At 64.4% G+C, this 47,137-nt stretch carries 44 protein-coding genes, 3 tRNA genes and 1 pseudogene; 25 read left to right on the forward strand and 23 right to left on the reverse strand.

Annotated elements, in window-relative coordinates; all coding sequences use genetic code 11:
- Positions 1-373, forward strand: a pseudogene (locus CIC12_RS06030) (MFS transporter); the annotation flags it as partial.
- Between the two features lie 35 nt (positions 374-408).
- On the opposite strand, the gene CIC12_RS32950 reads toward CIC12_RS06030, so the two are convergent.
- Positions 409-570 (reverse strand): hypothetical protein, encoded by a 162-nt coding sequence (locus CIC12_RS32950; RefSeq protein ID WP_238812398.1) that lies wholly within the window; start codon positions 568-570, stop codon positions 409-411.
- Between the two features lie 36 nt (positions 571-606).
- Here CIC12_RS32950 and CIC12_RS06035 point away from each other — a divergent pair, with 36 nt between their 5' ends.
- The 9 genes from CIC12_RS06035 (at position 607) to poxB (ending at position 12,069) form a co-directional block, all read left to right on the forward strand.
- Positions 607-1,599 (forward strand): MurR/RpiR family transcriptional regulator, encoded by a 993-nt coding sequence (locus tag CIC12_RS06035; RefSeq protein WP_168663099.1) that lies wholly within the window; start codon positions 607-609, stop codon positions 1,597-1,599.
- Complete coding sequence (locus CIC12_RS06040; RefSeq protein WP_168663102.1) at positions 1,596-2,594, forward strand: isoaspartyl peptidase/L-asparaginase family protein; 999 nt, start codon at positions 1,596-1,598, stop codon at positions 2,592-2,594. The genes CIC12_RS06035 and CIC12_RS06040 overlap by 4 nt, the downstream gene beginning before the upstream one ends.
- Positions 2,595-2,674: 80 nt before the next feature.
- Positions 2,675-4,597, forward strand: coding sequence for a dipeptide ABC transporter ATP-binding protein (locus tag CIC12_RS06045; protein WP_168663104.1), 1,923 nt, complete (start codon positions 2,675-2,677; stop codon positions 4,595-4,597).
- A 148-nt stretch (positions 4,598-4,745) separates the two neighbouring features.
- A complete protein-coding gene (gsiB, locus tag CIC12_RS06050) occupies positions 4,746-6,308 on the forward strand; it encodes a glutathione ABC transporter substrate-binding protein GsiB (RefSeq protein WP_168663106.1) in 1,563 nt (520 codons plus the stop codon).
- A 108-nt stretch (positions 6,309-6,416) separates the two neighbouring features.
- Positions 6,417-7,337, forward strand: coding sequence for a glutathione ABC transporter permease GsiC (gene gsiC, locus CIC12_RS06055; protein ID WP_168663108.1), 921 nt, complete (start codon positions 6,417-6,419; stop codon positions 7,335-7,337).
- 7 nt (positions 7,338-7,344) lie between these two features.
- On the forward strand, positions 7,345-8,250 hold the full coding sequence (gene gsiD / locus CIC12_RS06060) for a glutathione ABC transporter permease GsiD (RefSeq protein ID WP_168663109.1): 906 nt from the start codon (positions 7,345-7,347) through the stop codon (positions 8,248-8,250).
- A complete protein-coding gene (locus CIC12_RS06065; protein WP_168663111.1) occupies positions 8,247-9,350 on the forward strand; it encodes a DmpA family aminopeptidase in 1,104 nt (367 codons plus the stop codon). The genes gsiD and CIC12_RS06065 overlap by 4 nt, the downstream gene beginning before the upstream one ends.
- Positions 9,350-10,183 carry a M55 family metallopeptidase gene (locus CIC12_RS06070; RefSeq protein ID WP_168663113.1) on the forward strand — a complete coding sequence of 278 codons (834 nt, stop codon included), beginning with the start codon at positions 9,350-9,352 and terminating at the stop codon, positions 10,181-10,183. The genes CIC12_RS06065 and CIC12_RS06070 overlap by 1 nt, the downstream gene beginning before the upstream one ends.
- A gap of 161 nt (positions 10,184-10,344) precedes the next feature.
- Complete coding sequence (poxB, locus tag CIC12_RS06075; protein WP_168663115.1) at positions 10,345-12,069, forward strand: ubiquinone-dependent pyruvate dehydrogenase; 1,725 nt, start codon at positions 10,345-10,347, stop codon at positions 12,067-12,069.
- Between the two features lie 124 nt (positions 12,070-12,193).
- Here poxB and CIC12_RS06080 read toward each other — a convergent pair whose 3' ends face one another.
- Positions 12,194-13,114, reverse strand: coding sequence for an alpha/beta fold hydrolase (locus CIC12_RS06080; RefSeq protein WP_168663117.1), 921 nt, complete (start codon positions 13,112-13,114; stop codon positions 12,194-12,196).
- 213 nt (positions 13,115-13,327) lie between these two features.
- Between CIC12_RS06080 and CIC12_RS06085 the strand changes: the two genes are divergently transcribed.
- A complete protein-coding gene (locus tag CIC12_RS06085; protein WP_168663119.1) occupies positions 13,328-14,713 on the forward strand; it encodes an amino acid permease in 1,386 nt (461 codons plus the stop codon).
- Positions 14,714-14,895: 182 nt separating this feature from the next.
- Here the strand turns inward: CIC12_RS06085 and CIC12_RS06090 are convergent.
- A tRNA-Leu gene (locus CIC12_RS06090) sits at positions 14,896-14,980 on the reverse strand.
- Between the two features lie 106 nt (positions 14,981-15,086).
- Complete coding sequence (gene hemN / locus CIC12_RS06095; protein WP_168663120.1) at positions 15,087-16,472, reverse strand: oxygen-independent coproporphyrinogen III oxidase; 1,386 nt, start codon at positions 16,470-16,472, stop codon at positions 15,087-15,089.
- Between the two features lie 228 nt (positions 16,473-16,700).
- Here hemN and CIC12_RS06100 point away from each other — a divergent pair, with 228 nt between their 5' ends.
- The 3 genes from CIC12_RS06100 to CIC12_RS06110 all read left to right on the forward strand — a co-directional run bounded on the left by CIC12_RS06100 (position 16,701) and on the right by CIC12_RS06110 (position 18,680).
- The gene (locus CIC12_RS06100) at positions 16,701-17,054 is read left to right on the forward strand and encodes a YkgJ family cysteine cluster protein (RefSeq protein ID WP_342030505.1); all 354 of its coding nucleotides are present in this window, start codon (positions 16,701-16,703) and stop codon (positions 17,052-17,054) included.
- Positions 17,055-17,159: 105 nt separating this feature from the next.
- On the forward strand, positions 17,160-17,753 hold the full coding sequence (locus CIC12_RS06105) for a DUF1439 domain-containing protein (RefSeq protein WP_168663122.1): 594 nt from the start codon (positions 17,160-17,162) through the stop codon (positions 17,751-17,753).
- Between the two features lie 90 nt (positions 17,754-17,843).
- Positions 17,844-18,680 (forward strand): undecaprenyl-diphosphate phosphatase, encoded by an 837-nt coding sequence (locus CIC12_RS06110; RefSeq protein WP_168663124.1) that lies wholly within the window; start codon positions 17,844-17,846, stop codon positions 18,678-18,680.
- A gap of 104 nt (positions 18,681-18,784) precedes the next feature.
- Here the strand turns inward: CIC12_RS06110 and trmB are convergent, their stop codons facing one another.
- From trmB to CIC12_RS06135, 5 genes are all read right to left on the reverse strand, one after another.
- Positions 18,785-19,567, reverse strand: a complete 783-nt coding sequence (gene trmB / locus CIC12_RS06115; RefSeq protein WP_168663126.1) for a tRNA (guanosine(46)-N7)-methyltransferase TrmB — start codon at positions 19,565-19,567, stop codon at positions 18,785-18,787.
- Positions 19,568-19,767: 200 nt separating this feature from the next.
- A tRNA-Gly gene (locus tag CIC12_RS06120) sits at positions 19,768-19,841 on the reverse strand.
- Positions 19,842-19,916: 75 nt separating this feature from the next.
- Positions 19,917-20,480 carry a YggT family protein gene (locus CIC12_RS06125; protein WP_168663128.1) on the reverse strand — a complete coding sequence of 188 codons (564 nt, stop codon included), beginning with the start codon at positions 20,478-20,480 and terminating at the stop codon, positions 19,917-19,919.
- A 190-nt stretch (positions 20,481-20,670) separates the two neighbouring features.
- Positions 20,671-20,991 carry an EthD family reductase gene (locus tag CIC12_RS06130; protein ID WP_121315480.1) on the reverse strand — a complete coding sequence of 107 codons (321 nt, stop codon included), beginning with the start codon at positions 20,989-20,991 and terminating at the stop codon, positions 20,671-20,673.
- Positions 20,992-21,068: 77 nt separating this feature from the next.
- Complete coding sequence (locus CIC12_RS06135; RefSeq protein ID WP_168663130.1) at positions 21,069-22,001, reverse strand: Rossmann-like and DUF2520 domain-containing protein; 933 nt, start codon at positions 21,999-22,001, stop codon at positions 21,069-21,071.
- Positions 22,002-22,778: 777 nt separating this feature from the next.
- Here CIC12_RS06135 and CIC12_RS06140 point away from each other — a divergent pair.
- Together CIC12_RS06140 and CIC12_RS06145 are read left to right on the forward strand one after the other, a co-directional pair.
- Entirely contained in the window at positions 22,779-23,075 is a 297-nt protein-coding gene (locus CIC12_RS06140; RefSeq protein ID WP_168663132.1) for a hypothetical protein, read from the forward strand.
- A gap of 162 nt (positions 23,076-23,237) precedes the next feature.
- Complete coding sequence (locus CIC12_RS06145; protein ID WP_168663134.1) at positions 23,238-24,203, forward strand: threo-3-hydroxy-L-aspartate ammonia-lyase; 966 nt, start codon at positions 23,238-23,240, stop codon at positions 24,201-24,203.
- Between the two features lie 57 nt (positions 24,204-24,260).
- On the opposite strand, the gene CIC12_RS06150 is transcribed toward CIC12_RS06145, so the two are convergent.
- Positions 24,261-24,938: a LysE family translocator gene (locus CIC12_RS06150; RefSeq protein ID WP_168663136.1), complete on the reverse strand. Its 678-nt coding sequence runs from the start codon at positions 24,936-24,938 to the stop codon at positions 24,261-24,263.
- Positions 24,939-24,989: 51 nt separating this feature from the next.
- Positions 24,990-26,558, reverse strand: coding sequence for a UbiD family decarboxylase (locus tag CIC12_RS06155; protein WP_168663138.1), 1,569 nt, complete (start codon positions 26,556-26,558; stop codon positions 24,990-24,992).
- Positions 26,559-27,162: 604 nt separating this feature from the next.
- On the opposite strand from CIC12_RS06155, the gene CIC12_RS06160 reads away from it, so the two are divergent.
- Entirely contained in the window at positions 27,163-28,347 is a 1,185-nt protein-coding gene (locus tag CIC12_RS06160; RefSeq protein ID WP_168663140.1) for a transglycosylase SLT domain-containing protein, read from the forward strand.
- A 214-nt stretch (positions 28,348-28,561) separates the two neighbouring features.
- Here CIC12_RS06160 and CIC12_RS06165 read toward each other — a convergent pair whose 3' ends face one another.
- The 8 genes from CIC12_RS06165 to CIC12_RS06200 form a co-directional block, all read right to left on the reverse strand.
- On the reverse strand, positions 28,562-29,758 hold the full coding sequence (locus CIC12_RS06165) for a pyridoxal phosphate-dependent aminotransferase (protein ID WP_168663142.1): 1,197 nt from the start codon (positions 29,756-29,758) through the stop codon (positions 28,562-28,564).
- A gap of 140 nt (positions 29,759-29,898) precedes the next feature.
- Positions 29,899-30,333 carry a transcription antitermination factor NusB gene (gene nusB, locus CIC12_RS06170; protein ID WP_121315472.1) on the reverse strand — a complete coding sequence of 145 codons (435 nt, stop codon included), beginning with the start codon at positions 30,331-30,333 and terminating at the stop codon, positions 29,899-29,901.
- Entirely contained in the window at positions 30,330-30,836 is a 507-nt protein-coding gene (gene ribH, locus CIC12_RS06175; protein WP_006050161.1) for a 6,7-dimethyl-8-ribityllumazine synthase, read from the reverse strand. The genes nusB and ribH overlap by 4 nt, the downstream gene beginning before the upstream one ends.
- A 48-nt stretch (positions 30,837-30,884) precedes the next feature.
- Positions 30,885-32,018 carry a bifunctional 3,4-dihydroxy-2-butanone-4-phosphate synthase/GTP cyclohydrolase II gene (gene ribBA, locus CIC12_RS06180; protein WP_168663144.1) on the reverse strand — a complete coding sequence of 378 codons (1,134 nt, stop codon included), beginning with the start codon at positions 32,016-32,018 and terminating at the stop codon, positions 30,885-30,887.
- 210 nt (positions 32,019-32,228) lie between these two features.
- A complete protein-coding gene (locus CIC12_RS06185; protein ID WP_168663146.1) occupies positions 32,229-32,843 on the reverse strand; it encodes a riboflavin synthase in 615 nt (204 codons plus the stop codon).
- A 15-nt stretch (positions 32,844-32,858) separates the two neighbouring features.
- Positions 32,859-34,016 carry a bifunctional diaminohydroxyphosphoribosylaminopyrimidine deaminase/5-amino-6-(5-phosphoribosylamino)uracil reductase RibD gene (ribD, locus tag CIC12_RS06190; RefSeq protein WP_168663148.1) on the reverse strand — a complete coding sequence of 386 codons (1,158 nt, stop codon included), beginning with the start codon at positions 34,014-34,016 and terminating at the stop codon, positions 32,859-32,861.
- Between the two features lie 81 nt (positions 34,017-34,097).
- Positions 34,098-35,381: a glutamate-1-semialdehyde 2,1-aminomutase gene (gene hemL / locus CIC12_RS06195; protein WP_168663150.1), complete on the reverse strand. Its 1,284-nt coding sequence runs from the start codon at positions 35,379-35,381 to the stop codon at positions 34,098-34,100.
- A gap of 169 nt (positions 35,382-35,550) precedes the next feature.
- Positions 35,551-36,180 (reverse strand): hypothetical protein, encoded by a 630-nt coding sequence (locus CIC12_RS06200; protein ID WP_168663152.1) that lies wholly within the window; start codon positions 36,178-36,180, stop codon positions 35,551-35,553.
- A 332-nt stretch (positions 36,181-36,512) separates the two neighbouring features.
- Here CIC12_RS06200 and CIC12_RS06205 point away from each other — a divergent pair, with 332 nt between their 5' ends.
- The 3 genes from CIC12_RS06205 (at position 36,513) to CIC12_RS06215 (ending at position 38,813) form a co-directional block, all read left to right on the forward strand.
- Entirely contained in the window at positions 36,513-37,733 is a 1,221-nt protein-coding gene (locus CIC12_RS06205; RefSeq protein WP_168663154.1) for a Bcr/CflA family multidrug efflux MFS transporter, read from the forward strand.
- A 173-nt stretch (positions 37,734-37,906) separates the two neighbouring features.
- On the forward strand, positions 37,907-38,137 hold the full coding sequence (locus tag CIC12_RS06210; RefSeq protein ID WP_168663173.1) for a hypothetical protein: 231 nt from the start codon (positions 37,907-37,909) through the stop codon (positions 38,135-38,137).
- A 271-nt stretch (positions 38,138-38,408) separates the two neighbouring features.
- Entirely contained in the window at positions 38,409-38,813 is a 405-nt protein-coding gene (locus CIC12_RS06215; RefSeq protein WP_168663156.1) for a RidA family protein, read from the forward strand.
- A 143-nt stretch (positions 38,814-38,956) separates the two neighbouring features.
- On the opposite strand, the gene CIC12_RS06220 is transcribed toward CIC12_RS06215, so the two are convergent.
- The 4 genes from CIC12_RS06220 to rph all read right to left on the reverse strand — a co-directional run bounded on the left by CIC12_RS06220 (position 38,957) and on the right by rph (position 41,708).
- A tRNA-Ser gene (locus CIC12_RS06220) sits at positions 38,957-39,046 on the reverse strand.
- A gap of 55 nt (positions 39,047-39,101) precedes the next feature.
- Positions 39,102-40,331 carry a radical SAM family heme chaperone HemW gene (hemW, locus tag CIC12_RS06225; RefSeq protein WP_168663158.1) on the reverse strand — a complete coding sequence of 410 codons (1,230 nt, stop codon included), beginning with the start codon at positions 40,329-40,331 and terminating at the stop codon, positions 39,102-39,104.
- A complete protein-coding gene (rdgB, locus tag CIC12_RS06230) occupies positions 40,328-40,975 on the reverse strand; it encodes an RdgB/HAM1 family non-canonical purine NTP pyrophosphatase (protein WP_168663160.1) in 648 nt (215 codons plus the stop codon). The genes hemW and rdgB overlap by 4 nt, the downstream gene beginning before the upstream one ends.
- Positions 40,968-41,708, reverse strand: a complete 741-nt coding sequence (gene rph, locus CIC12_RS06235; protein WP_168663163.1) for a ribonuclease PH — start codon at positions 41,706-41,708, stop codon at positions 40,968-40,970. The genes rdgB and rph overlap by 8 nt, the downstream gene beginning before the upstream one ends.
- Positions 41,709-42,032: 324 nt before the next feature.
- Between rph and CIC12_RS06240 the strand changes: the two genes are divergently transcribed.
- The 5 genes from CIC12_RS06240 (at position 42,033) to CIC12_RS06260 (ending at position 46,988) form a co-directional block, all read left to right on the forward strand.
- The gene (locus CIC12_RS06240; protein ID WP_121319031.1) at positions 42,033-42,956 is read left to right on the forward strand and encodes a YicC/YloC family endoribonuclease; all 924 of its coding nucleotides are present in this window, start codon (positions 42,033-42,035) and stop codon (positions 42,954-42,956) included.
- Between the two features lie 17 nt (positions 42,957-42,973).
- Positions 42,974-43,657, forward strand: coding sequence for a guanylate kinase (gene gmk, locus CIC12_RS06245; RefSeq protein WP_168663164.1), 684 nt, complete (start codon positions 42,974-42,976; stop codon positions 43,655-43,657).
- A gap of 60 nt (positions 43,658-43,717) precedes the next feature.
- Positions 43,718-43,921 (forward strand): DNA-directed RNA polymerase subunit omega, encoded by a 204-nt coding sequence (rpoZ, locus tag CIC12_RS06250; RefSeq protein WP_044848533.1) that lies wholly within the window; start codon positions 43,718-43,720, stop codon positions 43,919-43,921.
- Between the two features lie 100 nt (positions 43,922-44,021).
- Positions 44,022-46,376 (forward strand): RelA/SpoT family protein, encoded by a 2,355-nt coding sequence (locus CIC12_RS06255; protein ID WP_168663167.1) that lies wholly within the window; start codon positions 44,022-44,024, stop codon positions 46,374-46,376.
- 123 nt (positions 46,377-46,499) lie between these two features.
- Positions 46,500-46,988, forward strand: a complete 489-nt coding sequence (locus CIC12_RS06260) for a phage protein NinX family protein (RefSeq protein WP_168663169.1) — start codon at positions 46,500-46,502, stop codon at positions 46,986-46,988.
- The last annotated feature ends 149 nt before the right edge of the window (positions 46,989-47,137 follow it).

Below are 47,137 nucleotides of genomic sequence, written 5' to 3' on the forward strand. Positions count from 1 at the left end.
CGGGCCATCGTGCGGTCTGCTCGCCTCGCTCGTGATGGCGGCGACGCTCGTCGCACCGTCGTTCTGGCTCGCGACGGCGAGCTTCTTCCTGCTCGGCGCCGGACCGATCCTGTGGGTGGTCGGGTCCACGACGCTGCGCCAGGCGATCACCCCCGAGCGCATGATGGGCCGCGTCTCCGCGCTCATCAGCACCGCCACCTATGGCGCGCGGCCGGTGGGTGCGCTGCTCGGCGCGTCGCTCAGCGCGCGCTGGAATGCCGACGCCTGCCTGGTCGCGGCAGCGGCGGCTTTTCTCGTGCAGGCGCTGATCATCGTGATGTCGCCGGCGGCGCGGCTTGCGAGTGTTCCGGATCGGACAGCGATGGCGTGCTGACATGCGTTGTGCTTATGCGCATCTTATAACTGGTTTTACTGAACCGCCGGTTGGATGATCGGCAGGCAGTTCACCCGTTGCCCCAAGGCAGCCGGCCGCATCAGTTCCGCCATCCACGCCATCGAGCGGTCAGTGAAAACCCTCGAAAATGAAAATGAATTTTTTTTCAGGATGTTTTCATGTAAATATACTTTCATGCATTCCAACTACAACCGCCGCGCAGACTCACTCGCATGATCGACCACCCCTCCGCCGCATCCCGTCACGCCGAGCAGGCCATTGCCGCGCGCATCGCCGCGGCCATGCCGACGCTGACGCCGATTCACCGGCGCATGGGTGACTACGTGCTGGCTAATCTGTTTCGCGCGGCGACCATGCGGATCGACGAACTGGCGAGCGTGGTCGGCGCGTCAGTGGCTACGGCGAACCGCTTCGCCCGCGCGCTCGGTTTCGACGGCTATCCGCAGTTCCGCGAAGCACTGGTACGCGGCTTCGAAGCCACGCTCGCACCGGTCGAGCGCCTGCGCAACGCGCAGGAGTCGCTTGCGGCTGGCGACGATCTGGTCGACGCATCGCTGGAGCAGGCCGCCAACAACCTGCACGCGACACGCACCGCGATCGACCGCGCCGCCGCCGACGCCGCTGTCGAAGCGATCATCGCCGCGCGCCGCGTGTTCGTGCTCGGCTACGGCGCCAGCGCGTTTCTCGCCGGTCTGATGGAACACGGCCTGATGCCGTATCACGACAACGTGCAGTCGCTCGCGCTGATCGGCGGACCGTCGCATGCGGCGCGGCGTCTGTTCGCGTCGAACGAAAACGATCTGGTGATCGGCATTGCGTTTCCGCGTTATGTCGAAGACACGATCGAACTCGCGCGCCGTGCAGCCAGCCGGGGCGCCCGCGTGCTGGCGCTGACCGACGGTCCGCATTCGCCGCTCGCGCAATTCGCGAGTCTCTCGCTCTATATCCGCACCGACCGGCGGCTCGCGGCGAACGCCGATTCCGCCGTGCTGGCGGTGATCGAAGCGCTCTGCGACGCGCTCGCGTATCGCGCCCAACGCTCGGTGAAGGCCGCCGCCGAGGTCAGCGAATTCGTGCTGCCCTGGCTCGTCGAGCCGCAGGCCGGTCCGAGCGGCGCAGCGGGCGAACCCGCGCGCGTCACGAGCCGCGAGCCGCGCGCCACCCGCACCCCCCGTACCACCAGCACTCCCAAAACGAAACGATGAACTCCAACGCAGTCATTGCCATTCACGGCGGGGCAGGGACGATCCTGCGCGCGTCGATGTCGGCCGGTGCCGAAACCGAATACCACGCGGCGCTGCATGCAGTGCTGAGCGCAGGCCAGCGCGTGCTCGCCGACGGCGGCAGCGCGCTCGACGCGGTCAGTGAAGCCGTGCGGCTGCTCGAAGATTGCCCGCTCTTCAACGCGGGACATGGCGCGGTCTACACGGCCGCCGGCACCCACGAACTCGACGCCGCCATCATGGACGGCAGCACGCTCGAAGCCGGCGCGATCTGCTGTGTGAAGCGCGTGCGCAATCCGGTTCTGGCCGCTCGCCGCGTGCTCGAACGCAGCGAGCACGTGCTATTCACCGGCGAAGGCGCGGAGGCGTTTGCCGCCGCGCAAGGGCTCGAATTCGTCGAACCCGCCTACTTCGATACCGAAGCGCGTCATCGTCAGTGGCTGCTCGCGCGCGATCAGCAGCGCGCGGTGCTCGATCACGACGGCGCGACGCTCGCAGCGGTAGCGTCGGCGAATCCAGATGATGGCGAACCTACGCCGCACGAGCCGATCGATCCGAACCGCAAGTTCGGCACCGTCGGCGCGGTCGCGCTCGACCGGCACGGCCACGTGGCGGCGGCGACGTCGACGGGGGGCGTCACCAACAAGCAGGTCGGCCGGGTCGGCGATACGCCGCTGATTGGCGCGGGCTGCTATGCGGACGACGCCACCTGCGCGGTCTCGACCACCGGCTCCGGCGAAATGTTCATGCGCATGGTCGCCGCTTACGACGTCGCCGCGCAGATGGCCTATCGCAACGTTTCGCTGCAGGAAGCGGCCCACGACGTCGTGATGAACCGTCTGCCGAAGATCGACGGCCGCGGCGGACTGATCGCCGTCGACGCGCGCGGCAACGTCACGCTGCCGTTCAATACCGAAGGCATGTACCGCGGTTTCGCGCGGCTCGGCGAAACGCCGGTGACGGCGATCTACCGCTAGCGCGTGCCGCAGCGCACGACATGCCGCTCGAAGCTCTGCCAGACCCTACGTTAGCCGCGTTCGAAATCAAAGGAACCACCGTGCCGACTTCCTCGCACACTGCCCGTCCGCTTATCGAAACCTTGCCGCCGCAACGCGTGCTCGCGGTCGACGATCTGTCGGTCGCATTTCGCCGCGGCAACTCGACCTTCAGCGCGGTGCGCAATCTATCGCTGACTGTCGAGCGCGGCGAGACGCTGGCGATCGTCGGCGAATCGGGCTCGGGCAAATCGGTGACTTCGCTCGCATTGATGCGGCTGATCGAGCATGGCGGTGGGCGCCTTGCCGGCGGCCGCATCGCATTCCGGCGCCGCGACGGCAGCGTGCTCGACCTCGCGCAAGCGTCGTCCGGCACGATGCGCTCGATTCGCGGCGCCGACATCGCGATGATCTTCCAGGAGCCGATGACCTCGCTCAATCCGGTCTTCACCGTCGGCGACCAGATCAGCGAAGCGATCGCGCTGCATCAAGGCAAGAGCCGTCAGGCCGCCCATGCCGAAACGCTGCGGCTGCTCGAACTGGTTCGGATTCCTGAGGCACGGCGGGTAGTGGCGCGCTTTCCGCATCAACTGTCGGGCGGCATGCGTCAGCGCGTGATGATCGCAATGGCGTTGTCGTGCAAGCCCGCGCTGCTGATTGCCGACGAGCCGACTACCGCGCTCGACGTGACGATTCAGGCGCAGATCCTGCAACTGATCCGCGGCTTGCAGGACGAGATGAACATGGGCGTGATCTTCATCACGCACGACATGGGCGTGGTGGCCGAGGTGGCTGATCGCGTGCTGGTGATGTACCGCGGCGAAAAGGTCGAAGAGGGCGCGTCGGATGCGCTGTTCGCCGCGCCCTCACATCCTTACACCAAGGCGTTGCTGGCGGCTGTGCCGCGCCTGGGCGCGATGCAGGGCACCGATCAACCCGCGCGCTTTCCGATTCTCACCGTCGAACAGGCGAGCCTGAGCGGCGCCGCGCAGGCCGTGCAGTCCGCCGCTGCGATCGCCGACGCGGCGCAGCCGCTGGTGCGGCAAGACACGCCGCCGATTCTGCGCGTGCGCGATCTCGTCACGCGCTTTCCGGTACGCAGCGGTATGTTCGGCCGCATGACGGGACGTGTGCATGCGGTCGAAAAAGTCAGCTTCGATTTGCGGCCGGGCGAAACGCTCGCACTGGTCGGCGAATCGGGTTGCGGCAAGTCGACGACGGGCCGCTCGCTGCTGCGCCTCGTCGAAAGTCAGAGCGGCTCGATCGAATTCGACGGCAAGGAAATCAGTTCACTGACCGGCCCCGCGTTGCAGGCGCTGCGGCGCGATATCCAGTTCATTTTCCAGGACCCGTTCGCGTCGCTGAATCCGCGGTTGACGGTCGGCTTTTCGATCATGGAGCCGCTGCTCGTGCACGGCGTCGCGCAGGGCGCACAAGCGCAGGCGCGGGTCGCCTGGCTGCTCGAAAAAGTCGGCTTGCCGGCCGAAGCCGCACGCCGCTATCCGCACGAATTCTCCGGCGGGCAGCGCCAGCGCATCGCGATTGCACGCGCGCTCGCGTTGAATCCGAAAGTCGTGATCGCCGACGAATCCGTGTCCGCGCTCGACGTGTCGGTGCAGGCGCAGATCGTCAATCTGATGCTCGATCTGCAGCGCGAACTCGGTGTCGCGTATCTGTTCATTTCGCACGACATGGCGGTGGTCGAGCGCGTCAGTCATCGCGTCGCGGTGATGTATCTCGGCCAGATCGTTGAGATCGGGCCGCGCCGCGCGGTGTTCGAAGCGCCGCAGCATCCGTACACGAGAAAGCTGATGGGCGCGGTGCCCGTGGCCGATCCAGCGCGCCGGCACGCCAGACGCATGCTCGCCGCCGACGACATTCCGAGCCCGATCCGCGCGCTCGGCGACGAGCCGGTCGTCGCGCCGCTGGTGGCGGTGGGACCGGATCACTACGTCGCGCAGCATCGCGTCGGCGGAGCTTACTGAGGCACGAGACCTGCGGAAGTCCGAAGCGCAGAACCGAAGCCAAAGAATCGCAGCACAACGTAAAGCAGAACGCAGCGCAAAAGCCGAAGCAAAAACGAGCCTCTCGCAACCTCAACTCTGTTTCATCTTGCAGCCTGGAGCCAACCTCATGAACCTGCTGGTCCCGTCTTCTCCGTTTCGTTTGCGCGCGCTGGTCAGCGGCGGCGCGGTGGTGTTCGCGATGCTCGCGGGCAATGCGGCGCACGCCGACACCACGGCCGTGATGGCCGTCGCCTCGACCTTCACGACGCTCGATCCGTACGATGCGAACGACACGCTGTCGCAAGCGGTCGCGAAGTCGTTCTATCAAGGGCTGTTCGGCTTCGACAAGGACATGAAGCTGGTCAATGTGCTGGCCGAGAGCTACGAGGCGAGCCCGGATGCGAAGGTCTACACGTTCAAGCTGCGCCATGGCGTGAAGTTCCAGGACGGCACCGACTTCAACGCGGCGGCGGTGAAAGCGAACTTCGACCGCGTCACTGATCCGGCGAACAAGCTCAAGCGCTACAACATGTTCAGCCGCATCGAGAAGACCGAGGTGGTCGATCCGTACACGGTCAAGGTCACGCTGAAGACGCCGTTCTCCGCGTTCGTCAACGTGCTCGCGCATCCGTCGGCGGTGATGATCTCGCCGGCTGCGCTGAAGAAGTACGGCAAGGACATCGGCTTCCATCCGGTTGGCACTGGGCCGTTCGAATTCGTCAAGTGGGATACGGCGGGCGACATGACCGTGAAGAAGTTTGACGGTTATTGGAAGAAGGGCTATCCGAAGATCGACGCGATCGACTGGAAGCCGGTCGTCGACAACAACACGCGCGCCGCGCTGATGCGCACCGGCGAAGCGGACTTCGCGTTCCAGGTGCCGTACGAGCAGGTCACGCAATTGCAGGCGAGCCCGAAGGTCGACGTGATCGCGACGCCGTCGATCATCGCACGCTACCTCAGCATGAACATGAACCAGAAGCCCTTCGACAATCCGAAGGTGCGTCAGGCGCTGAACTACGCGATCAACAAGGACGCGCTCGCGAAGGTCGCGTTCTCCGGCAATGCGGTGTCGATGGAAGGCGTGGTGCCGCAAGGTGTCGATTACGCGACGAAGACTGGCCCATGGCCGTACGATCCGGCGAAGGCGCGCGAACTGTTGAAGGAGGCGGGCTATCCGAACGGCTTCGAAACCACTCTGTGGGCCGCGTATAACAACTCGACCTCGCAGAAGGTGATCCAGTTCCTGCAGCAGCAGCTCGCGCAGGTCGGCGTGAAGGCGCAGGTCGAAGCGCTCGAGGCGGGTCAACGCGTCGCCAAGGTCGAAAGCGCGCAGGACCCGGCCACCGCGCCGGTGCGGCTGTTCTACACGGGCTGGTCGTCGTCGACGGGCGAAGCGGACTGGGCATTGAGCCCGCTGCTCGCGGGTAACTCGTTCCCGCCGAAGATGGTCAACACCGCGTACTACAAGAACGACGTGGTCGACAGCGACCTGAAGCAGGCGCTCGAAACCACCGACCGCGCGCAGAAGGCGTCGCTGTACGCCGATGCGCAGAAGCGCGTGTGGACTGACGCTCCGTGGGTCTTCCTGATCAAGGAGAAGGTCGTGTACGCGCGCAGCAAGCGTCTGTCAGGTGCATACGTCGCGCCGGACGGCTCGTTCAATTTCGACGAGATCGCGATCAAGTAATGCGCTGTGCGCTCGTCCCGGCGTAGTCGATGAAATACGCCGGGACGGTAGCCACGCTACCGCCGGTCTCGACTCTTCGTTGCCCGTATCACTGCCGGATTGGGTTCCATGCTGAACTTCCTCGTCAAACGTTTCTGTGGCCTGCTGCCGACGCTCTTCATCGTCGCCGTGCTGGTGTTTCTGTTCGTGCATCTGCTGCCGGGCGACCCGGCGCGGCTTGCCGCCGGTCCCGAAGCGGACGAGGCGACGGTTGCGCTGGTGCGCGCCGATCTCGGTCTCGACCGGCCGATGCCGCAGCAGTTCGTCCACTTCTTCTGGCGCATCGCGCACGGCGATTTCGGTATCTCGACGCGCAGCAAGCGGCCCGTCAGCCAGGAAATCGCCGAGCGCTTCATGCCGACGCTGCTGCTCACGCTCGCCAGCATGGCATGGGCGGTCGTGATCGGGATGGCGCTCGGCATCATTTCGGCGGTGTGGCGCAACCGCTGGCCCGACCGGCTCGGCATGACGCTCGCGGTGTCGGGTATTTCGTTTCCGGCGTTCGCACTCGGCATGCTGCTCATGGAGATTTTCTCGGTGAAGCTCGGCTGGCTGCCGATCGTCGCCGACGGCTCCTGGCAGAGCTACGTGCTGCCGTCGCTCACGCTCGGCGCGGCGGTGGCCGCAGTGATGGCGCGCTTCACGCGGGCGTCGTTCGTCGAAGTGATGCACGAGGACTTCGTGCGCACCGCGCGTGCCAAGGGTGTGCCCGAGCGGCTTGTGATCGTCAAACACTGCCTGCGCAATGCGCTGATTCCCGTCATCACGATGATGGGTCTGCAGTTCGGTTTTCTGCTGGGCGGCTCGATCGTGGTCGAAGTGGTGTTCAACTGGCCGGGGCTCGGGCGCCTGCTGGTGGATGCCGTATCGATGCGCGACTATCCGGTGATTCAGGCCGAAGTGCTGTTGTTCTCGCTCGAATTCATCATCATCAATCTGGTCGTGGACGTGCTGTACGCCGTGATCAATCCGACCATCCGTTTCAAGTGAGGCCCGCATGAGCACGACCGTGACCGAGTCGAACGTGGCCGACGCCGCGTCCGCCGAACGCGTGATCCGCACACCGTGGAGCGAGTTCTGGCGCAAGTTCCGCAAGCAGCACGTGGCGCTCGCCGCCGGCATTTTCGTGCTGCTGCTGATCGTAGTCGCCATTGCCGCGCCGCATATCGTGCCCTACGACCCGGAGAATTTCTTCGACTACGACGCGTTGAACGCGGGGCCGTCCGCGGCGCACTGGTTCGGCGTCGACTCGCTGGGCCGCGATATTTTCAGCCGTATTCTCGCGGGCTCGCGCATCTCGCTCGAAGCGGGCTTTCTGTCGGTGGCGATCGGCGCGGTGATCGGCACGTTCTTCGGGCTGCTGGCCGGTTACTACGAGGGCTGGTGGGATCGCATCACGATGCGCGTCGCCGATGTGCTGTTCGCGTTCCCCGGCATTCTGCTGGCGATCGGCGTGGTGGCGATTCTCGGCAACGGCATGATCAACGTGATCTGCGCGGTGGCGATCTTCAGCATTCCCGCATTCGCGCGGCTCGTGCGCGGCAACACGCTGATGCTCAAGCAGCTCACGTATATCGAAGCGGCGCGCAGCATCGGCGCGTCGGACTGGACCATCATCGTGCGGCACATTCTGCCGGGCACGATCTCGTCGATAGTGGTGTACTTCACGATGCGCATCGGCACGTCGATCATCACCGCGGCGAGCCTGTCGTTTCTCGGCTTGGGCGCGCAGCCGCCGACCCCCGAGTGGGGCGCGATGCTCAACGAAGCACGCGCCGATATGGTGAGCGCGCCGCATATCGCGCTGTTCCCGAGTCTCGCGATTTTCCTCACGGTGCTCGCGTTCAATCTGCTCGGCGACGGCTTGCGCGATGCGCTCGATCCGAAGCTCGACCGGCCATGAGCGCAGACATCGCCGCAGGGCGGGGCGCGCCGCATATCGGCACGTTGCCCGGCGGGCCGCTCGGCACGATTGCGGACGTGCCAGGCGTCACGGTCGGCCATTGCACGCTCGATCGAGGCGCGTTGCAAACGGGCGTGACCGTGGTCCGTCCGCATCGGGGCGATCCGTTTGTCGACAAGGTGCCGGCGGCGGCGTCGGTGATCAACGGGTTCGGCAAAAGCATCGGGCTCGTGCAGGTCGAGGAACTCGGCACGCTCGAAACGCCGATCGCGTTGACCAATACGTTCGGCGTCGCATCGGTCGCGCAGGCGCAGATTCGCGCCGCGATACGCGCGAATCCGCAGATCGGGCGCGAATGGTCGACGGTCAATCCGCTGGTGTTCGAGTGCAATGACGGCTACCTGAACGACATCCAGGCGCTGGCCGTTACCGAACAGCATTTCGATGACGCTTTCGACCGCGCGAGCACGCAGGTCGCAAGCGGCTCGGTCGGCGCGGGGCGCGGCATGTCGTGCTTCGATCTGAAGGGCGGCATCGGCAACGCGTCGCGCGTGGTCGAGGTGGCGGGGCGTGGCTATACGGTCGGCGCACTGGTGCTGGCGAACTTCGGCCGCCTGCCCATGCTGACGATCGACGGCACGCCGCTGGGGCGCTTGCTGGCCGAACGCGCACGCGCGGCACAGGCCGCCTCCGAAGCAGCCGCTACGAACGCGACGACGAAGCCCGAGCAAGGCTCGATCATCATGATCGTCGCCACCGATGCGCCGCTCGACGCACGCCAGCTCAAGCGACTCTCGCTGCGGGCGGCGGCGGGCCTCGCGCGAACCGGCTCGGTGTACGGCCACGGCAGCGGCGATATCGCGCTGGCGTTTTCGACTGCTTATACGGTGCCGCACGCCGCCGACTTCGTCACGCTGCCGCCGCTCCTCGCCGACGCGCGTCTGGATCCGCTGTTTCGCGCGTGCGCGGACAGCGTCGAGCAGGCGATCGTCGAGGCATTGTGGAGCGCCGTTTCCGTGACGGGCCGCGACGGCCATCGCCGCTTGTCGCTGCACGACAGCGTGCCCGATCTCGCTCAACTACTGAGACCGACTTGCTGATGAAAGTCCTGATTTCCGCCGACATCGAAGGCGTGGCCGGCGTATTCCACCCCGAGCAGACGCGCGCGGGCAACGGCGAATACGAAGCCGCGCGCCGCTGGATGACGCTCGAAGCCAACGCCGCGATCGAAGGCGCATTCGACGGTGGCGCGACCGAGGTATGGGTCAACGATTCACATGGCGGCTTTCGCAACCTGCTGCCCGATCTGCTCGATGCGCGCGCCGAGGTCGTGCTGGGCAAACCGCGCACGCTCGGCATGATGGCCGGGCTCGAATACGGCGCGTCGCTCGTGTTCATGATCGGCTATCACGCCATGTCACAAACGCGCGGTGTTCTCGCGCACACGATCAACAGCTTTGCGTTCGCGCGCGTGTCGTTCAACGGCGTCGAGGTCGGCGAGGCGGGCGTGTATGGCGCGCTGGCCGAAGAATATGGCGCACGTGTCGCGCTTTTGTCCGGCGACGATGTCTTCGCCGAAGAAACCGCGCCGCGCTTTCCGCATGCGCGCTTCGTCGTCACGAAACGCGCGAGCGGCCAGACGAGCGGCGCGACGCAATCGCCGGCCGGCGCGCGCGAGGCGATCAGGAGCGCTGCGCGCGAAGTGGTCCGGCAACACATCGCCGGTGGTCATGTGCCGCACGCGACGCGCGCCGAAGCGAAGCCGGTCGATTGCGAATTGCGCGTGCAGACGAGTGCCCTGGCTGACCTGTTCTGCCAATGGCCGACGCTTACGCGCGTCGACGCGGTGACGTTGCGCTTTGGCGCGGCGTCGGCGGAACACGCGGTGCGGATGCTGAACTGTCTGTCGGCGATGTCGTTCATGCTGCGATAGTTGCGAAGTAAGCGCGGTGAAATGGCCGCGAGCCGGTCTGCGGGCGCATTTCACCGCGCTTACGTCTCGCTCAGGAGCGCCCCTTGATGACACGTTTCGCGAGGAAGCGGTACTCTCTGGCATTCCGGAGGTACCGACTTTCTCACTGAACGGGGTACAGCATGGCTAAGCAGACTATCGCGGACTATCTGGCCAGAACACTGGCCGCGGCGGACGTCGAACGGATTTGGGGCGTGACGGGCGACAGCCTGAACGGCTTGTCGGATAGCTTGCAACGGCTCGGCTCGATTCGCTGGATGCATACGCGTCACGAGGAAGTCGCGGCGTTCGCCGCCGGCGCCGATGCCGCCGCGACCGGCAAGCTCGCCGTCTGCGCGGGCAGTTGCGGACCGGGCAACCTGCATCTGATCAACGGGCTGTACGACTGCCATCGCAATCATCAGCCAGTGCTCGCGATTGCCGCACATATTCCGTCCTCGGAAATCGGCCTCGGCTACTTTCAGGAAACCCATCCGCAAGAGTTGTTCAAGGAGTGCAGTCACTTCGTCGAACTAGTGACGAATCCGTCGCAGTTTCCGCGCGTGCTGGCGCGCGCGATGCGCACCGCGATCGAAGAGCGCGGCGTCGCGGTGATCGTGCTGCCGGGCGACGTCGCGCTCGGCGAGGCGCCCGACGAAACGCCGGCATGGGCCGGTACGCTGGAGCGCTCGACCGTGGTGCCGTCCGCCGCCGATATCGACCGGCTCGCCGATCTGCTGAATCAGGCGGGCGGCGTGACCCTGCTGTGCGGCAGCGGCTGCGCGGGCGCGCACGACGAAGTGGTCGCGTTCGCCGACCATCTCGGCGCGCCGACCGTGCATGCGCTGCGCGGCAAGCAGTACGTCGAGTGGGACAATCCGTCCGACGTCGGCATGACCGGGCTGATCGGCTTCAGCTCCGGCTATCACGCGATGATGTCGTGCGACACCCTCGTGATGCTCGGCACCGACTTCCCGTATCGCAACTTCTATCCGTCGCATGGCAACGTGGTGCAGATCGACCGGCGCGGCTCCGCGCTCGGCAAGCGCACACCGCTGAAGCTGGGGCTCGTCGGCGACGTCAAGGCGACCTTGCAGGCGCTGTTGCCGAAGCTCAAGCGCAAGACCGACCGGCGTTTCCTCGACAACGCGCGCAAGCATTACACGGATACGCGCAAGGGCCTCGACGATCTCGCGCGGCCCTCCGATCCGGGGCGCGCGATTCATCCGCAATATCTCACCAGCATCGTCGACCAGGTCGCGAACGAAGACGCGGTTTTCTGCGCCGACGTCGGCACACCGACGCTATGGGCCGCGCGCTATCTGAGGATGAACGGCAAGCGAAGTCTGCATGGTTCGTTCAATCACGGCTCGATGGCCAATGCGATGCCGCAGGCGCTGGGCGCGCAAGCGGCGCAGCCGGGGCGCCAGGTGATCGCGCTGTCGGGCGACGGCGGTTTGTCGATGCTGCTCGGCGATCTGCTCAGCGCGCGTCAGCTCGACTTGCCGATCAAAGTCGTGGTCTTCAACAACAGCACGCTCGGCTTCGTCGCGATGGAGATGAAGGCGGGCGGCTATCTTGAAGCCGGCACCGATCTCGCCGCGACCGACTTCGCGGCGATCGCGCGCGGCGCGGGAATCTACGGAGTCCGGATCGAACATTCGGAGAACATCGAAGCGGCGTTGCGCGAGGCGTTCGCGCATCCGGGGCCAGCGGTAATCGACGTGGTGACCGCGAAGCACGAACTCGCGCTGCCGCCGAAGATTCAGTGGGCGCAGGCGAAGGGCTTCAGTCTGTATATGTTGAAGGCGGTGCTCAACGGGCGAGGGGACGAGGTCGTCGAACTGGCGACTACGAATTTGCGGTGAGGATTGCGGCTCATGGGATGTGTTGGGCAAGGCGGGCGGCTGCGGCGATGAGACGGGCGCAACCGTACCCGTGTTCTCGACCGCATGCCGGACGCACACCGCGGCCGCGCACCCGGACGGCCAACTACTGCTGCCGGCTCAGCTCACGCGCCGCGCGATCGATCACATCGGCAACCGCGCCCGCATGCGACACCGGCGCGAGATGGCTCGACGCCATCGGCACGACCTTCGCGCCCATCCGGTCGGCCATGAATCGCTGGACTTCGGGCGAGACCGCGCGGTCTTTGGTCGTCAGCACGTACCACGACGGCTTGTCCTTCCAGCCGACCTGGCTGACCGTTTCGCCGAACGCCTTCTGCGCAATCGGCACCTGGGCGGTGGAGAGCACGCGCGTCACGTTCTCGGGCACGTCCGCCGCGAAGTCAGCGTGGTAGCGGGCGCGGTCGAGCCACAGGAAGCCGCTCGGGTCCGCGCTGATGGCCTGGCCCGCGGGCATCGGCGCGGCGCGCTTCATCAGGTCCATCGTCGACTCGTGCAACTGCGGCGCGATCGCGGCGATATATACGAGGCCCGCGACGTTGGGCGCATTCGCGGTTTCGGTGATCACGACGCCGCCCCAGGAGTGCCCCACGAGAATCGTCGGACCTTGCTGGCGCGCGAGTACGCGGCGCGTGGCGGCGACATCGTCGGCGAGCGAGGTAAGCGGGTTCTGCACCGAACTCACGTGATAGCCCTTCTGCTGCAATTTCGCGACGACGCCGTTCCAGCTGGACCCGTCGACGAACGCGCCGTGGACCAGCACGATGTTGCGCACCGGGCCGCTCAGCGGCGCGGCAGGAGGTTGGGGAGCCGTGGCCACTGGCGGCGCGGGACTGGCGGGCGCGGCCGTCGTCGCGGCGGGGGCGGCAACGGGAGCGCCCGTTTCCATGCCCGGCTGGTCGGCCGGCGCCGGTTGCGCCGTAGGGGCCGCCGTTTGTGCGAAGGCAGCCGGCCCCGCGAAGCAGAGAGACAAAGCAGCGGCGCAAAGCAGGCGTTTGGGCGACATGTTGAATCTCCGCAGGCGGAAAACTTCGACTAGGGCAACATACCGAAGCACCACGCCAGTGACAATCACAAACCTCGCGGATAAGTGCGGCGCAGAACCAACGCGGGTTGCTCCCAGTATTTAGGTTATATCCGCCAAGGTAAAATTACCGGTTTTGCCGGGCCGAACCATCAGTTCGACTGGGTGACCGATATCCATACACTGGGGCGCAATTTGAATAGTGCACAGCAACAAGACGGCCTGAAGCGGGGGCTGAAGAATCGCCACATCCAGTTGATCGCGCTGGGCGGTGCAATCGGCACGGGCCTCTTCCTCGGATCCGCCAGCGTGTTGCAGGCAGCCGGCCCGTCGATGATTCTCGGCTACGCGATCGGCGGCATCATCGCTTTCATGATCATGCGGCAGCTGGGCGAAATGGTCGCGCAGGAGCCGGTTGCCGGCTCGTTCAGTCATTTTGCGTACAAGTATTGGGGCGACTTTCCGGGTTTCCTGTCCGGCTGGAACTACTGGGTGCTGTATGTGCTCGTCAGCATGGCCGAACTGACCGCGGTCGGCACCTACGTGCATTACTGGTGGCCGGGCGTGCCCACGTGGGTGTCGGCGCTGGTGTGCTTCGCCGCCATCAACGCGATCAATCTCGCCAACGTCAAGGCCTACGGCGAAACCGAGTTCTGGTTCGCGATCATCAAGGTCGTGGCGGTGATCGGCATGATTGTGTTCGGCGGCTTTCTGCTGATCAGCGGCCATGGCGGCCCGCAGGCGTCGGTCACCAATCTGTGGAGCCATGGCGGCTTTTTCCCGCATGGTTTTCATGGCCTCTTCATGATGCTCGCGGTCATCATGTTCTCGTTCGGCGGGCTGGAACTGATCGGCATCACGGCAGCCGAGGCCGCCGATCCGCAAAAGAGCATTCCCAAGGCCGTGAATCAGGTGATCTACCGGATTCTGATTTTCTATATCTGCTCGCTGGCGGTGTTGCTGTCGCTGTATCCGTGGAACGAAGTGGCGGCGGGCGGCAGTCCGTTCGTGATGATCTTCTCGCAGATCGGCTCGACGCTGACCGCGAACGTCCTCAACGTGGTGGTGCTGACGGCGGCGCTGTCGGTATACAACAGCGGCGTGTACGCGAATAGCCGCATGCTCTACGGTCTCGCGGAGCAGGGCAATGCGCCGCGCGCGCTGATGAAAGTCGACCGGCGCGGCGTGCCGTACATGGCAATCGGTTTGTCCGCGCTCGCTACGTTCACCTGCGTGATCATCAACTATCTGATTCCGGCCGAAGCACTTGGCCTGCTGATGGCGCTGGTGGTCGCGGCACTAGTCCTGAACTGGGCGCTGATCAGCCTGACGCATCTGAAATCGCGCAAGGCGATGATGGCCGCGGGCGAGACGCTCGTGTTCAAGTCGTTCTGGTTCCCGGTCAGCAACTGGATCTGCCTTGCGTTCATGGCGCTGATCCTCGTGATTCTGGCGATGACGCCGGGCCTGTCGGTGTCGGTGTGGCTCGTACCGGTGTGGCTGCTGGTGATGTGGGGCGGCTACGTGTTCAAGCGTCGGCGCGCGGAGATGCATCGTGGCGCGCGCGTGGCGGGGCGGTAAGCATTTTGAGCGGGCGTGGGCGGCGGCAATGCGCTCACGCTGTTGATTGAAGCTGAGAGTGCATCTCGGATGCGATGTGCTCCCGTGAGGCCGGCCGAGGCCGCCAGAAACGAAAAACCCCGCGGGCAGCAAACGCTGGCGGGGTTCGTGGCACTACGCAAACAAACGGTCATTCGAATTCTTGGTGCCCAGGGCCGGAATCGAACCGGCACGCCTTGCGGCGGGGGATTTTGAGTCCCCTGCGTCTACCAATTTCACCACCTGGGCAGCTCTTGCAGCGTACGCGTCAGAAATCTGGCGCGCCGCGAAGACGCAGATTATGGCCGAAAATTCGACGACGGGCAAGCCACTTGCTTCCAGCGTCACGCGGCGCTTACACCGTGCGGGAAAACCGTTCGAGCGTCTGCTGGCCGAGATAGCGGTCGAACACCATTGCGATGTTGCGCACGAGCATGCGGCCGGCCATCTGCACGTCGAGCCGCTCGGCACTGATCGACACCAGTCCGTCCTTCTCGAAACCGCGCAAGCGCTCCAGCTCTGGCGCGAACGTTTCGCCGAAGCGGATGCCGTAAGCGGCTTCGAATTCGTCGAAGCGCAGTTCCAGGTTGCACATGAGTTGCGTGATCACGTCGCGACGCAACCGGTCGTCGGCGGTGAGGCGCACGCCGCGCGCGATCGCGAGCCGGCCCGCGTCGATCGCCGACGCATAGCCGGGCAAGTCCTTCGCGTTCTGCGCGTACACGTCGCCGACCTTGCCGATCGACGACGCGCCGAAGCCGATCAGATCGCATTCCGCCCGTGTGCTGTAGCCCTGGAAATTGCGATGCAAGGTGCGCTGCGCTTGTGCGCGGGCGAGTTCATCGGTGGGCAGCGCGAAGTGATCCATGCCGATGTAGACGTAGCCCGCGTCCGTCAGCCGCTCGACCACCCGCTGCAGCAGCGCGAGCCGCTGCTCGGGCGAGGGCAGCGTCGCGGAGTCCATCTGACGCTGCATCTTGAAGAGCTGCGGCATGTGCGCGTACGCGAACACCGACAGACGATCGGGCGCGAGGTCGATCATCATGTCGAGCGTGCGGCTGAAGCTGCCGACCGTTTGATGCGGCAATCCGTAAATCAGATCGACGCCGATCGAATGAAAGTGCGTGTCGCGCGCGGCCTGCATCACGGACGCCGTCATCTCGAGCGGCTGAATGCGGTTGATCGCCTGCTGCACGAGCGGATCGAAGTCCTGCACGCCGAGACTCAACCGGTTGAAGCCTAGTTTGCGCAGATGCGCGACGGTGTCGGGCGACGCTTCGCGCGGATCGACTTCGATCGAATATTCTGCCTCGGCATCGGGCTGCAACGCGAAGTGTTCACGCGTGGCGGCCATCAGTTCTGCCGTTTCGTCGTGCGACAGAAAGGTGGGCGTGCCGCCGCCCCAATGCAGTTGCGATACCGGACGTTGCGTGTCGAAACAGGCGGCCTGCAACGCGATCTCCCGCTTCAACTGGTCGAGGTAGGGACGCGCGTGCGCGCGGTTTTTCGTTGCGACCTTGTTGCAGCCGCAGTAGAAGCACACGGTGTCGCAAAACGGAATGTGGAAATACAGCGAGAGATCGGTCGAAGATGCGCCGGGGTCGGCGGCAGCGCGCAGATAATCGGCGGGGTCGAACTGGTCGTGGAACTGTAGCGCGGTCGGATAGGACGTATACCGTGGGCCGTTCGCGCTGTATCTGGCGAGCAGGTCAGGGCGGAAAAGCGTATGGGCGAGGGTCATGAGGGGCTCGGGGCGGTTGGCCACGAGAAAGAGGCGGGAGCCGGCAGGTTTGCCAGACCGGATCGAACTGCGCGAACGCCTCTTGAGCATGGCCTTTCGGAGTCACCGAGTGTAAGTGAGGGGTCATCGGCCGGATTGTGTAAAAAGGTCGCACGGAACGCGGTGGCACAATGCGGGTCTGGCAATGCGGTTGCCTGTTTTCCAAATGAGGACGGTGTCGTGAGTGATGTGTTGAACAGCGTGTTGAAAAGCGTATCGAAAAGCCCGTCAAACAGCGATGCGAAGCGCGCGTCGCCGTTTCTCGCGGCCGATCATGCATGCCGTCCCGATTGCGGCGCGTGCTGTATCGCGCCGTCGATTTCGAGCCCGATCCCGGGCATGCCGCATGGCAAGCCTGCGGGCGTGCGCTGCGTGCAACTCGGCGACGATCTGCGTTGTGCCATCTTCGGTCAGCCGGAGCGGCCAGCATGCTGTTCTGGTCTGCAACCGCAGACCGACATGTGCGGCACCGACCGTGGCGAAGCGCTCGCCTGGTTGACGCAGCTCGAGGTACAAACGCAACCGCCCGCAGCGGCTCACTAGTCCGTCAGGCGGGGCGCGCCTGCCTCGCGCGCCATCCAACCCGCATCGGCCGACCATCGGGCCACCCAACCGCATGCTTGAGAAGGCTTCCACTGGAGATTTCGCATGACACGATCCGCAGCGCCGGCCCGGCGCCGCTTTCTGCGCGCCGCGCTGTCCGGCTGTAGCGTGCTTGGCATCACCGTTTCGCTCGCGGCCTGCGCGACGCCGACGTTTCCGTTCATCCCGTCGCACTACACGTTCTCGCAGCAGCAGGTGCAGGACGCGGTGCAGCGAAAATTCCCGTATCAGCGCACGGTGTCGCAGGTGTTCGACGTCTCGCTGACCCATCCAGTGGTCGGTTTTCTGCCGGATGCGAACCGCGTCTCCGTGAAGCTCGATGCGCGCTTCGCGAGCCCGTTCATGCCGCAGCCAGTGGACGGCGTGTTCACGCTGTCGAGCGAACTGGCCTATGACGCCGTCAGCCGATCGGTCGTGCTGAAATCGCCGAATGTCGACAACGTGAGCGTGAACGGGCAGGCGCAGGTCTACACCCAGCAGATCAACGCTGCCGCGGCGCTGCTCGCGACGCAGTTGCTGACCAACTATCCGATCTACACATTCAAGCCCGAACAATTGCAATTCGCCGGAGTGAACTACGAACCCGGTACAATCACCATCCTTACAAACGGCATACGCGTGCAAATCGTCGAAAAATGACGGGCGCGCGGCCGGCGGGGCCGCGCAGGCACGTCACTGTTCGCGCCGGTCCTGTTCGTTCCGACAATCTACCGCGATAAAGGGGCACGGATGGACTGGCTACTGGCTTGCAAGGCGTTGATTCTGGGCGTCGTCGAAGGGTTGACCGAGTTTTTGCCGGTGTCGAGCACCGGGCATCTGATCGTCGTCGGCAGTCTGCTGAATTTCACCGACGAACACGCGAAAACCTTCGATGTCGTGATCCAGCTCGGCGCGATTCTCGCCGTGTGCTGGGAGTTTCGCCGCCGCATCGGCACGGTGGTGGTCGGCTTGCCGAGTCGGCCCGAAGCACGCCGCTTCACGCTGAACGTGGTCATTGCGACGATTCCGGCGATCGTGCTCGGCCTGCTGTTCGAAAAAACGATCAAGGCTGCCCTGTTCTCGCCAGTGCCCGTCGCGTTTGCGCTGGTGGCGGGCGGTGTCGTGATCCTGTGGGCGGAGGCTCGTCAGCGGACGGGCGGCGCCCAGGTGGTGAGGGTCCACAACGTGGACGATATGAGCGCACTCGATGCGCTGAAAGTCGGTCTCGCGCAGTGTTTCGCGCTGATTCCGGGCACCTCGCGTTCGGGCGCGACGATTATCGGCGGGATGCTGTTCGGGTTGGAGCGGCGAGTCGCCACGGAATTTTCGTTTTTCCTCGCGATTCCGATCATCTTCGGCGCAACTGCGTACGAGCTCTACAAGGACTGGCATCTGCTGTCCACTGACGCGCTTGGCAGCTTCGCGCTCGGCTTCGTGGCGGCCTTCGTCAGCGCGTTCATCTGCGTGCGCTGGCTGCTCCGATATATCGCCTCGCATGATTTCACCGCGTTCGCGTGGTATCGGATCGGCTTCGGCTTGCTGATCCTGCTGGTCGGCTATAGCGGTGTGTTGAGCTGGAGTGAATGAGATTTGCGCTTTGCTCGTGCCATGAAAAAAGGTCCGCTCGATGGAGTGGACCTTTTTTGCTTTCAGGCAGTCACCCTTTGCAGGGGACTTCCCGGCGCGAGCCTTTACCCGGCGTTGCGTTTGCGGAACACCAGATCCCACACGCCATGCCCGAGCCGCAGTCCGCGCCGCTCGAACTTCGTCACCGGACGATACGCCGGGCGCGGCGCATAGCCGTCAGCCGTGTTCTCCAATGCGGGTTCGGCGCCCAACACTTCGAGCATCTGTTCCGCATAGTTCTGCCAGTCGGTCGCGCAATGCAGATAGGCACCCGGCTTCAGGCGCGACGCGAGCAGTGCGACGAACTTCGGCTGGATCAGCCGGCGCTTGTGGTGGCGGGCCTTGTGCCAGGGGTCGGGGAAAAAGATGTGCACGCCGTCGAGGCTGTCCGGCGCGATCATCTGTTCGAGCACTTCGACGGCGTCGTGCTGAACGATGCGGATATTCGACAGCGACTGCTCGCCCATCAGTTTCAGCAGCGCGCCGACGCCCGGTTCGTGCACTTCGACGCCGAGGAAGTCGTCGTCGGGACGATGCAAGGCGATCTCCGCAGTGGTCGCGCCCATCCCGAAACCGATCTCGAGCACACGCGGCGCGGTGCGGCCGAATACGCCGGTCCAGTCGGGTTGGTGCGGCGTGTAGGGCACCACGAAGCGCGGGCCGAGTTCGTCCATCGCGCGGCGCTGGCCGGTCGACACGCGGCCCGCGCGCGTGACAAAGCTGCGGATGCGGCGCCGATGCAGCGCCTCGTCTTGCGGCGCGTCGTTGCTGGCGGTTTGGCCCTCTGCAACGCTCGGGGACGTCGGGAGTTCGTCCGGCAGGCCGGTGTCGTTTGGATCGTGGATCATCGTCGATGCTGCTACAAGGGTGAGGGCGTCGCGGCTCGCGCGGCATGCCTGTCAGCAGGGGCGGCGCAGGCCGCGAAACGTGCGCGCGGTTGGCTGACGCCGTGTGTTGCGACTTACTACGCCGGGGCGCCGCCACTACAAAAAAGCCGCCTTCGTGGAGGCGGCTCATGCGGTATTTTTGCTGAAGGCTCAGCGCAAAGTGGAGCGGGCGATGGGAATCGAACCCACGGCTCTAGCTTGGGAAGCTAGGGTATTACCATTATACGACGCCCGCAGAGCGCACAATTCTACTCGGGAAAGGGTGTTCAGCGCAAATCACGCCACGCTTTCCCGCCAACGCTGCGCGTCTTCAGATGACGAAGTAGGTGAGTTGAACGGCGGCGCGCGTGACCACCATCAACAACACCTGCACGATCACGAACAACAGGATTGGCGACAGATCGATTCCGCCAAGTTGCGGAATCACCCGGCGCAGCGGATTCAGGAACGGCGCGGTCAGCTGATACAGAATCGGCATGGCCGGCGAGCGCGGGTTGAGCCACGACAGTAGCGCCATCAGGATCGTCATCCAGATGATCAGATTCAGCGCCCACTTGATGACGGTCAGTACGGCGACGATCAGCAGCGTCGGCACGAGCGTGAGCGGATCGACGCCGGTGAGGACCACCATCAGCACGACGTACACGATCGCCGCGATCAGCGCCGCGACGAGGCTCGCCCAGTCGATGTTGCGCGTACTCGGCAAAATGCGCCGCAGGGGCAGCACGATCCAGTTGGTGGCTTGAAGCACGGCGTTCGTCACCGGGTTGTAGGGCGGCATGCGCACGACCTGCAGCCAGGCGCGCAGCAGCAGCGCCGCGCCGAACAGCGTGAAGACGGTATTGAGCAGAAAACGGGCGATATCGCCAAACATCTCGTGTCCTTATGCTTCGGATGGCGGCCGTCGAGCGGTCGCGGAGTGCCGGCGTCGACCGATCGGTGCGCGCCGGCGGTTCATTGGGAATGCATGCGCGTTTCGCGCGTGGATTCGGTGACACGGCTTCGAACCGGATGCACCGGCAAGCATGATGACACGCCACCGTTTCACCGCGGTCTGCTCGACATCACACGGAAATCTTGATCTCGCTGATCAGAATCGTGCCGTTGCCGCCGTCGGTGTAATTAGGAATGTCGGCCGTCAGTTGTTCCGCGGCCGGCTTGAAGACTTTGTAGAAGTCGTCCGCGCTGTCGAACAGGAAGTGGCCCGCGGCCACATACGGCGGTGGCGTTCCCGGCGGCCCGGCGTTGATGCCGACGTCGACCGACCAACCCTTCAGCGACGGCCCGAACAGCTTCGCCGCGAGCGGCATATGCGTGACGCTGTAATAGTCCACATCGAAGTGGCCGTTTTCCCGATACGGATAGAGGATGCTGACCTTGATCATTGTGCGTTCTCGTCTGTTGGTCCCGAAGCGCGGCGCCGGCGGATTGCGAGCTGCGCCGGACGTCACATTATCACGCCTTACTTGACGCTTGCACCTGCTGCGGCCCGATTCAGCGACCGGTTCAGCGATTCCTCCACCGCCGCGGCGATTGCCTCGATCGCCGCGGGGGGGCTCGCTCGGCGCTCGGCGAGTCCGACCGCGCGCCGGGACAGCAAACCGTACAGCGCGGCGTGGTCGCCGCCGAGGTCTTCGAGCAGCGCCAACTGCTTCGCTACGACCCCGGTATCGCCGCGCGACACGGGGCCCGCGAGCGCGTTGGACAAGCCCTTGTCGCGGGCGGTTTCGATGGTGCCGGCGAGCATCGGCAGCAGCGCGCGCAGCGCGTCGTCTTCGGCGAAACCCAGTGTCCGCCATAGCGCGACGCATTCGGCGAGGCTGCACAGCACGAAGCTGGCCGCATAGTGCGCAGCGGCGTGATACAGCATGCGCCCGCCCGGCGGAATCGACAGGGGATGGCAGCGCAGCGCGATGGCCAGCGCTGTGAGCGTGTCTTTCAGCGCGCCGTTGGCCTCGATCGTCACCGAGCAGCCGGCGATCCGCTCGAGATCGGCGAGGTCCCCGCTAAAGAGGTACAGTGGATGAAATCCGCCGATCGCTGCGCCCTGGTCGCGCGCCGGCGCCAGTAGCGCGACCGGCGACGCGCCGCTGCAGTGCACTAGCGCCTTGCCGGACCGGGCAGCGTCCGGGCCGAAACGCAGTGTGTGCGCTGACGTACCGATGCTGTCGTCGGGAACGGCTAAAAAGACGATATCGCCGGCGTCGACAACCTGCTGTGGATCGTCCGATGCCGTGCAATGCTCGATTTGACTGGCAAGCCTGGCGGCCGAGGTCGCCGAGCGGCTCGCCACCGCCGTGACCGGATAGCCGGCGCGTGAAAAGCTCAGCGCAAGACAGCGCGCGAGCCGGCCCGCACCGATAAACCCCAGGCGCGGCAGAGGGAACTGGGACATGGTTGCCTGCTCCAGACGGAACATTTGAACGGAAAGTAGAAGTATCGCGCATTCGGCTGCCAGCAGAGTGATCCGGCACCGACGGTCTTCCGATCGGCTTGCGCACGATCTGCCGTCTGCAGCCGGTCATCCGACTGCGCCACGACGGGTTCGAAAACTGCTTGCCGTTCGTGATTCGCGTGATATGTCAGTTTGGTAGTCGCTGTTTCTGGGTACTTCGTTTCGCAGTCAGATTCGGGAGGTCGACGATGAGTATTTTTTCTTACCGGAAGCACTTGCGGTTCCTGACACATGCACAGCGCCGCCGCTGGTGGGACCAGAAAAAGCGCCTGACGCCGCGTGTGCGCATCAGCGGCGCATATGTTCCGCCTAGCGTCTCCCGTGAATTTGCCTATGTGAAAGTCGGCTAAACGGCGACGCTCGCAGGTGAGCAATGCCCGGCGCGTTCGCCGGGCATTTTTTATGGCACGGTTTGATTGCTCCATCAGGATTGAAGCTAATTTGTAATCAAAGATTACTGAAACGCGAACTCGAAAAACGCCAGTTTCCTGAAATGACGATTGGCGTATCTCTAAAACTCCTGAAACCCTTGATTCCCGGCTCTCGACAGCGCTGCAGCGAGGCTCGGCGCGCCTGAGCGAAGCGTAATCTATTGCTACGAATTGCAATTTGCAACAAATGCGAACAGAAGTGCGCGGCCTTTTTCGATAAATTGTTCCAATAGCATGCAAGGCATGCGAAGTCGGCGACCTTGGAAGGCCGCGCTAGGAGAACAAAGTGAAAAAGATCGTTCCGTTCGTTGTTGCCGCAGGGCTCGGCCTTGGACTTGCCGGGGCTGCTCAGGCGCACGTTTCCGTGGGCATCGGGATTGGCGTTCCGGTTGCACCGGCTTATCCGGTGTATGCCGCGCCGCCGCCCGTCTACTACGCGCCGCCGCCGCCCGTCTATGCACCGCCCGTCGTGTACGCGCCGCCGCCCGTCGTGGTGGGCGGCTACTACGGGGGATATGGCCGCCCTTATTATCGCCACGGCTACTATCACGGGTATTACGGCCACGGCTACTATCGCCGCTAAATGCGGCATGCCCGTTGAGGGCTGTCGACGGCGTAACGCTGGCTTGATCGCCGGGTTACGCCGTTTTTGTTTTATGTGGCCGCGCCACGGCATAGACGTTCCAAAGCATTCGCGAAGCTGGGAGAATGGCTGTTTCGCCTACGCCCCAGGAGAGTTTCGCCGATGCAAGCGCTTCCCGCTCCCACTTTCGACGACGTACTCGACGCCGCAGCGCGTCTTGAAGGCGTCGCCCACCGCACCCCAGTCCTGACATCGAGCACGTTCAACGAGCGCACGGGCGCGTCGGTGTTCTTCAAGTGTGAAAATTTTCAGCGCATGGGCGCCTTCAAGTTTCGCGGCGCCTATAACGCGATTTCGCATTTCGACGCGGAGCAGCGCAAGGCGGGGGTGCTGACCTATTCCTCGGGCAATCACGCGCAGGCAATTGCGCTGTCGGCGCGCCTCGCCGGCATCCGCGCGACGATCATCATGCCGCACGACGCCCCGGCCGCCAAAGTAGCGGCGACCAAGGGCTACGGCGGCGAAGTGATTACCTACGACCGCTACAGGGAGAACCGCGAGGAGATCGGCCGGCGGCTCGCCGAGGAGCGCGGCATGACGCTGATTCCGCCGTACGACCACCCGCATGTGATTGCCGGGCAGGGCACCGCAGTGAAAGAGTTACTCGACGAAACCGGCCCGCTCGACATGCTCTTCGTATGCCTCGGCGGCGGCGGCTTGCTCGGCGGCAGCACTTTGTCAGCGGTTCAGCTGAGCCCGACGTGCACGGTAATCGGTGTGGAACCGGAAGCGGGCAACGACGGCCAGCGGTCGCTCGCGCGCGGCGAGATCGTGCATATCGACACGCCGCGCACGATTGCCGACGGCGCCGCCTCCACGCATCTCGGCGACTACACGTTCGCGATCATCCGCAAGCATGTGGCGCGGATCGAAACCGTCAGCGACACGCAGTTGATCGAGACGATGCGCTTTTTCGCGCAGCGCATGAAGATGGTCGTCGAGCCGACGGGTTGCCTAGCCGCGGCGGCGGTGTTCAACGGCATCGTGCCGGTGAAGGGCAAGCGGGTCGGCGTGGTGGTGAGCGGCGGCAATGTCGATTTGCCGAAGCTCGCGGAGTATCTTGCGTGACCACTCGGTTCGAATCGACGTGACGACGGCGGCTTGCCAGCGCAAGCCGTTTCTTCATCAGCTCGCGACGTGTGTGCTTTGCACGATCAGATCGTGATACCCGTTGACGATCACGCTGTACGAAAAATACGCGAACAGCAGCGCGGACACCACATGGCAGGCGCGCAGCAGACCGGCGCCGGCGCGCTTGCGGCCATGACTGCCGAGCCCGCAGATGAAGATCGTCCAGCACAGCCCGCCGAGAAAAAAGCCGCCAAGGAAGATCAGTGCGGTTGTCGGACTGGTGGCGCCCGCTTTTGCGATCAATGCGCCGCCGACCGCCGCGAACCATAGAATCGCCGACGGCGACGACACCGCCAGCAGCACGCCGCGCAAAAACGCGCGCCACGGCGACAGATGCGGCGCGTCGGCGCCGCCTTCGCCCGCTACTGCCGGCGCCGTTGCCGGGAATATTGCCTCGCGCGCCATTTTCCACGTGAGAAACAGCAGGATCGCCGCGCCGCCGATCCATACCACCCAGCGCACCGATTCGAACTGCAGCAGCGCAGCCATGCCCGCGAGCGCGAGCGCCGCGTAAATCAGATCGCCGACACATGAGCCGAGGCCGAGCCAGAACCCCGGCTTGAAACCGTGCGACAGCGTCAGCGAAATGATCGCGACATTCACGAGACCGATATCCAGGCACAGCGACAACGACAGGAAAAACCCGTCCGACATCATAGAAAAGGGGTGCATCCGTGCAACTGCTCCATCTGCTTTGTTATTGGTCTTGTCGTACTGCTCGACTTACAGACCCAACTTGTTCCACAAGCTGTCGACGCGCTGTTTGACCGCGTCGTCCATGACGATCGGGCGGCCCCATTCGCGGTCGGTTTCGCCGGGCCATTTGTTGGTCGCGTCGAGGCCCATCTTCGAGCCGAGGCCGGCGACGGGCGACGCAAAATCCAGATAGTCGATCGGCGTGCGATCGACCAGCACCGTGTCGCGCGCCGGATCGATACGCGTGGTGATCGCCCAGATCACCTCTTTCCAGTCGCGAATGTTGACGTCCTCGTCCACCACCACGATGAATTTCGTATACATGAACTGGCGCAAGAAGCTCCACACGCCGAACATCACGCGCTTTGCGTGGCCGGGATAGCTCTTCTTCATCTGCACGATCGCCATGCGGTAGCTGCAGCCTTCGGGCGGCAGATAAAAGTCAGTGATTTCGGTGAACTGCTTCTGCAGCAGCGGCACGAACACTTCGTTGAGCGCGACGCCGAGCACGGCCGGCTCGTCGGGCGGTTTGCCCGTGTAGGTGGAGTGGTAGATCGCGTCGCGCCGCATCGTGATGCGCTCGACGGTGAACACCGGGAACCACTCCTGTTCGTTGTAATAGCCGGTATGGTCGCCGTACGGGCCTTCGAGCGCGTGCTCGTACGCCGCCGACGCGCCCCTCGCCGGACGCGGCGGCGCGCCTGCGGGAGCCGGGGAGGGCGTGCCGTCTTGCGGATAGATGAAGCCTTCGAGCACGATCTCGGCGCGCGCGGGCACCTGCAGGCCCTCGACGCCCGGCGTGAGGCACTTGGCCAGTTCGGTGCGGCCGCCGCGCAGCAGACCTGCGAACTGGTATTCGGACAGGGTGTCGGGCACCGGCGTGACCGCGCCGAGGATGGTCGCCGGATCGGCGCCCAGCACTACGGCCACCGGATACGGCTTGCCGGGGTTCTGCAGCGCGAATTCGCGGAAATCGAGCGCGCCGCCGCGATGCGCGAGCCAGCGCATGATCAGCCTGTTACGTCCGATCATTTGCTGGCGATAGATGCCTAAATTCTGCCGGCTCTTGTTCGGACCTTTCGTGACGGTCAGGCCCCATGTGATCAGCGGACCGGCGTCGCCTGGCCAGCAGGTCTGGATCGGCAGTCTGGCGAGGTCGACATCATTGCCCTCCCAGACGATTTCCTGGCAGGGTGGTGCGCTCACGGTCTTCGGCGCCATATCCCACACTGCCTTGGCGAGCGAGAGCAGCTTGCCCGCGTCCTTGAGGCCCTTCGGCGGCTCCGGCTCTTTCAGCGCCGAGAGCAGCCGGCCAATGTCACGCAGCGACTCTAGCGCCGCGCCGTCGCCTTCGCCGGCGTGCGCGTCAATACCCATGCCGAGCGCGACCCGGCGCGGCGTGCCAAACAGATTGCCGAGTACCGGGAACGCATGCCGCTCCTTGCTCTCGAACAGCAACGCGGGGCCACCGGCGCGCAGCACCCGATCGCATACCTCGGTCATTTCCAGTTTGGGCGAAACGTTGTGCGAGATGCGGCGCAGTTCGCCAATCGTTTCGAGGCGGCCGACGAAGTCGCGGAGGTCTTTGTATCTCATCTGGTGCGGTCAGGGCCGCATCAGCGGCAAAAGAGAAGGGCGCGGCAGGCTGCAGCGTGCCGGAACGGATTGTCGATTTTACCTGCGTTGGCTAGCGCACGTAGATCGACCAAACGGCTTAGTCCGCACGGAAGAGGTCGGTGCCTCCAGAAGGCGCGGCCGGCGTGGCTCCGGACGAACTGAACACCGTTCATTATTACAAATAGTTATACTTTTGCTATTCTATAGTGTTGACGATCTATAAAACCGTGCATAGAATCCGTCCACATTGGTTGCAGGGCATGAACCTTTTTACCATCGCCCCCGGTCCCACTGACGCAACGCGTCACCGCTTACCGATTCCCTGCACGGTTTTGCCGGCTTTTTTGAAGTCCTCGCCAGCGCCGATTGACGCTGGTTTTTCGCGTGGGAGCCAACGCTTGCCCTCTTGGCATCGCGTATGCCGTTTTTTTCGAGACGGCTCCCCACAAACGGTATTTGCCGTTTTCCCGACGTCGCTGCTGCCCTAACCAGACAGAGCACGCGATGTCTTGACTCTACGGACGTGTGGTACCGCCATCTTCCTCGGGCGGGGTTCGCAGATCATGCAACATGGGAGATCTGAATGAACGCCTGGTTATCCTGGCGTCCCGATGAGCGTATCGCGCAAGTTGTGCGTGGTGTGCTGCGTCGCGGGACGCGAATGAGTCATTACCTGTTCAGCATCGTCGGCGGTGTCGCTGTCGTGCTGGCACTCGCGCTGTGGTTGATGCCGGCCTGGCGCGGCACGCTCGCCGCGCGGTTGATGCCGGTCATCTCCGCGGCGGTGCAAGCGGGTCCTGCCCGTCTGCTGCAGGGCAATCCGCTGCCGTCCTTTGGGCCGCCTGGCAACGTGGCTGCGTCTTCCGACGACACGCTGTCGGCCAACTCGACGAACGGTGCCGAAACGAACAACGGTGCAAACAGCGGCGGCACCGGCCTTACCGTGAGCAATACCAGCTTCGACGGCGCTTTCGACGGCTCCGGCTCGGCCGGTATGGGCGTCGCGGCGCTGAACGGGCTCGATCCGCGCACCATGCAGAGCGTCACCGCGCTCGCGCGCATGATCCCGTCGCAGCGCGTGTCCGCCGATGCGCGTGACGATCGCGTGCTGATCTCGAGCCGTGAGCAGGATCTGGTCGCGTCGTACCTGGCGCGGCGTTATCGCGTCGCTCAGGAACCTGTCAGCGAGTTGGTGAAGGCAGCCTTCGACACGGGCCGCGAAGTCGGTCTCGATCCGCTCCTGTTGCTGTCGGTGATGGCGATCGAATCGGGCTTCAACCCGTACGCCGAGAGCGGCGTGGGTGCGCAAGGCCTGATGCAGGTGATGTCCAAAGTGCATTCGGACAAGTTCCAGTATTTTGGCGGCGAGAGCGCGGCCCTCGAACCGGTCGCGAATATCAAGGTGGGCGCGTTGGTGCTGAAGGATTGCATCGCCCGAGGTGGTTCGCTGCCAGGCGGTTTGCGTCTTTACGTCGGCTCGACCTCGCAGGACGACGGCGGCTACGGCGCTAAGGTGATGGCCGAGCGTGGCCGTCTGCGCGACGTGGCGCGGGGCCGCAAGGTGCCGATCAACGCGCCGCAGGCTCCGGTACTGACCGCGTCGACCACCACCAATGCGGCGGCCAGCGGCGGCAAGCGGGTGCAGGTGACGCTTCAGGGCGCCCATCAGCTGAGCGCGGCGAGCCCGGTGAAGGCGCCGGCGGCTCCTGAGGAGCAGGACGACGCCAACACGAAGCACGTGGCATCGGCTTCGGAGTTGGGCGCCTGAAGCTGGGCGGCATGATCCCGATGTCGTTGTGGGCAATTTGATGTATGAGCGGCGGTTATGGAAAAAGGACACCTAGGTGTCCTTTTTTGCGTCTGAAGGATCACAAGCGCGCGCGGCACGCTGGTGGTTGGCGCGTCAGGCGTGTGATGGCGCAGAGGGGTACTGGCAGGTCCACCGCGGAAAACCGAGCGCGGCCGATCCCGCCTGCGGCCTCTCAATGCCGCCCGAAGAGCTTCGCCAACCGCTCGACCGCCTCCTCCAGCTTCGGATAGGCCGTGGCATACGACAACCGGATGTACTCCTTCGGCGCGTGCGTGCCGAAGTCCATGCCCGGCACCAGCACCACGCCGGCGTCGTGCAGCATGGCTTTGGTGAGCGCCGCGCTGTCGCCAGCCGCCGGATGCGAGACGGTGCGGCAATCGGCATACACGTAGAAGGCGCCGTCCGGCATGACCGGGACCGAGAAGCCCAGCGACTCCAGCGCCGGCGCGATGAAGTCGCGGCGGTGCTTGAACTCGAGGCGCCGCGCTTCATAGACGGCGATCGTTTCCGGCTCGAAGCAGGCGAGCGCCGCGTGCTGGGCGAGCGCCGATGCGCAGATGAACAGGTTCTGCGCGAGCTTTTCGAATGCGCCCACCATGCCGGGCGGCACCACCAGCCAGCCAAGCCGCCAGCCGGTCATGTTGAAATACTTCGAGAAGCTATTGACTGTAATCACGTCGTCGCCGAACGAGAGCGCCGACACCGGCGCGGCGTCATAGCTCAAGCCCTGGTAAATCTCGTCGACGATGGTGAATCCGCCACGCGCCCGTACTGACTTGACGATGCGTTCGAGTTCGGCCGGTTCGATCGACGTGCCGGTTGGGTTCGACGGCGACGCGAGCAGCACGCCGCGGGTGCGCTCGTTCCACAGGCGCTCGACATCGGCGGCGGTCAACTGGAAGCGTTCGGCCGGGCCGCTCGGCACCATCACTGGCTTGCCTTCGGCGGCGATCACGAAATGACGGTTGCACGGATAGCACGGATCGGGCATCAGCACTTCGTCGTCGCGATCGACCAGCGCCGCGCAGGCCAGCAGCAACGCGGCGGAGGCGCCGGCGGTGACGACGATCCGCGCCGGATCGACGCTGACGCCGTAGACCGCGGCGTAATGCGCCGAAATCGCTTCGCGCAGCGCGTGCAGGCCGAGCGCATTGGTGTATTGCGTCACGCCGCGCCGCAGCGCATTGGCCGCTGCTTCGATGACCGGCTCGGGCGCGGTGAAATCGGGCTCGCCGATTCCCATGTGAATGATGTCGCGTCCGTCGCGCTCGAGAAGCGCTGCCTCCTTGGCCAGTTCCATCACGTAGAAAGGCTGGATGGCGTCGACACGCGCAGCAAGCCGCACCAAAGGTTCGGTCACGGAGTTCATACAATCAAATCCAGTTCAGAAGCAAAAGCGGGACGGCGTCCGGCGCGTTTGTCACGCGCGAAACGGCGTCCCCGCAAACAGTTCGGCTTTGCCAGGCGAGGCGCGTGAGACCGGCGTGGCCGGCATCACGCAACTCATACTCAATGCTTGCGAGCCGCCTGTGTTTCGTCAGCGCGCAGTTGCGCTGAGAGCTTGTCCAGCACGCCGTTCACGTACTTGTAGCCGTCGGAGCCACCGAACGTCTTGGCCAGTTCAACCGCTTCGTTGATGACCACGCGATAGGGAATATCGACGTGATTCTTCAGCTCGAACGCGGCAACCAGCAGCACCGCGCGCTCGACGGGCGAGAGCTGCTCGATGGGACGGTCGAGACACGGCGCGATGGCAGCGGAGAGCGCTTCCGAGTCGCGCATCACGCCATGCAGGATCGCGTCCAGATGCTCGTGATCCGCCTTGTCGAAGCCTTGCGCGCCGCGCAGTTGCGCGTCGATCTCGCCGGCGGGCGAACCCGACAGCAGCCACTGATAAAGCCCCTGCGTGGCCAGTTCGCGGGAGCGTCGGCGTGCGCTCTTCATGCCTCTTCCTCTTCTTCGTCTTCTTCTTCGTCGTCGCCGCCGAGTTGTTCGAGCGCGACGGCGAGATTCGCCATTTCGACGGCCACGCGCGCCGCGTCACGACCCTTCTCGGTCATGCGGGCGACGGCCTGTTCGTCGTTCTCGGTAGTCAGCACGGCGTTCGCAACCGGAATGCCGAAGTCCAGACCGATGCGCGTGATGCCCGCGCCGCTTTCGTTCGACACCAGTTCGAAGTGGTACGTTTCGCCGCGAATCACCGCGCCGAGCGCGATCAGTGCGTCGAACTGCGCGCTTTCCGCGAGCTTTTGCAGCGCCAGGGGGATTTCCAGTGCGCCCGGCACGGTGACGAGCAGCACGTCTTCGCCGGTCACGCCGAGGCGTTCCAGTTCTTCGATGCAGGAGTCCGCAAGACCGTTGCAGACGGGTTCGTTAAAGCGCGCCTGGACGATGCCGATGCGCAGCCCGTCGCCGTCGAGATTCGGTTGGTATTGTCCGATTTCCATGTGAATTCCGTAATGTTTGAGTGGGCGCTAAGCGCGTGAATAGTCGGATCAGCCTTGCGGTGCCTGCGCGGCGCTGCCCGGCATCGGAACGAACCCCGTGACTTCGAGACCGTAACCCGACATGCTGCCCAGCTTGCGCGGGTTCGACAGTACCTGCATCTTGCCGACACCGAGCTCGCGCAGAATCTGCGCGCCGATGCCGTACGTCTTGAAATCGACCGGCCGGCGCTTGAGCGCGTTGGCTTTTTCCTTCGAGTCGAACGCCTTGAAGACGTCGATCAGATGATCTTTCGAGTCGCCGCAATTCAGCAGCACGACCACGCCGAGGTCGCGTTCCGCGATCTCTTTCATCGCCGCGTCCAGCGTCCACGAGTGCGTGGATTCGCCGACTTCGAGCAGATCCAGTACCGACAGCGGCTCGTGCACCCGCACCGGCGTGTCCTTGTCCGGGTTCGGCGTGCCGCGCACCAGCGCGATATGCGGCTGGCCGCTCGGCTGATCGAGATACATGACCGCGCGGAACGCACCGTGTGCGGTCTGCATGGTGCGTTCGCAAATACGCTCGACGATCGACTCGGTGCGGCTGCGGTAGTGGATCAGATCCGCGATCGTGCCGATTTTCAGGTCGTGCTCTTTCGCGAACTCCATCAGGTCGGGCAGGCGCGCCATCGTGCCGTCGTCCTTGATGACTTCGCAGATCACCGCGGCCGGCGTGAGACCCGCCAGCGCGGTGAAGTCGCAACCCGCCTCGGTATGGCCGGCGCGCACCAGCACGCCGCCGGGCTGGGCCATGATCGGAAAGATGTGGCCTGGCTGCACGATGTGCTCGGCTTTGGCATCCGGCGCGACCGCCGCGGCGATCGTGCGGGCGCGATCGGCGGCGGAAATGCCGGTGGTCACACCTTCGGCCGCTTCGATGCTGACCGTGAACGCCGTGCCGTATTGCGTGCCGTTGCGGTAGGTCATCAGCGGCAGGTTCAGCAGCTTGCAGCGTTCCTGCGTGAGCGTCAGGCAGATGAGGCCACGGCCGTAGCGGGCCATGAAATTGATCGCTTCCGGCGTGACGAACTCGGCGGCGATCACGAGGTCGCCCTCGTTTTCGCGGTCTTCTTCGTCGACGAGGATCACCATCCGGCCGGCTTTCAGTTCGGCGATGATCTCTGGAGTGGAGGCGAGCGTCATGTTGGCGAGATTTTCGGGAAAGCGCGTATTTTACGCCACGCGCGAGTCCAAGTCGCCTCCGCCGGATGGCATAGGCCGTTTGGCCGACTGGCGATGGCCCCCGGGGCGTTGCTATGCTCGTCGAAATGATGCACGCATGAACGGGCTGAAAGCGGCAGGGCGCCGCGGCGAGCCCATGCGCGGCCGGGCCTTGAGCCCGGCGTGGGTCCGTTATTTCGGCGCGTTCAGCATGCGCTCGACGTAGCGCGCGATCAGATCGATTTCCAGATTCACCTGCGTGCCTTCACGCAAACGCTTGAGCGCGGTTACTTCGACCGTGTGCGGAATCAGGTTGATCGAGAACTCGCAACCGTCGTCGCGATCTTTAACCGAGTTGACGGTCAGGCTCACGCCGTTGACAGTGATGGACCCTTTGTATGCCAGATAGCGGCCGATCTCGCGCGGCGCCAGCACGCGCAGTTCGTGCGATTCGCCGACCGGCGCGAAGTGCGTGACCGTGCCGAGGCCGTCCACGTGGCCGGAGACGATATGACCGCCGAGCCGGTCGTGCGCGCGTAGCGCCTTTTCCAGATTCACTTCGCCGATTTCACCAAGGCCTGCCGTGCAGTTCAGGCTTTCGCGCGATACGTCGACTTCGAAAGAATGCGCGGTTTTCGCGACCACCGTCATGCAGGCGCCCTGGATCGTGATGCTATCGCCGAGCTGCACGTCGCCGAGGTCGAGGCCGCCGGCTTCGACGTTCAGGCGCACACCCGCGTCGCCGTCCATGCCCAGCGGTTTGACTGATTCGATGCGGCCCACTGCCGCGACGATTCCTGTGAACATCGTGCTAATCCTTGGTCATTTCGAAACGGAGGGGGGCGCGGGAGCCGTGCCGGTTTCGGCTGAGGTTTGCGGCGCGAAGCGCGCAAGAATCCGCAGATCGTCGCCGATCCGGTCGATCGCGTGGAAATTCAGTTTGACGCGGCCGTCGAGCGATTGCGGCGCGCCGAGGTTGAACATGCTCATTGAATCCATGCCGAGCAGGCTCGGCGCGAGATAGACGAGCAGTTCGTCGACACAGCCCTCGCGCAGCAGCGAGCCGTTCAGCTTGTAGCCCGCCTCGACGTGCAACTCGTTGACGTTGCGCTCGCCGAGCACCTTCAGCAGGCGAGGCAGATCGACCTTGCCGGCGGCGTTCGCCAGCTGGATGATCTCGGCGCCGCGATCGCGTAACGCGGCTGCCCGATCGGCATGGCGCTGATCGAGATTGCCGCAGAAGATCAGGGTGGGTGCGCCGGCCAGAATCTGTGCGTCCGGCGGCACGTCGAGCTGACTATCGATCAGCACGCGTTGCGGTTGGCGCGGCGTGTCGACCGCGCGTACCGTCATGCGCGGGTCGTCTTCCCTGACGGTGCCGATGCCGGTCAGAATCGCCGATGCGCGGGCGCGCCATGCGTGACCGTCTGCGCGCGCCGCTTCGCCGGTGATCCATTGGCTGATGCCCGACGGTAAGCCGGTGCGGCCATCCAGCGACGCCGCCACTTTCATGCGGACCCATGGGCGGCCGCGCGTCATGCGCGACACGAAGCCGATGTTCAGTTCATGCGCTTCGTTCGCGAGCAGCCCGCAACGCACTTCGATGCCGGCGTCGCGCAGCATGGCGAGTCCGCGTCCGGACACTTGCGGGTTGGGGTCTTCCATCGCCGCGACCACGCGCGCGACCTGCGCGTCGATGAGCGCGTTCGCGCACGGCGGCGTGCGGCCGAAGTGGCTGCACGGTTCGAGCGTCACGTAAGCGGTGGCGCCGCGCAGATCGTGGCCGCGCGAGCGCGCGTCCTTTAACGCGCGAATCTCCGCGTGATCCTGGCCGGCCGGTTGCGTAAAACCTTCGCCGATCACTTCGCCGCTTTTGACGAGCACGCAACCTACGCGCGGATTCGGATCGGTGGTGTACATGCCGCGCCTGGCCAACGTGAGCGCGCGTTCCATATGGACGAAGTCGGTTTGCGAAAACATCGGGATCCGGTCGGGTACGGTGGCTAGGCTATATCGAGTTTCGGTTTCGGCGGTCTCTGCTGCTTCGACGCCGCGCGGGCCTCAGGCCGCGAGCGACGCAAAGGCGCCGCGCGCCGCGTCGATCGTGGCGTCGACGATCGCATCGTCGTGAGCGATCGACACGAAGCCCGCCTCATACGCCGACGGCGCGAAGTACACGCCCGCGTCGAGCATCTTGTGGAAGAACGCGTTAAAGCGCGGCACGTCGCTCTTCGTGACTTCGGCGAAGCTGGTCGGGATCGACTCGGTGAAGTAGAGGCCGAACATGCCGCCAAGCGAATCGGCCGCGAACGGCACCTTCGCTTCGCCTGCGACTTGCGCGAGCCCCTGCACGAGGCGTGCGGTGCGTGCCGCGAGCGTGTCGTAGAAGCCCGGCGCCTGGATCAGTCGCAGCGTCTTCAGGCCCGCGGCAACCGCGATCGGATTGCCCGACAGCGTGCCCGCCTGATACACGCCGCCGAGCGGCGCGAGATGAGCCATGATGTCGCGCCGTCCGCCGAAGGCCGCCGCCGGCATGCCGCCGCCAATCACCTTGCCCAGACACGTGAGGTCCGGCGTGATGCCGTACACCTCTTGCGCGCCGCCGAGCGCCACGCGAAAGCCGCACATCACTTCGTCGAAGATCAGCACCGAGCCGTATTCACTGCACAGGCGACGCAACGCCTGCAGGAATTCCGGCGTGGCGCGCACGAGGTTCATGTTGCCCGCGACCGGCTCGACGATCACCGACGCGATCTCGTTGCCGAACGCCTTGAACGCTTCTTCGAGTTCGGCGACGTTGTTGTATTCGAGCACGGTGGTGTGCTTCGCGATATCCACCGGCACGCCCGCCGAGGTCGGATTGCCGAAGGTCAGCAGGCCCGAGCCGGCCTTGACGAGCAGGCTGTCCGCGTGACCGTGATAGCAGCCTTCGAACTTGACGATGCGGCTGCGGTTCGTGAAGCCGCGCGCGAGACGCAGCGCGCTCATGGTGGCTTCCGTGCCGCTCGACACCATGCGGACCTGTTCGATCGACGGCACGAGCTTGCAGATCTCTTCGGCGATTTCCACTTCCGACTCCGTCGGCGCGCCGAACGAAAAGCCGTTGGCCAGCACGCGCTGCACGGCTTCGAGCACTTCCGGGTGAACGTGGCCAAGGATCATGGGGCCCCACGAGCCGATGTAGTCAATGTAGCGTTGGCCGTCCGCGTCCCAGAAGTAGGGGCCTTGCGCGCGCTCGATAAAGCGCGGCGTGCCGCCGACGGAACGGAAGGCGCGCACCGGCGAGTTCACGCCGCCAGGAATGGTGCGTTGCGCGCGTTCGAAGAGGAGTTCGTTTTTGGACATGGCGATGGCTGGAATTGGGGTTGCGCAGCGGCGCAGGTTGCCCGTGGGCGATTCGCGCGATGCTGGGACAGGTGGAGAAATTGTACCGGAGTCGGCGTGAACGGGTCTTGCAGCGGGCCCGATGGCGGCCCGATGGAGTCCTTATGGCGCGGCTCGTGCGCCACCCCTTTTAACGCTGTTGCGCGCGTTTCGTCACGACCTTTTTCGCCCTGGTTCGGGTTGCCGGCGCGCGTCTTGGCTTGCTTGCCGTCTTGCGCGTCGAGTCATCGAGACCTGGCGCCGCGCCTTGTGCGGCCGCCGCCTGCGCGGTGACTTTGCTCGAACGCGTGTGGGCCGCTGGCCCGTCGAGTTTCGGCGGCTTGCGTTTGCCCGTGAGTTCGGCCCAGCGCTTTTCCAGCGCGCCTTCGGCGATCGGCTTGATTACGGTGCCCGAACTCTGCGCGTCCCATGTCTGCACCGAGAACGGAAACGTGCGCAACATCTCGCGCGGGATCACCGGTGCTTCGTGCGCGTCGACGAGCCAGTCGTACACGAAGTCGATGCATAGGCGATAGCCGCGTTTCGTCGCCGGGTCGGGGACTTCATAGGGAGCACGCGTTACGTAACCCGAGCCGAAGATGCCTTTCGGTTGCAGCGCGACGCGATGCAGGAATACGCGATCGCCCGGCAGGATGCTGCGCGCAAATCCGCAGCCCCACACGTCGCTGACCGCGACGCCCGTGGCGACGCGTTTCGCGACGTCGGGCAACTCGGGCCACGGCCATTTCTTGGGGCTCCAGATCAGCAGGAAGGCGGTCATCGCATGCTCGAAGCAGAAGGGGCGGGAGAAGGGCGTGCGTAGTTTCGGGTTGCGGCCCGAACGGTCAGGCGGCAGCTTAACCGATCAACGGCGCGCTTGCCGCGTGATGTTCACCCAGTGGCCGCCCGGCCATGTTCGCATGTGAAAACCGGCGAGGCACGGCTAAACACGGCGAGATACGACGCGAACGACGCGAACGACGCGAACGACGCGCATGGCTCAGGCACTCGCAAGCCCGAGCCCGTCGCGTACAATCGACCCCGATACATTGCCGCTGTCCCGTTCTACCCGTTCCGCTGCCGATGACGGCGCGGCGCTCCATCCGGATTCCCATGTCTCACGTCTCCAGAAGCCGGCCCGATGGCCGGCTGATTCTGTTGCTCGGTGCGCTTGCCGCATGCGGGCCGATTTCCATCGACATGTATTTGCCGAGCCTGCCCACCATCGCGCAGGCCTTCGCGATCAGTACCGGCGCGGCCCAGGCGACGCTCACGAGTTTCATGTTCGGCTTTTCGATCGGCATGCTGCTGTACGGCCCGCTGTCTGATACATATGGACGGCGGCCGGTGCTGCTAGGCGGCATCGTCATGTATGCGCTGGCGAGCGTGGCGTGCGCGCTGTCGTTCTCGATCGGCGCGCTGGTGATGTTCCGCTTCGTGCAGGCGCTCGGCGCGGGCGCGGCGTCGGTGCTCGCGCGTGCGATTGCGCGCGACGCGCACGGGCCGACCGATGCCGCCCGCGTGCTGTCGATGCTCGCGATCGTCACGTCGATCGGTCCGTTGCTCGCGCCACTGATCGGCGGGCAGCTGCTGCTGCTCGGTGGCTGGCGCGTGGTGTTCGTCGTGCTGACGCTGTTCGGCGCGATGTGCGCCGTGACCGCTTTCTTCAAGGTGCCGGAAACATGGCCGCGCGAAAAGCGCGCGCAGTCGGCGCTGCTGACATCGTTCGGCGCGTACGGCAAGCTGCTGCGCGATCCGGTCGCGTGGGGGCATATGCTGTGCGGCGGCATGGCATTCGCATCGATGTTCGCCTACATCACGGCGACGCCGTTCGTGTACATCGAGTATTTCCACGTGTCGGCGCAGCATTACGGGTTCCTGTTCGCGTTGAACATCGTCGGCATCATGTTCGGCAACTTTCTGAACACGCGTCTGGTCGGCCGGCTCGGCTCGCTGCCGATCATCTCCTTTGCGGCGACCGTGAGCTGCGTAGCTTCGCTGTTCGTCTGTCTCGTATCGCTGACCGGATGGGGCGGCTTGTGGTCGATCGTGTTCGGTCTGTTCTTCGTGGTGGGCGTGGTGGGTGTGCTGTCCGCCAATTGCACGACCGATCTGATGCACCGTTATCCGCTGAACGCCGGCGCCGCGGCCGCCGTGTTCGGCGCGGTGCAACTGGCGCTCGGCGCGTTGTCGAGCCTCGCGGTCGGACTATGGCAGGACGGTTCACCGCGAGGCATGGGTATCGTGGTCGGCGTCGCCGGTTCGTTGTGCTATGTCGGGCGGATGCTGGTTGTGCGGTGGCATGGGACGAAGGCGCCTGCGGCGGTTGTGTGACAGTTGTTCGGGGGCCTTGCCGAAGGTGAATCTGATGGATCGCCGGCATGACACATCCGCTCGTCGCTCGCAAGCCGGCGTCTCTACGGAAAACACCAGGTGTTGCGCGCGCGCGACCTTGCGTTTCAAATTGCATTGCTATGATGGAGTCACTGTTCCTCGGAGCGGCAATCATGGCGATCAGAGACTTGATGAATGGCGAACGGCAGCATGCGGCTTTCGCCGAAGCGCAGAAGCTGGCTGACAGCGGCGCCTATCACGATTACACGGACATCGAATACGTCTTGCGCTTTGATTATGGGTTGACCGATGTGTCGGCGCTGCTCGACAGTCAGCCAATGCATCGCGACCTGAATCGCCGTTGCGCGGATGCGCGTGAAAAGCTCGAGACGCTCAGCGTGTGACGGGCGCGGCGGATGGTCGAGCGGCTCGCGAGTTGATGCGCGTGAAGGGGCGCCGGATGCTGGCTGGTCTTCGACTCTTTGGCGCAGCGCCTCGTGCAGTGAACGCAACGGCTTGCGTGCGCGATGGCCGCGTGTCGCGTGTCCCTTCATTGCTTTCGAGCGTGACGAAGCTCGTTGCGTGACCGCGCGATTGTGTCGCGATTGTGTGCGTCGGGGTTCATCATGTGCGCAACCCGCGTCGCCGACGCTTCGTCACCGTTGGAGTGAATTCATGCCTGTTAGCCAGCACGATCCACGTCTGCCCACGACAGACAATCCCACTACGCTTGCAAAACCTGGCGGTCACTACAGCCATGTCGCGATCGCGAACGGCTTCGTGTTCGTCTCCGGGCAATTGGCGATCAATGCGCGCGGCGACAAGCTCGCCGACGCGTCGTTCGAAGCGCAGGCCGAACAGGTTCTGGCGAACGTGCAGGCCGCTCTCGAAAGTGTCGGCAGCAGCATCGCGCAACTCGTGCAGGTGCGCGTCTATATCGTCGATGTCGAACACTGGATGAGCTTCAACCAGATCTACACGCGCTGGGCCGGTGAGGCTCGGCCCGCGCGTGCTGTCGTGCCGGTGCCTCAACTGCATTACGGATTCAAGATCGAGGTCGAGGCGACTGCGCTGGTTTAGATCGTGGCGTTTGCGTCGAGGAGGGCGCAGCCGAACACATTCGGGGCAGGGGATGTGTGCTTACTGCATGGGCACCATGCAATCTTGCGTGACGTTACGCGGCACAAATGAAAACGGGCCTACTGGCCCGTTTTCTGATGTTCTGGCGGAGGCGGTGAGATTCGAACTCACGGAAAGATTGCTCCTTCGCCGGTTTTCAAGACCGGTGCCTTAAACCACTCGGCCACACCTCCAAGCCCGAAATTGTAACCTGAAAAACCCCCGCTGCGGTGCTCAGTCGATCGGCAATCACTGCGGATCTTTCAGAAACAGCGCTTGCAGATCGTTCAGGAACGCCTGGCCGAGCGGCGTGGGCGCGATCTTCTCGTGGTCGCGTGTGATCAGCTTGCGTTTTTCGGCTTCCTGCAACGCCGGTTCGATTGACGTCATCGACAGCCCCGTGCGCTCGATGAACCGGTGCACCGGAAATCCTTCCACCAGACGCAGCGCGTTCAGCATGAACTCGAACGGCAAATCGCGCGGCGCGACTTCGTGCTCTTCCTGCACTGCCCTGCCCGCCTTCGCCTGCTCGATGAACGTGGTCGGATGTTTGTAGCGCGCCTGGCGCAGCACGCGATTCGGAAACGACAGCTTCGTATGCGCGCCGGCACCGATGCCGAGATAGTCGCCGAAGCGCCAGTAGTTCAGATTGTGCTTGCTCTGCCGATGCGGCTGCGCATACGCCGACACCTCATAGCGCTCGTAGCCGGCGGCCGTCGTGCGTTCGTGGATCCAGTCCTGCATGTCGGCGGACGCGTCGTCGTCGGGCAACGCGGGCGGGAATTTCGCAAACAACGTGTTCGGTTCGAGCGTCAGGTGATACAGCGACAGATGCGGCGGCGCGAAGGAGAGCGCCGTGTCGATATCGGCTTGGCATTCGGCGAGCGTCTGCCCCGGCAGCGCGAACATCAGATCGAGGTTGAAGTTGTCGAACGTGGTCGCGGCGACTTCGACCGCGTGGCGCGCTTGCGCCGCGTCGTGAATCCGGCCGAGTGCCTTCAGATGCGCTTCATTGAAACTCTGGATCCCGACCGACAGCCGGTTCACGCCGCTCGCGCGAAACTGCGCGAACTTGTCGGCCTCGAACGTGCCGGGGTTGGCTTCGAGCGTGATCTCCGCGTCGGCGTCGAGCGGCAGCAGCGCGCGGATATCCGACAGCATCCGGTCGAGACCCGCCGCCGACAACAGGCTGGGTGTGCCCCCACCGATGAACACCGTATGCACCTGGCGACCCCAGATCAGCGGCAGCGCCATCTCGAGGTCCGCGCGCAATGCGTCGAGGTAATCGTTCTCCGGAAACGTCTCGCCTTTCCACTCGTGCGAGTTGAAATCACAATAGGGACACTTGCGTACGCACCACGGAAAATGCACATACAGCGCCAATGGCGGTAGCGATGTCAGCCGGATACTGCCCGGCGAGGTGAACGCCTTGATGACGCCGTTGCCGATGTCGGCGGGCGCCGGCCTGATCGGAATCACGCTTCCTCCGGGAGGCGCGCAAGCAGGTGCCGCAACGCAATCGCACGATGGCTGCTGGCGTTTTTCACCGCGGGCGCCAACTCGGCGGCGCTCGCGTTCAACGACGGCAAAAAGAAGTACGGGTCGTAGCCGAAGCCATGTTCGCCGCGCGGCGCAGCGAGAATTTCGCCCTGCCAGCGGCCTTCGGCGATCAGCGGTTCGGGATCGTCCGCGTGACGCACGAGCGCGAGCACGCAGTAGTAATAGCCTCGCCGATCGGTTTCACCCTGCAACGCGGCGACGAGGCGCGCGTTATTCGCCGCGTCGCTTTTCTCGCCGCCGGCGAGCTGCGCGTAGCGCGCCGAGTACACACCCGGCGCGCCGCGCAATGCGCGCACACACAGACCGGAGTCGTCGGCGAGCGCGGGCAGGCCGGTGAGCTTCGCCGCATGACGCGCCTTCGCCAGCGCGTTTTCGACGAAGGTCGGATGCGGCTCCTCTGCTTCCGGCACGTTCAGCGTGCTCTGGGCAATCAGCTCGATGCCGGCCGCGTCGAGCAGCGCCGCGAACTCGCGCAGCTTGCCCGCGTTGTTCGACGCCAGCACGACTTTCTTCAACGCCGCGCCTGATGCATGCGCGCCGTCGTCTTGACGAACCTCATTCACTCTTTTGCTCCAGCGCTTCTTTCTGCCTGGCGATCAGCGTGTTGATGCCGTCGCTCGCCAGATCCAGCAGCGCGTTCATTTCGTCGCGCGAGAACGGCACGCCCTCGGCGGTGCCCTGGATTTCGACGAAGCCGCCTGCGCCCGTCATCACCACGTTCATGTCGGTGTCGCACTGCGAGTCTTCGTCGTAATCGAGGTCGAGCACCGGCAGCCCGTCGTACACGCCGACCGAGATGGCCGCGACGTAGTCGGTGATCGGCGAGCTTTCGATGCGGCCCGTGGTCAGCAGTTTCGCCACCGCGTCATGCGCGGCCACGAACGCGCCGGTGATGCTGGCCGTGCGTGTGCCGCCGTCGGCCTGGATCACGTCGCAATCGATGTGCAACGTGCGCGCGCCGAGCTTCTCGAGATCGAACACCGAGCGCAGCGCGCGGCCGATCAGCCGCTGGATTTCCTGGGTGCGCCCGGTCTGCTTGCCGCGCGCCGCCTCGCGGTCGCTGCGCGTATGCGTGGCGCGCGGCAGCATGCCGTATTCGGCGGTGAGCCAGCCTTGGCCGCGGTCGCGCAGGAACGACGGCACGCTCTCGGCGATGCTCGCGGTGCAGATCACTTTCGTGTCGCCGAATTCGACCAGCACCGAGCCCTCCGCGTGCTTCGTGTAGTGGCGCGTGATGCGCACGTCGCGCAGCTGAGTGGCCTGGCGGCCGCTGGGGCGTTGGGTGTCGTTGGTCATGTTGGATCGGTCAGGAAGAAATGCGGAGGGAAACCGCGATTTTACAGCCGATCGACGGGCGCGGTCAGCCGCGCGCATTGCCGATGGACGGCAGTGACGCGCGACGAGCGGCAGTGCAGGGCGGCGGGCCGGGCCAAATGGCATCGTCGATGTCGAGTCACTGCGCGGGCCCACTGAGCGCTCGCCCGCATGCACGCTCGCTCGCGGGGGAAGTCGTCGCCAAAAATGGGATAATGCCGATTCTCCGCCCCGCGTCTCGTACACGCCGGGCGATTTGCCTCTCAGGCCGGCGTCGAACGCATGGCCGCAATCGCGAGAAATACGATGATCTACAGCATGACTGGCTATGCGAGCGCTACGCGCGAACTCGTCGCGGCTTCGGGGACAGGCGGCGTGAGCGTGTCGGTCGAATTGCGCACGGTGAATTCGCGCTTTCTCGATCTGAATTTCCGCATGCCGGAAGACGTGCGTGTCTGCGAGCCGACGCTGCGTGAAATGCTGATGAACAAGCTGTCGCGCGGCAAGGTGGATATCCGCATCAACCTGCAACGCAGCGAACAGTCGGCGAACGCGGGCGCGATCAATCGCGACGCGCTCACGCAGCTCGCACTGCTCGAACGCACGGTGCTCTCGACATTCCCCGAAGCGGGCCGCCTGCGCACCGGCGAGATTCTGCGCTGGCCGGGCGTGCTGGCCGAAAGCGGCGTGGCGCCGGAAGTGCTGCGCGACGCGGTGCTCGCGTGCGGCAAGCAGGCGATCACCGATCTGATCGACGTGCGGGCTCGCGAAGGCGCGCAACTCGCCACGATGCTGCTCGCCAACGTCACCGAAATGGAAACGATCGTCACGAAGATCACGCCGCTCGTGCCGGAACTGATTACGAGGCACCAGCAGAAGATCGTCGAACGGTTGCAGGAAGCGCTCGGCATCGCCGCGCCGGACACGGCCGCCACGATCGTTTCGCGCGAAGAGATCAACGAGCGGATTCGCCAGGAAGTGACGATGTACGGCATCCGTATCGACATTGCCGAAGAACTGTCGCGCCTCACGGCTCACCTGAACGAAACGCGTCACGTGATCGAGAAGGGCGGCAAGGTCGGCAAGCGGCTCGACTTCATGATGCAGGAGCTGAACCGCGAGGCGAACACGCTGGGCTCGAAGGCGGCGGCCAAGGAACTCGCGGATTCGTCGATGACCCTGAAGCTGCTCATCGAACAGATGCGCGAGCAAGTACAGAATCTGGAATAAAGCTGGACACCACCGACATGATCGATCACCACACACGCGAAAGCGGCGCTCCGCGCAATCCGTACGCCGGCGCTTATCCCGGCAATCTGTTCATGGTCGTCGCGCCTTCGGGCGCGGGCAAGTCGACGCTCGTGAACGCATTGCTCGCCGGCGACGACGCGATCCGCCTGTCGATCTCGTACACGACGCGCCCGCCGCGTCCGAAGGAGCAGGACGGCGAGCACTATCACTTCACCAGCGTCGACGACTTCATGAAGCGTCACGACGAGGGCGAGTTTCTCGAAAGCGCGGAAGTGCACGGCAACTACTATGGCACGTCGCGCGTATGGATCGAGGAACAGATGAAGAGCGGCCACGACGTGTTGCTCGAAATCGACTGGCAGGGCGCACAGCAGGTGAAAAAGCAGTTTCACAACGCGGTCGAAATTTTCATCCTGCCGCCGTCGCTCGACGCGCTCGAAGAGCGTCTGAAAAAGCGCGGCCAGGACGAGCCGAACGTGATCACGCGGCGCCTGCTGGCAGCCGGTAGCGAGATGGCGCACGCGGCCGAAGCGGAGTACGTCGTGATCAACGAGAACTTCGATCGCGCATTGAGCGAACTGCAGTGCCTCGTCGCCGCCACGCGTTCGCGCTTCGCCTCGCAGTACGCGCGTCACACGCAGCTTTTCGTGCAGCTCGGCATTCACCTGCCGCACGCTTGAGCGCGGCGTTGTGCCGAGCACATAAGGTAGAATAAGCAACATACTGAGAAGGAACCCAACATGGCCCGCATTACCGTCGAAGACTGCCTCAAACAGATCCCGAACCGTTTCGAACTCGCGCTTGCCGCAACCTATCGCGCGCGTCAGCTCGCTCAAGGCCACACGCCGAAGATCGAAAGCCGCGACAAGCCCACCGTCGTCGCGCTGCGCGAAATCGCATCCGGCCAGGTCGGTGTCGAAATGCTGAAGAAGGTGCCGGTTTAAGGCGCAGTGTTCCGTTTTCGATTGCCACGTATTTGCCACACCCAGTTGCATCAATAACGTACAGACCGGCGTCCAACCCTAACCCGCTACGGAGGCGACCATGAGTGCTACCCCGCCCACCGCCACCGAAGCGGACCACGACGCCGACTCACCCTCGTCTGCGCGCAAGTACATCGACGCGGTCCTGGAACAATCGTTCCGCCATCTGTTCGGACCCACCGCCACGCCGGAGCAACCGCGCCGGCATGACGTCGTCTCCATCGCCAAACTGACGTCCGTGTTGTCCGGCTATCTGCAGCCGGAAGAGATCAAGGACATCAAGGCGGCGTTCCATTTCAGCGACGAAGCCCACCTCGGCCAGTACCGCCAAAGTGGGGAGCCTTACATCACGCATCCTGTCGCCGTCGCGGAAATGTGCGCGGGCTGGAACCTCGACGCCCAGTCGATCATGGCGGCGCTGCTGCACGACGTGATGGAAGACCAGGGCGTGACCAAGGCCGAACTCGCCGAGCGCTTCGGCGCGAAGGTCGCGGAACTGGTCGACGGCCTGTCGAAGCTGGACAAGATGGAGTTTCGCAATCGCGAAGAAGCGCAGGCGGAAAACTTCCGCAAGATGCTGCTCGCGATGGCGCGCGACGTCCGCGTGATTCTGGTGAAACTCGCCGACCGGCTGCACAACATGCGCACGCTCGGCGCGGTGCCGCCGGAAAAGCGCCGCCGCGTGGCGCGCGAAACGCTCGATATCTACGCGCCGATCGCTCACCGTCTCGGCCTGAACAACACCTATCGCGAGCTGCAGGACCTGAGCTTCGCGAACTTCAACCCGCATCGGTACGCCACGCTTGAAAAAGCCGTCAAGGCCGCGCGCGGCAACCGGCGCGAGGTGGTAGGCAAGATTCTGGAGTCGGTACAGCGCGCGATCGCCGACGCGAAGATCGACGCCGAAGTCACCGGCCGCGAGAAAACCATCTTCAGCATCTACAAGAAGATGCGCGACAAGCAGTTGTCGTTCTCGCAGGTGCTCGACGTGTATGGCTTCCGCGTGGTGGTCGAAAGCGCGCTGGAATGCTACACCTGCATCGGTGCGCTGCATGCCTTGTATAAGCCCGTCCCGGGCAAGTTCAAGGACTACATCGCGATTCCCAAGGTGAACGGCTATCAGTCGTTGCACACCACGCTGGTCGGCCCGTTCGGCGCGCCGATCGAGTTCCAGGTGCGCACGCGCAAGATGCACGAAATCGCCGAAGCGGGCGTGGCCGCGCACTGGCTGTACAAGAACGGCAGCGCGGACCTGAACGATGTGCAAAAACGTGCGCACCAATGGCTGAAGTCGCTGCTCGACATTCAGAGCGAAGCGGGCGATTCGAGCGAATTCCTCGAGCACGTCAAGATCGATCTGTTCCCGGATGCGGTCTACGTGTTCACGCCGAAGTCGAAAATCATGGCGCTGCCGCGCGGCGCCACCGCACTCGACTTCGCGTACTCGATCCACAGCGACTTGGGTAACCAATGCGTCGCGGTGAAGATCAACAATGAACTGCTGCCCCTGCGCACCGAGCTGAAGAGCGGCGATATCGTCGAAGTGATCACGGCGCCTTACTCGAAGCCGAATCCGGCGTGGCTTGGTTTCGTGCGCAGCGGCAAGGCGCGTTCGGCCATTCGTCACTATCTGAAGACCATGCGTCTGAACGAGTCCGTGCAGCTCGGCGAGCGTCTGGTCGACCAGGCACTGAAGGGCTACGGGCTCGCGCTGTCGGATGTGACGCCGGAAGCGTGGGAAAAACTCGTACAGTGGACGGGTAACAAGAACCGTCAGGAAATTTTCGCGGACATCGGTCTCGGCCGGCGTGTCGCGGCGGTGATGGCAAAGCGCATCGAAGTGCTGATGAGCGGGCGCGACGCCGACGACGACGGCTCGCGCTCGGGGGCCGCGCCGCATGCGCCGCCGGTGGTCATCACGGGCACCGAGGGCATGTCGGTGCAGTTGTCCGCCTGCTGCCGTCCGATTCCGGGCGACGACATCATGGGCTATATCGGCATCGGCCTCGGCATGGCCATCCACACCACCGACTGCCGTGTCGCGCAGCGCATCCACAAGCGCGATCCGGGCCGCTGGATCGACGTCGCGTGGGCGCCGCAGCCGGGCCGCCTGTTCGACGTCGCGGTGAAGGTGCTGGTCAAAAACACCAAGGGCGTGTTTGCCCGCGTGGCCGCAGACATCACGTCGGCAGATGCGAACATCGTCCATATCGCGATGGACGAAGACCTGTCGCAGGAATCCACGGTGCTGCGCTTCGTCATTCAGGTGAGCGATCGCGTTCATCTGGCCAACGTGATGCGCCGCGTGCGTACGAACCCGGACGTCATGCGCATTGCGCGTGAACGGCCGAGCGAAGAAGGGCATCACCGTCACGATGGCGGCATGCGAATCGATCGCGAGCGCGCGGACTACTGAGTGCGCACGGTTTCGCGCCCCTAGGTTCGCCTTGGCGTACCTGGCGAGCTCCGGATGTTCTCTACTCTTATCTGAACGCGCCGGCTACCGGCAAGTCTCACCTGAAACTCTGGGAGAACGCTGATGAACGTAGCCGACCTCAACGGCGTGGCGCTCGATTATTGGGTGGCCCGCAGCCTGCACGACTTCGTGCGCGAAATCTATTTTACGGATAGCGGCGAAACCGTCTCGATTCGCGGCAATGACCGCGGCCGTCCATGGGACGGGCGCTTCACGCCGTCGACGTCATGGGAAGCGGCCGCAGCGGTCCTGGAGCGGGCGCAGCGGCTCGAAGTGCGCGAGCGGACCGATGGCGGCGCGGCGCACTGTGTCGTGGAGTTTTACGGCGGGCAGCGGGCCGTGGAGGGGCGCGGCGATTCATTGCGGGTGGCGTTGCTGCGAGCGTTCGTCGCAAGCCGTTTCGGCGATAGCGTGGACGAAGTGCTGCGCGAGCCGCAAGCGCTGACCGGCGACCGGGTTCGGGCGATCGGCGAGCGCGCGTCCGGGGATGTCGTCGAGGATGTGCCGAGCCCGGATGGGCGAATCGGAGATATCCAGTCGCCGCCGCGGTAACCCACGAGGTGATGCGAGCAGGGTGCCCAAGCGCTTGCGCAAAAGCACGAGACAAAAACAAAGGGCCTTCCGATTGGAAGGCCCTTCATAGGTGGTGCGGCTGGCAGGATTCGAACCCACGACCCCTTGGTTCGTAGCCAAGTACTCTA

This window comes from Paraburkholderia sp. SG-MS1 (assembly GCF_012275575.1).
GTDB lineage: Bacteria > Pseudomonadota > Gammaproteobacteria > Burkholderiales > Burkholderiaceae > Paraburkholderia.

Bases quoted from the DNA above. Each gene is read 5' to 3' on its own strand.
- poxB (WP_168663115.1), top strand. From the start codon at position 10,345: ATGGCTAAGCAGACTATCGCGGACTATCTGGCCAGAACACTGGCCGCG.
- rph (WP_168663163.1), bottom strand. From the start codon at position 41,708: ATGACCAACGACACCCAACGCCCCAGCGGCCGCCAGGCCACTCAGCTG.
- CIC12_RS06040 (WP_168663102.1), top strand. From the start codon at position 1,596: ATGAACTCCAACGCAGTCATTGCCATTCACGGCGGGGCAGGGACGATC.
- gmk (WP_168663164.1), top strand. From the start codon at position 42,974: ATGATCGATCACCACACACGCGAAAGCGGCGCTCCGCGCAATCCGTAC.
- CIC12_RS06035 (WP_168663099.1), top strand. From the start codon at position 607: ATGATCGACCACCCCTCCGCCGCATCCCGTCACGCCGAGCAGGCCATT.
- ribBA (WP_168663144.1), bottom strand. From the start codon at position 32,018: ATGACGCTCGCCTCCACTCCAGAGATCATCGCCGAACTGAAAGCCGGC.
- trmB (WP_168663126.1), bottom strand. From the start codon at position 19,567: ATGATCCACGATCCAAACGACACCGGCCTGCCGGACGAACTCCCGACG.
- ribH (WP_006050161.1), bottom strand. From the start codon at position 30,836: ATGGAAATCGGACAATACCAACCGAATCTCGACGGCGACGGGCTGCGC.
- CIC12_RS06145 (WP_168663134.1), top strand. From the start codon at position 23,238: ATGCAAGCGCTTCCCGCTCCCACTTTCGACGACGTACTCGACGCCGCA.
- CIC12_RS32950 (WP_238812398.1), bottom strand. From the start codon at position 570: ATGAAAGTATATTTACATGAAAACATCCTGAAAAAAAATTCATTTTCA.
- CIC12_RS06155 (WP_168663138.1), bottom strand. From the start codon at position 26,558: ATGAGATACAAAGACCTCCGCGACTTCGTCGGCCGCCTCGAAACGATT.
- nusB (WP_121315472.1), bottom strand. From the start codon at position 30,333: ATGAAGAGCGCACGCCGACGCTCCCGCGAACTGGCCACGCAGGGGCTT.
- gsiD (WP_168663109.1), top strand. From the start codon at position 7,345: ATGAGCACGACCGTGACCGAGTCGAACGTGGCCGACGCCGCGTCCGCC.
- CIC12_RS06165 (WP_168663142.1), bottom strand. From the start codon at position 29,758: ATGAACTCCGTGACCGAACCTTTGGTGCGGCTTGCTGCGCGTGTCGAC.
- CIC12_RS06205 (WP_168663154.1), top strand. From the start codon at position 36,513: ATGTCTCACGTCTCCAGAAGCCGGCCCGATGGCCGGCTGATTCTGTTG.
- CIC12_RS06160 (WP_168663140.1), top strand. From the start codon at position 27,163: ATGAACGCCTGGTTATCCTGGCGTCCCGATGAGCGTATCGCGCAAGTT.
- CIC12_RS06240 (WP_121319031.1), top strand. From the start codon at position 42,033: ATGATCTACAGCATGACTGGCTATGCGAGCGCTACGCGCGAACTCGTC.
- CIC12_RS06130 (WP_121315480.1), bottom strand. From the start codon at position 20,991: ATGATCAAGGTCAGCATCCTCTATCCGTATCGGGAAAACGGCCACTTC.
- CIC12_RS06255 (WP_168663167.1), top strand. From the start codon at position 44,022: ATGAGTGCTACCCCGCCCACCGCCACCGAAGCGGACCACGACGCCGAC.
- CIC12_RS06185 (WP_168663146.1), bottom strand. From the start codon at position 32,843: ATGTTCACAGGAATCGTCGCGGCAGTGGGCCGCATCGAATCAGTCAAA.
- gsiC (WP_168663108.1), top strand. From the start codon at position 6,417: ATGCTGAACTTCCTCGTCAAACGTTTCTGTGGCCTGCTGCCGACGCTC.
- CIC12_RS06105 (WP_168663122.1), top strand. From the start codon at position 17,160: ATGACACGATCCGCAGCGCCGGCCCGGCGCCGCTTTCTGCGCGCCGCG.
- hemN (WP_168663120.1), bottom strand. From the start codon at position 16,472: ATGACCCTCGCCCATACGCTTTTCCGCCCTGACCTGCTCGCCAGATAC.
- hemL (WP_168663150.1), bottom strand. From the start codon at position 35,381: ATGTCCAAAAACGAACTCCTCTTCGAACGCGCGCAACGCACCATTCCT.
- CIC12_RS06080 (WP_168663117.1), bottom strand. From the start codon at position 13,114: ATGTCGCCCAAACGCCTGCTTTGCGCCGCTGCTTTGTCTCTCTGCTTC.
- CIC12_RS06215 (WP_168663156.1), top strand. From the start codon at position 38,409: ATGCCTGTTAGCCAGCACGATCCACGTCTGCCCACGACAGACAATCCC.
- CIC12_RS06260 (WP_168663169.1), top strand. From the start codon at position 46,500: ATGAACGTAGCCGACCTCAACGGCGTGGCGCTCGATTATTGGGTGGCC.
- CIC12_RS06200 (WP_168663152.1), bottom strand. From the start codon at position 36,180: ATGACCGCCTTCCTGCTGATCTGGAGCCCCAAGAAATGGCCGTGGCCC.
- ribD (WP_168663148.1), bottom strand. From the start codon at position 34,016: ATGTTTTCGCAAACCGACTTCGTCCATATGGAACGCGCGCTCACGTTG.
- CIC12_RS06210 (WP_168663173.1), top strand. From the start codon at position 37,907: ATGGCGATCAGAGACTTGATGAATGGCGAACGGCAGCATGCGGCTTTC.
- CIC12_RS06070 (WP_168663113.1), top strand. From the start codon at position 9,350: ATGAAAGTCCTGATTTCCGCCGACATCGAAGGCGTGGCCGGCGTATTC.
- CIC12_RS06125 (WP_168663128.1), bottom strand. From the start codon at position 20,480: ATGTTTGGCGATATCGCCCGTTTTCTGCTCAATACCGTCTTCACGCTG.
- CIC12_RS06150 (WP_168663136.1), bottom strand. From the start codon at position 24,938: ATGCACCCCTTTTCTATGATGTCGGACGGGTTTTTCCTGTCGTTGTCG.
- CIC12_RS06065 (WP_168663111.1), top strand. From the start codon at position 8,247: ATGAGCGCAGACATCGCCGCAGGGCGGGGCGCGCCGCATATCGGCACG.
- gsiB (WP_168663106.1), top strand. From the start codon at position 4,746: ATGAACCTGCTGGTCCCGTCTTCTCCGTTTCGTTTGCGCGCGCTGGTC.
- CIC12_RS06110 (WP_168663124.1), top strand. From the start codon at position 17,844: ATGGACTGGCTACTGGCTTGCAAGGCGTTGATTCTGGGCGTCGTCGAA.
- rpoZ (WP_044848533.1), top strand. From the start codon at position 43,718: ATGGCCCGCATTACCGTCGAAGACTGCCTCAAACAGATCCCGAACCGT.
- CIC12_RS06135 (WP_168663130.1), bottom strand. From the start codon at position 22,001: ATGTCCCAGTTCCCTCTGCCGCGCCTGGGGTTTATCGGTGCGGGCCGG.